Here is a 57,671-nt window from a genome sequence, read left to right on the forward strand (position 1 = left end):
ACGACCGGGACGTCTTCCGGTGCCGAGGCGGTGCCGTGGAGAATTCCGAGCGAACGGCTGGAGCCGCGCCGCTCAGGCCCGCCGCAGCCGCAGCGTCACCAGCTCGAACGGCCGCAGCCGTACGGCGATCCGGTCGCCGTCCCGGTCCGGGACGGCCGCCGTGGCGAGCGGACGCTCCAGCAGGTCGGTCACCGTCGCCTCCGCGACCTCGAAGCCGGCCGTGAGCGTGGCCCGGGCCCGGCCGCCGTGGGCCTCGTGGAAGCGGACCACCACGTCCCCGCTGCCGTCGTCGGCGAGCTTCACGGCCGTGACCACGACCGCGTCGTCGTCCACGGTGACCAGCGGGGCGACCTCGTGGGCGCCGGTCAGGCGCCGTTCGGGCAGATTGACGCGCCAGCCCTCGCGCACCGCGTCCCCGATCCCGGCGCCGGGCACCAGGGCGTGCCGGAAGCGGTGGACGCCCTGGTCGGTCTCGGGGTCGGGGAAGCGCGGGGCGCGCAGCAACGACACCCGGACCGTCGTGGTCGTACCGAGGTCGCCGTCGGACCGCACGGTCCGGGTCACGTCATGGCCGTACGTCGAGTCGTTGACGACGGCGACGCCCCAGCCGGGCTCCTCCAGGTGGACGAAGCGGTGGTTGCACGCCTCGAACTTGGCCGCCTCCCACGAGGTGTTGGTGTGCGTGGGCCGGTGGAAGTGCCCGAACTGCGTCTCCGAGGCGTACCGTTCGGCGTGCAGGTCGAGCGGGAAGGCCAGCTTGAGGAACTTCTCCGTCTCGTGCCAGTCGACCTCGGTGTCGATGACCAGCCGCCGCTCGTCCGCCCGGAGGGACAGCACCTGGGTGACCCGGGAGTCGCCGAAGGCGCGGACGACCCGCACCGACGCCCCGTCGTCGCCCGGCAGCACCGACTCGGCGTCGGTGAGGTCGGTGACGGTGTTGCGGTAGAACTCGTCGACGTCCCAGGCGTCCCACATGTTCGGGAAGTCGGGGTGCAGCTGGAGCAGGTTGGCGGCCCGCCCCGGCGCGACCGTCTCCCGGCCCGCCGCGATGTCGTACGCCGACACCACCAGGCCCCGGGCGTCGACCTCGATGCGCAGCAGGCCGTTGTCCAGCGTGAACCCGCCGCCCTCGCGCGCCGTGAGCGAGGTGCCGCCGGTCACGGCCGGGGCGGCGGCACCGCCCGCCGGCACACCGTGACGCGGATGCGGGGCCGCGTTGAAGACCAGCTCGGTGCCGCCCTCGCCGGCCAGGGCACGCTGGGCGCCCTCGATGATCGCGGTCAGCTCACCCGCGATCCGGTCGTACGTCGCCCGCGCCTCCCGGTGCACCCAGGCGATGGACGAGCCGGGCAGGATGTCGTGGAACTGGTGCAGCAGGACCGTCTTCCAGATCCGGTCCAGCTCCTCGTACGGGTACGGGAACCCGGTGCGCACGGCCGCGGTGGCCGCCCACAGCTCCGCCTCGCGCAGCAGGTGCTCGCTGCGCCGGTTGCCCTGCTTGGTCTTGGCCTGGCTGGTCAGGGTGGCGCGGTGCAGTTCGAGGTACAGCTCGCCCACCCAGACCGGCGGCTCGGGGTACTCGGCCTCGGCCTTCTCGAAGAACGCGCGCGGGGTCTCCCACTCGACGGTCGCCGAGCCCTCGAGGTCGCGCAGCCGGGCCGCCTTGGCGACCATCTCGCGGGTGGTGCCGCCGCCTCCGTCACCCCAGCCCGTGGGCGCGAGCGAGTGCCGGGCCCGCCCCTTGTCCTTGAAGTTCTTCGCCGCGTGCGCGATCTCACTGCCCTTCATCGAGCAGTTGTAGGTGTCGACGGGCGGGAAGTGCGTGAAGATCCGGGTGCCGTCGATGCCCTCCCACTGGAAGGTGTGGTGGGGGAACTTGTTCGTCTGCGACCAGGAGATCTTCTGGGTCAGCAGCCACTTGGAGCCGGCCGCCTTGATGATCTGCGGCAGGCCCGCGGCGAAGCCGAAGGTGTCGGGCAGCCAGGCCTCCTCGTTCTCGACGCCGAACTCGTCGAGGAAGAACCGCTTGCCGTGCACGAACTGCCGGGCCATCGCCTCCGAACCGGGCATGTTGGTGTCCGACTCCACCCACATCCCGCCGGCCGGCACGAACCGCCCGTCCGCGACGGCCTTCTTCACCCGCGCCCACACCTCCGGCCGGTGCTCCTTCACCCACGCCCACTGCTGCGCCTGGGACATGGCGAAGACGAACTCCGGCTCGTCCTCGATCAGCGCGGTCATGTTGGACGTCGTACGGGCCACCTTGCGCACCGTCTCCCGCAGCGGCCACAGCCAGGCGGAGTCGATGTGCGCGTGCCCGACGGCGCTGATGCGGTGCGCGGACGGCACGGCGGGGGCCGACAGGACGCCGGTGAGCTGCTGCCGGGCCCGGTCCGCCGTGCCGTTCACGTCCTGGAGGTCGACCGCGTCGAGCGCCCGGTCCACGGCGCGCAGGATGTCCCAGCGGCGCGCGGAGTCCACCGGCAGCTCGGCCATCAGCTCGCCCAGCACCTCCAGGTCCAGCACGAGCTGCCACACGGTCTCGTCGAACACGGCGAGGTCCATGCGGGTCAGGGTGTACTGCGGCTCGCTGCCGGCGGTCTCCTTGTCGCCCAGCCGCGTCGGCAGGAAGGGGTGGTAGTCCAGGATGACCGGGTTGGAGGCGGCCTCGACGTGCAGCCGCACCTCCTCGCCGCCCGCCACGGGCGCGCCGATCCGCACCCACTGGTTGCGCGGGTTGAGGCCCTTCACCGGCGTGCCGTCGGGCCGGTAGACCAGGCCCTCGCACTGGAAACCGGGCATGTTCTCGTCGAACCCGAGGTCCAGCAGGGCCTCGACGGTCCGGCCGGCCCACTTCTCGGGCACGGTCCCCGTCACCCGGAACCAGCTGGTGCCCCACGGAGCCCCCCACCGGGCGCCCACCTCGATCGGCTCGGGCTCGGCGGCCAGTCCCTCCGCGACCGGCACCGGCTCGCCGGGCGCGTGCCACACCGCCACCTGAAGCGGTACGGACTCGGGGTACACGGCGGGGCGGATGCGTTCGTCGAGGACCCGCTTGAGGCGGGCTTCCACCAGGGTGCGGTCGTCATGCATGGGGGATGCTCCGTAGGTCGTACGTCAGGAGGGTGGTTACCAGGGTGGGTGACGGGTGCGGGGATGTCACTCGGCAGCGGTCGCCCGCGCCGCGCCCGTCCCCGCTTCCGGGAGCACCTGCCCGGCCGTGACCACCTCGGTGATGCCACGCGCCCGCAGGTGGTCCGCGTCGTCGGCGCGGACGTCGAGCACGGTGGTGGGCCGCGCCCCGTCGGCGGTCAGCCGGAAGAAGGCGTCGTACAGGTCCCCGCCCGGGGCGAGCGCCGTGCGCTTCTCGGGGTCGGCGGGCACGACGAGGGCGGTGGTGCGCGGTGCCGGCGCCCGGTGGGTCCGGCGGGCCGCGTCGGCCAGCACCCGCGCGATGTCCTTCGGCCGCCGGTCGTTGGTCAGCAGGCCGAGGCTGTACTCCAGTTCCGGGAAGTCGGCCAGGCCGCGCGAGACGTCGTGCGAGCACCACCAGGTGACACCCCACAGGCCGGGGCAGTCCAGCACGTTGGCGACGGTCGCCTCGGCGAAGGCGGCGGCGTGCTCGGCGGGCACCAGGGGCGCGGGGGCGCCGACCTCCTGGAGCCACACCGGCCGGTGCGGGTCGTCCGCCCACGCCTTGCTCAGCTCGACGAGGTAGGCGGCGTGGTGCTCGCTGGGTACGGAGGTACGGCCGTGGCGCTGGGCGGTGCCGTTGAACACCCAGGAGTGCACGGCGGTGACGCCGCCGTACCGGGCGGCCTGCGCCGGGGTGAACGGCATGTCGTGCTGGTACCAGGTGGCGTCGTACTCGGCGTGCAGGTGCAGCCGGCCGGGGGCGCCCTCCTCGCAGGCCGCGAGCATGCGCTCCAGCCAGGCGTCGATCTGCCCGGGTGTGGCCCGGTCCGGGTCGGGGTGGGGGCCGGCGCTGAACTGGTTGACCTCGTTGCCGACGGTCATGCCGATGAAGTTGGGCCGGTCGGCGAGGGCGGCGGCCAGGGTGCGCAGGTAGGCGGCCTGACCGTCGATGACCTCGGGGTCGGTGAAGAGGTTGCGCCGGTGCCAGGTGCGCGTCCAGGCGGGCAGGAAGTCGAAGCTGGACAGGTGGCCCTGGAGCCCGTCCACGTTGACGTCCAGGCCGCGTTCGGCGGCGGCGTCGGCGAGGGCCACGAGCTGTTCCACCGCGCGCGGCCGGATGAGGGCCCGGTTCGGCTGGAAGTAGGGCCACAGCGGGAAGACCCGGACGTGGTCCAGGCCGAGCGCGGCGATCGAGTCCAGGTCGGCGCGCACGGAGTCGAGGTCGAAGTCGAGCCAGTGGTGGAACCACCCTTCGCTGGGGGTGTAGTTGACGCCGAAGCGCACGGCAGGAGGCATGGATGTCCTTGAGCTGGGGGGTGGCGTGGGCTCAGCCCTTGACGGCGCCCTCACCGACCCCGCGGAAGAAGTACCGCTGGAGGCAGGCGAAGAGGGTGATGAGCGGGGCCACGGCGATGATCGTTCCCGCGGCGACCAGGCGCTGGTCGTTGGCGAAGGTGCCGTGCAGGTAGTTCAGGCCGACGGTGAGGGTGAACTTGGACGGGTCGCCGAGCACGATCAGCGGCCAGAGGAAGTCGTCCCAGGCGCCCATGAAGGCGAAGATCGCGACGACGGCGAGGGTGCCCCTGACCGACGGCAGCGCGATCCGCAGGAACCGCTGCCAGACGTTGGCGCCGTCGACGAAGGCGGCCTCCTCGATCTCGTACGGCAGGTTGAGGAAGGCGTTGCGCATCAGGAGCACGTTCAGCGCACCGACGCAGCCCGGCAGCACCACGCCGATCAGGGTGTTGTTCAGGTCCAGCGACCGCATGGTCGTGAACTGGGCGATGATGATGCTCTCGGCGGGCACCAGCAGCGCCAGGATGAAGACCAGGGTGGCCACCCGGCGGCCCCGGTAGCGCAGCCGGGCCAGGGCGTAGCCGGCGAGGGCGGAGCCGACGCAGTTGGTGACCACGCTGGCGACGGCGACCTTGAGGGAGTTCAGGGCGTAGTCCCAGACGGGGATGACGCCGGCGACCCGGCTGTAGTTGTGCAGGGTGGGGTGTTCGGGCAGGAACGACGGCGGGGAGCTGTAGATGTCCTCCGTCGGGCCCTTCAGCGAGGTCGACAGCTGCCACAGGAACGGGCCGATCGTCAGGGCCAGCACGGCGAGCAGCAGCAGGTAGCGCAGGACGAGTTCCCAGGGCCGTACGCGCTGGCCGGTCTCGTCGGTGAAACGGGTGCGGCGGCCGGTCCGCCGGGCGGTGTCGGTCGTCGGGTGGCCCGGGCGGGCGGACCGCTCGCCCGGGGTGCGCAGGGTGTCGGTCATGCCTGGGCCTCGTCCTTCCGGTCCGCGCGCAGCACCAGCAGCATCAGCACCACGGTGATCAGGAAGACCACCACGGAGATGGCGGAGGCGTAGCCGACCCGGCCGCTGAGGCCGGTGCCGGTGCGCTGCACGAGCATGACGAGGGTGGTGTCCTCGCCGCCCGGACCGCCGGTCGGGTTCGCGATCAGGTACACCTCGGAGAACACCTTGAAGGCGGAGACCGAGGAGAGCGCGGCCACCAGGACCATCGTGGACCGCAGGGCGGGCACGGTGACGCTGAGGAAGCGGCGGACCGCGCCCGCGCCGTCCACGGCGGCGGCCTCGTGCAGTTCACGCGGCACGTTCGCGAGGGCCGCCAGGTAGATGATCATGTAGTAGCCGAGGCCCTTCCAGACCGTGACCGCCATGGCGCTGAGCAGGATCAGCCACTGGTCGCTGAGGAACCCGACCGGGCCGGCGCCCAGGGTCTCCAGCAGCGAGTTGATCAGACCGCGTTCGTCCAGCAGCCACACCCAGATCAGGCCGACGACCACGATCGAGGCGACGACCGGGGTGTAGAAGGCGGACCGGAAGAAGGCGATGCCGGGGATGTGCTTCTGCACCAGCAGCGCGAGCAGCAACGGCAGGATCACCAGCGCCGGGACGACTCCGAGGACGTACAGCGTGCTGTTGCGCAGGGCGATCCAGAACTGGTCGTCGTGCAGCATCTCGCGGTAGTTGGCGAGACCGACGAAGTGGCCCGGGATCAGGGTGCGACGGTCGGTGAAGGAGTTCACCACGGTCGACACGAACGGGTACAGCACGAACGCGGCGGTGACCAGCAACCCGGGTGCGGCGAACAGCCACGGACTGGTGGGCAGCTGGCGCCGCACCCGGGAGCCCCGGCGAGCAGGGGAGGAGAGAGCCACGGCGGATCAGCCCTGCTTGAGCAGCTGGTCGCAGGCCTTGACAGCGTTGTCGAGCGCCTGCTTGGGGCTCTCCTTGCCCTGGAGCGCCTTGGCGATCTCCTGCTGGAGCGCGGTCTTCATCTGGTCGCTGAACACCACCGGCGTGTAGTTCACGGCCGTCTTCAGCGACTTGGCGGCGGCCACCCGGACCCGGGTCTCGTCGGTGCCGTCCTCCTTGGTGAAGTACGGGTCGTTCAGGGAGCCGGCGGTGCTCGGGAAGATGGCGACCTGCTTGGCGAAGGCCATCTGGTTCTTCGCGTCGGTGACGAAGTGCGCGAAGGCCACGGCCGCGGGCTTCTGCTTGGACTGCGCGTTCACCATCACGTTCTGCACGTACATGTTGACGTGGCCGGTGCTGGTGATCTGGTCGGTGATGCCGATGTTCTTGTACAGGGTCGGCGCCTGCGTCTTGAAGTTCTTCAGGTCCAGCGCGCTGCCGGGGTTCATGGCGACGGCACCGGTGAGGAACTTGTGGCCGGCCGACTCGGGCGTGGCCGTCAGGGCCTGCGGGTCGAGGGCCTTGGCGTCGTACAACTCCTTGTACTTGGTGAGGAGTTCGACACCCTTGGCGTCGTTGAAGGAGAAGGCGGTGCCTTCCTTGTTCACCAGCTGGACGCCGTAGCGGCCGAAGTCCTCGACGGACGGCACGTTGGCGAGGGTGGCGACCTTGCCGTCGGTCTTCTTGGAGATCTGCAGGCCGTCCTCGAACAGCTGGGCGTACGTCCTCGGCGGCTGGTCGGGGTTGAGGCCGGCCTCCTTGAACAGGGCCTTGTTGTAGAACAGCGGCCCGGTGTTCAGGTACCAGGGGAACGCCCAGGTGCCCGGCAGGCCCGGGATGTCGGTGCTGCTCCACGCGCCCGGCAGGTACTCGCTCTTGTACTTCGCCGCCGCCTTGTCCTTGTCCAGGTTCAGGGCGAGCCCGGCCCTGGCGAGCGGGGCGGCCAGATCGGGGGAGACGTTGACGACGTCGGGCAGCGTGCCGCCGGCCGCCTCCGCGCTGAGCTTGTCGGCGTAGCCCTCGGCGGGCTGGTCGACCCACTTCACGTGGGTGCCGGGGTACTGGTGCTCGAAGTCGGCGATCAGCCCCTCGAAGTAGGGCTTGAAGTTGGCGCGCAGGTTCCAGGTCTGGAAGGTGATGTCGCCCTGGACCTTGCCCGAGGCGTCGCCCGACGAGCTGTCGTCGTTCCCGGAGCCGCAGGCACTCAGCGGCAGCAGGGCCGCGACGGCGACAGCGGTGGCGAGGGTTCTGCGGGATATGCGCACGGCTGGAGGCTCCTTCGGACAGCGGGCGACGGCGACGATGCCGGCCACGGGTTCAGGGGCAGACCTTGCATCCTTCGATGGAAAAAAGTCAATGGATCGAGGTCGAAAAGTTACTCACCACATCCAAAGCCGCAGCTCAGAGGCGTGCAACAGAAGCGACTCCTGCCTCTTGTCACTGATCGCTAATGCGCTTTAGGCTGGTCCCGCTCAAGCGCATTAGTGCTCACCGGCAGAGAATGGGAGCGGAAGTGGCGGACAAGCGTTCACCGGCGCGCCGGCCGACGATGAAGGACATCGCGCGACGGGCCGGGGTCTCCGAGAGCGCCGTCTCCTTCGCCCTCAACGACCGTCCCGGCGTCTCCGAGGTGACCCGGGCCCGGGTGCGCCGGGTGGCCGAACAGCTCGGCTGGCGGCCGAGCACCGCCGCGCGCCAGCTGTCCGGCGAGGGCGCGGCCACGGTCGGGTTCGTGCTGGCCAGGCCCGCGCACACGCTCGGTGTGGACTCGTTCTTCCTCCAGCTGGTCTCGGGCATCCAGGAGGTGCTGGCCGAACGCCATCTCGGCCTGCTCTTCCAAGTTGTAGAGGACATCGCCGACGAATGCGCGGTATACCGGACCTGGTGGGCCGAGCACCGGGTCGACGGCGTCCTGATGGTCGACCCCCGCACCGACGACCCCCGCCCCGGCCTCCTCGACGAACTCGGCCTGCCCGCCGTGGTGATCGGGGGCGCGCCGGCCGGGCTGAACCCCCGGCTGTCGGCGGTGTGGGCCGACGACGCCGGCGCGATGGCCGCCGTCGTCGCGGAACTGCACGCCCTGGGCCACCGGCGGATCGTGCACATCGCCGGGCTCCCCGGCCTCGCGCACACCCAGCGCCGGATGCGCAGCCTGCGGGCCGAGGCCGAACGGCGCGGCCTGACCGAGGTCCGCTCGGTGACCACCGACTACTCGGACGCCGAGGGCGCCGCCGTCACCCACCGCGTCCTGTCCGCACCCGCCGCGCCCACCGCGCTGATCTACGACAACGACGTGATGGCGGTCGCCGGGGTGGCCGCCGCCGTCGAACTCGGCTTCTCGGTGCCGGAGGACGTCTCGGTGGTCGCGTGGGAGGACTCCGCGCTGTGCCGGATGGTCAAGCCCTGGCTGTCCGCGCTGTCCCGGGACAGCGTGGCCTTCGGCCGCACCGCCGCGCGAGAGCTGCTCTCACTGCTGGACGGGTCCTCACCGGCCACGGTCCAGGTACCGCTCCCGCAACTGATCGCCCGCCAGAGCACGGGGCCGGCGCGGGGGGTGTGAGGGGGCGAACGACGAGGTCCAGGCCGCCGTGAGGACGTATGGCCGCGACCTGCGGCTCCTGGCACAGTTCGTGCCCGCGCGGTCCGTGCACAGGGGGGCGCCATGTCGGCTGAAGTGGGTGCCCGCGCGCTCCCAGCGGGTCAGCCGTCGCCCTCGTCCGCCGGCCCGGCCGCGTCACCGATGGCCACTCGCAGCTCATGCATCCCTTGCAGGATGTCGATCAGGGCTTCTTCCGCCCCGCTCAGGGCACGTCGGGTTCCCTCCTCGTCGTCACGGTCCGCGTGCAGCTGGGCGCCGAGCGCGTACACCGCTGTCATGACCGCGGCGAAGGCGGCCTCCCGGCCGGGTGGCAGGTCCTCCCCTTCGGGTTCGGAGACCTGCATCGCGGTGCGTTGCAGGCGGTTCGTCAGGACGTTGACCGCGAGGTCGGGGTTCCTTCCCAACTGCTCCCCCCAACCGAGCAACGTCTCGAGGACGTCCTCGATCTCCCCTTCCTCGGTCAGCCGGGTCGCGACGGTGATCTCCAGCTCCGTCTTCGCCAGCAGACTCCCCAGCAACCGCAGGCGCTCCTCTTCCCGCGGCCCCTCGGGTCGCTTCGAATCCGGCTCCGGCTCCGGCTCAGCCGCCAGAGCGGCCAGCGCCGCGTGGATCTGCTCAGCACTCACCGGCCGCTCGCTACTGGTGCTCACGCTTCCAGTCTCACCCAGCGGATGCGTACCCGTCCCCGCGGCACGTCGCGAGTCCCCGCGAGTTCCACCACCCAGACCAACAACCAGCCGGTCCCGGCGTGAGGATGGCATCGCCGATGAGCCGGCAGGGGTCCGGCCACTGCGACGGGCAGGCCTGCCGGTACCCGAAGCGTACGAATGCGGCGCTGCACGCGGCCGACGCCGAGGCGGACGGTGCCTACCGTTGTGCGGCAGCCTGCCGCAGATGACGGCTCACGTCACCGACGAGGCTGATACGGACCTTCCGTTCCACGAAGCGCCACCGCCCGTCACGGCGCTCGAAGCGGTCGTGGTAGCGGCCGCCCGCGATGGGTTGCAGCGGCAGGTCCGGCAGCGCCTGCAACACGGTGACGTAGGAACGCGCCCGCGCCGTGCCCGCCTGTTCGTCGACCTCGATCGCGGTGTTGGTGGTGACGTGCTGGGTACGCGGCGTACCGTCGGCGTAGACGATCACGGTGTCACGGAACATCTTCTCGATCGCCGCGCGGCCGCTCACCGGCTCGCCGCTGCCCGTGAACGTGGCGTCGGCGAGCAGCGCGCCGAGCCCCGCGAAGTCGCCGTCGTCCACCAGCTCGGCGTACCGGGCGATCAGGTTCTCGATGGCCCGGTGGCCCGGCGCGGGGTCGGCGGGCACGGGGGTGGACGTCGGCATGGTCTCCTCCAAGCGGCACGGGTCTGCTCCAGGCGTAACACCTGAAGTGTCCCAGGACGCTCGCGGGCGTGTGCACACCTTCCGCCGGTGACACCTCCGTGCCGGAGGCAGCTCACGTCGTGGCGAGTGCCTCGGTCGGTGTGAGCCGCGCCGCGCGGATCGCCGGGTACACACCCGCCAGCATCCCGATGACCACGGCACCGCCGGCACCCGCGCCGAGCACCGCCGGCGGGATCACGGGACGCCAGCCCTCGTAGACGGCGTAACCGGCGGTGGCCAGGACCCCGGTCACCGTGCCCGCGACGCCGCCGAGGAGTGACAGCACCACCGACTCGGTGAGGAACTGCCCCCTGATCTGACCCCTGTTCGCGCCGAGCGCGCGCCGCAGGCCGATCTCCTTGCGGCGTTCGAGCACCGAGATGTACATGGTGTTCGCCACGCCGATCGCGCCCACGAGCAGCGCCACCCCGGCGAGGCCCAGGAACAGCGACGAGAAGGCGCTGTGCGTCGCCCGCTTCGCCGCCAGGGCGTCCGAGGGGCGGCTGACCTGCACCAGTCCCGGCAGTTCCGGGTACAGCGTGGCCGGCAGCACGGGCGAGACCGCCTCGACGGCGTCCTCGCGGGCCTTCACGTACACCACGGTCGGGTGCCCGTCGAACGCGAGGGTCTTGCGCGCCGCCTCCCAGCCGACCAGCACCGAGCGGTCCAGGTCCGGCGCGAGCGGCAGCGGATCGAGGATGCCGATCACCGTGAACCACGTCGTTCCGACGAGGATCTGCGGTGCCTCCCGGCCCGGCGGCAGGCCGGCCACACCGAGGCGGGAGGCCGCCTCGTAGCCGAGGACCGCCGTCGGCAGCCGGTCGGTCGCCGGGTCGAGGAACTTCCCCGCCCGGACCCGGCCGTTGACCACCGGCAGCAGGCCGTCCCCGCTGGCGAGGACCGAGAGGCCCAGTCCGTCGTGCGGGTCGGTCCGGTCCGACCGGTGCACCAGCTGGTGCGTGTTGGCGACCTGTCCGGTCGCGGTGACCGGCCCGATGCGGGCGGCCATCCTGTCGGCGGACGCGGGCAGCAGCACGGGAGGGTCCTGGTCGGGCTGCGGGACCGCGCGCAGCACGTTCGTACCGAGCGCGGACAGCCGGTCGTCCAGCGCCCGCTGGCTGGACGCCGGGATCCCGGTCACGAGGACGAGGGTCGCTACGCCGATGGAGATGCCCAGCGCGGACAGCGCGGCACGCAGCCTGCGGGTGCGGATGCCGATCAGCCCGAGCCGCAGCACGTCGGACGGGTTCTGCCGGACCGGACGGGCGAGCCTTCCGGGGCCGGCGGCGCGCAACGGCGCCTTCCGCGCGGCGCTCACCGGTTCCCTCCCGGGGCGGAGCCGGTGCCCCGCCGGGGCTCCGGGCCCCGGCGCGCTCCGGTGTCCCTGACGATCCGCCCGTCACGCATCTCCACCCGGCGCGGCAACCGCGCCGCGATGGTCCCGTCGTGCGTGATCACGGCGATGGTGGTGCCCTCCGCGTTCAGCCGCACGAGCAGGTCGAGCACGGCCCGGCCGTTGGCGGAGTCCAGCGCGCCCGTCGGCTCGTCCGCGAGCACCAGGGCCGGCTCGCCCACCAGTGCGCGGGCGATCGCGACGCGCTGCCGTTCGCCGCCGGACAGCTGGTGCGGCAGGTGCCCGGCCCGGTGGCCGAGTCCGACCCGTTCCAGCGCGGCGAGCGCGAGCGCGGTGCGCCGCCGGCGCGGCACCCCCGCGTACAGCAGTCCCGTGGCGACGTTCTCCGCCGCGGTCAGCCCGTCCGTCAGGTGGAACTGCTGGAAGACGAAGCCGAGCCATCGTCCGCGCAGTGCGGACAGCCGGCGGTCGCTCAGGGCCGCCGCGTCCTGTCCCGCGATCTCCACGGTGCCGCGGGTGGGCAGGTCGAGCGTGCCCATGATGTTCAGCAGCGTGGACTTGCCGGAGCCGGAAGGGCCGACGATGCCGAGCAGTTCGCCCCGGTGGATCGTCAGGGACACGTCGTCGAGCGCCGTCACGCCGCCGGGGAACGCCTTGGTCGCACGGGTGAGCCGCAGTACGGGTGACGGCCCGGCGGGTCCGGCCGCCGCGGACGGCGGTCCGGCGGGTACGGCACACGGGGCCGGCGTGTCGCCGCCGACGCGGACGGGGAGTGTGTTCATGACGCCGTCACCACCCGCTGCCCCTCCGCGATCCCCGCGCCCGAGACCTCGACCCGGCCCCTGGCGAACAGTCCCGTCTTCACGGCGACCAGCTGTCCGCTCGGGCGCTGGAGCGCGTACCCGCCCTCCTGGAGCGCCAGCAGCGCGCCCACCGGCACGGTGAGGACGTGCCTGCGGGTCTGGGTCGTGAAGGTCACCCGCACGGATGCCGCGTCCAGGTTCCCGACCGAGGCGCTGTCCACCGGCACCACGGTGACCCGTACCGACGGAGTGGTGTCGTTGCCGGACGCGTCGCCGTCCGGGCCGCCCTCCACCGTCGTGCCCACCGAGGCCACCTTCCCCCGTACGCGCCGGGTGTCGGGGAGGGTGACGACGACCTTGTCACCCTGGTGAACCTCGGCCGCGTCACCGGCGTCGACCGTCACCGACACCGACTTGCGCAGGGAGGTCACCGACAGGACCTCCTCCTCCGCCGGGTCGCCGAGCTGGGCCTTGACCGCGCCCACGCGGACCGCGCCGGGCAGCACGACCACCTGGCCCGCCGAGAGCGTCCCGGTCTGCTGCCGGCCCGTGTCGCGTTGCCACCGCTTCAGCGCGTCGAGGAGCGACGACGTCAGGACGGCTCCGGGGGCTTCGCCCGTGCCGGCGGACGACGGGGTGGGGCGCGGCTCGGGGCCGATGTCGTAGCCGAGGGCCTTGAGGTTGTCCGCGAGGACGGTCACGTCGGAGCCGCTCGCCCCCGCCTTCACGGCCGCCTTGTCCAGGGTGCGGAAGACCGGGGTGCCGCCGTAGAAGACCGCGACCGGCTGGTCGTCCACCCAGTACAGGGGCTTGCCCCGGGTCACCGTCGATCCGGTCGCCGGCAGCTTGGTGATCACGCCCTTGCCGGTGCCCTTGACCGTGACCGGCGCCCCGTAGCCGAGTGTGCCGGGCAGCTCCTTGCTGTCGGACAGGTCGGCGCGCCGGACGAGGGTGGTCTGCGCGGACGGCACCCCGGCGGGGCCGGCCCGGCCGGCGTCCCCGTGCCGCTTCAGCGCGACTCCGCCGTAGACCCCGCCCGCGACGACGGCGAGCACGGCGACGGCGATCGCGATCCGGCCGCCGGTGCGTGTATCGCGGCCGGTGGACGCGTGTGCGCCGGCCTCAGTTCTTGCCCTTGCCACCGAACGCCTCCACGCGGCAGTCGTCGTCGGCCTTGCCGGTCGGGAGACTGCCGCCGCCGTCGTCACCGGTCCAGCCGTCGGGGCTCCCGTCGGACGTGAAGACCTCGTGCACCTTGAAGCCGTTCCGCCTCAGACACGTGACGTAGGCGCGGTAGTCGTCCGCGTAGTGCGGGTTGGTCTCGGGGCGCTCCTCGACCGGCTGGAGCGGCATCTTGTACAGGCACGCGTGGTACTGCGCCTTGTACCGGTCCGCGACCTTCGGGTCGTCCACGGGAGGCGCCTGTTTGCCGGGGTGGTCGACCCGCGCGTTGTTCATGGGGACGCCGTGGGCCTGCAGGCACGCCCAGTACGCGTCCCACAGCCGGTTGGTCTCCTCCTGCGTGCTGTCGAGGCGCAGCTGCGGGCGCCTGGCGTCGATGGCGGCGGCGGAGGACCGCGCGGAGGAGGCCGCCCCCGGTGTGCCGCCGCCGGCCGACGGGGTCGCCAACGACGCGATGCCGCTGTCCGCCGCCTTCCGGCCGCCGTCGCTGCCGCCTCCGCCTCCGCCGCCGCAGGCCGTGAGGGCGGCGCCCGCCGTCAGGAGGGCGGCGGTCAGGACGACGGCCGGGACACGGTGGGTCCGGCGCGGGGCGCGTGCCCCGCCGGGGGCGCCGGCGGCGGGGTGCGGCCGGCCCGTCTCGTTTCTCATGACGGCAGAGGCTGCCGGGCGAATGTCAGAGGTGTGTCAGGAAGCGATGGCCCTGCCGTGTCCTCGCTGCGCGAGGTGTTCATGGATGCCGTGGGTGTTCCTAGACTCCTCGCATGTGTGCGCATGTGGTCGTCGCCGAGGATGACGCCAAGCAAGCCGACCTGATCCGCCGTTACCTGGAACACGAGAGCCACGGCGTGACCCTCGTCCGGGACGGCCGGGCCGCGCTCGACGAGATCCGCCGGCGCCTGCCCGATCTGCTGGTGCTCGACGTGATGATGCCCGGTCTCGACGGGCTCGACGTCTGCCGGACCGTCCGGTCCGAGGCCGGCCTCGAAGGGCTGCCCCTGCTGATGCTGACCGCCCGGTCCACCGAGGAGGACCTGTTGCTCGGACTGGACCTGGGCGCGGACGACTACCTGACCAAACCGTTCAGCCCCCGTGAGCTGATGGCCCGCATCCGGTCGCTGCTGCGGCGCAGCGCGCGCACCCGGCCGGCGGCGTCCGGTGCGGCGTCCGGCACACCGGGCGGCGACCTGCTGACCGCGGGCCCGGTGACCGTGGACCCGGCCCGGCACGAGGTGTGGGCGCACGGTACGCGGATCTCCTGCACCCCGGGCGAGTTCCGGCTGCTGGAGGTGCTCGCGGGCCGGCCGGGGCAGGTGTTCAGCCGGTCGCAGATCCTGGAGCGGCTGCACGGCTTCGACCGGTACATCACCACGCGGACGGTCGATGTGCACGTGATGAACCTGCGGCGGAAGATCGAGCAGGACCCGCGCCGGCCGCGGTGCCTGGTGACCGTGTACGGGGTGGGCTACAAGCTGTCCGACGACAGACACCCGCCCCGGGCCGGGGGTGTGCGCCATGAGCGGTGACGTCCGGTCCGGCCGGCCGTCCGCGGACCGGGCTTTCGCCGTTCCCTTGGGCCGCAGCCTGCTCCTGCGCCTGCTCGCCGTGGCGGCCCTGGTGTCGGTGTGCTCGATCGCGGCCACCGCGTGGGTGGTCGTACGGTCGACGGCCGTGGCGATCCGCCAGGAGCAGGGCAAGGACCTCGCCGACGACACCAGGACGTACGACGTGCTGATCGGTTACGCGGCACGGCACCGGAACTGGGACGCGGTGGGCTCCACGGTGGCCGCGCTGGGGCGGACGACGGGGCACCGGATCGTGCTGCGCGACGGTGACCGGACGCTCGCGGACTCCGCTCCGGTGCCCGGCCACCCGTACGTGGTCCCTCCCCGGCCGACCGCCGTCGTCGACCCGCTGTCGGTCGATCCGCGACGGCTGCCGGCCGCGGCGCGGGACGGCGGGATCGACCCGCGTGCCGTCGGCCCGTACCGGCTGTCGGACGTCGAGAGCGCCAGACTGCTGGGGACGGCCCGGGACGTCGTCGCGTGCCTGCGGGCGGAGGGCGTCGCGGCGCGGGTGGTGACGGGTCCCGGCGGCCGGCCCGCCGTGCGGAGACCGGACGGGCAGCGCGTCGGCCCGCGGTGCGAGCAGCCGGTGCTGAACGACCCGATGCCCTCCGAGCGCAAGGCGCTCGACACCCTCGACGACCTGGTCGGCAGCTGTCTTGCGCGGCGGGGGTTCGGCCAGGTGCACGTGCTGCTCGACGGGTCCTGGCAGCCGGCGCGCACGCGGTCCCGTACGTCCGCGGACCGCCCGCCCGGCAAGGACGTGCGGGACTGCGTCGCGACCGGGCGCGCGGAACAACTCAAGCCGTACGTGGCGCCCGCCGCCCAGCTCTACGTCAGCAGCCCCGGCGACCGGACCGCCACCACCTTCCTCGACCTGTCGGCGCCCAGCAAGCTGCGGATCGCGGGGGGAGCGGCGCTCGTGCTGCTCGTGACGGTCGCGGTCACCGCGTTCGCGGGCATCCGGCTGGTGCGGCCGCTGCGCAGGCTCACCCTGGCCGCACAGCGGATGGAGGCCGGGGACGTCTCGGCGCGGGTCGAGGTGACGGGCGGTGACGAGATCGCCCGGCTGTCGGCCGCGTTCAACGCGATGTCACGGCGGCGCGAGCAGCTGGAGTCGGCCCGCAAGGCGATGGTGAGCGACGTGGCGCACGAGCTGCGCACGCCGCTGAGCAACATCCGCGGCTGGCTGGAGGCGGTCGAGGACGGCATCGTCCCGGCGGACGAGAAGCTGGTGGCCTCGGTGCTTGAGGAGGCGGTGCTGCTCCAGCACGTCATCGACGACCTGCGGGACCTCTCGGCGGCCGACGCGGGTGAACTGCCGCTGGTCACCGAGCCGTTGAGCGTGGCCGACGTCCTCGCCCAGACGGCCCAGGGCCACGGTCCGCGCGCCGAGGCCGCGGGGGTGCGGCTCGTGGTGGCGGCCGACCCGGAACTGACGGTGCCGGCCGACCCGGTACGGCTGCGGCAGGCGGTCGGCAACCTCGTGTCGAACGCCATCCGCCACACACCGCCCGGCGGCACCGTGCGGCTGACGGCGGCCGGTGACGTGCCCGGCCCCGCCCGGACCGGGGGCGCGACGGGGACCGCCACCACGGCGGGCGTCCGGATCGAGGTCCGCGACACGGGCCCGGGGATCGCGGCCGAGGACCTGCCGCACGTCTTCGACCGCTTCTGGCGGGCCGAGAAGTCCCGCTCGCGCCAGACCGGCGGCAGCGGGCTCGGGCTGTCGATCGTGCGCAAGCTGGTCGAGGCACACGGCGGCACGGTCGAGGCCCACAGCACCCCGGGCACCGGCTCGACCTTCACGCTGCGATTGCCGGGGCTCCCTTCGCCGCCGTGCTGAACGGCACGTGTGCTGGCGGGGCACGTGTGAGCGTCAGCCCACCGCCACCCGCGCGGGCACCCGTCCCGGGGCCGCCAGCCGGTGGGTGGCGTACACCAGGAGGGACAGGCTGATCGCGGCCAGCACGCCGTAGGCGATGTCGTTGTCCAGGCTGTCCCACAGGGTGTGCAGGGTGACCGCGACCGCGTAGACGCACACGAACAGCCCCACGGAGCGGCGGCGCCAGCCGTGGGCGGCGGCGGACCACAGGGCCGCGGCCGTCAGGCCCGTCCAGGCCATGTGCGCGGCGGGGCTCAGCAGTCCGCGCCACACCAGGAGGTCGTCCACCGCGGACAGGTCGCCGTTGGAGTCGACGAGTTCGACGAAGGCGTAGCCCATCGTCTCGAAGACGGCGAACCCGGCACCGGAGGCCACACCGATCAGCAGCCCGTCGCCGGGGTGCCGGTCGCGGATGACCAGGAGCAGCAGGGCCGGGACGATGAGTTTCGCCGCCTCCTCGATCACTCCGACGGCGACCATCGGCAGGACGTCCAGCAGCCGCAGCGTCCGGTACTCCAGGAACCCGGCCGTGGTCACCCCGATCGCACCGCCCGCGAGGGCGGTCACCGCGACGACCCCCGTGCCGGCGCCGAAGTCGAGCCGCCGGCCCGCCACGAAGGCGACGAAGGACGACGGCACCAGTGCCGCTCCGAAGAACAGCAGAGCGGGGATCAGGTTGGGGTTCTCCGTGGAGACCAGGGCCGAGTGGATCAGCCAGAACAGCAGCAGGCCGACCAGCAGGACGGCGACCCAGCCCCAGCGGCGGCCGGCGCGGGCCGGCCCGCTCCGGCCGAACCGGACCGATCGGTGTGTGAGCGACACGGGCACGACTCCCTCCCAGACGTGGATGAGCCGACAGTGCCCGGTCCCGCGACGGCCCGCATCACACGTTCATGCGAATTCGGGCGCCCGCGGGGGAGGGCTGAACTCGACCGAGCGGGCAGCGGAGGCGGTTCCGCCGGCACGCCGGGCACGGTGATGCCGGGTCAGCTCAGATGCCGGGTGAAGAACCGCAGCGAGCTGTCCACTTCGAAGGGCGGCACATCCCCGTGCCCGCCGGTGTTGGCGTGCAGCGTCTTCTCGGATGAGGCCAGCGCGTCGAACAACGCCAGGCTCTGGTCCCGCGGAACCAACCGGTCGTCCCACTGGACCACGAACTGCACCGGTACGGTGATCCGCGCGGCGTCCTCGGCCAGACCGTGCACCCCGAGCAGGCCCAGCACCGCCGCTCGGATCCTTGGCTCGGCGACGATGAGCGGAATGCCGAGCCCGCAGCCCATCGACATACCGCAGTAGCCCACCGGGCCGGCGCCTACCTGGTCGAGGTGCTGGACCGCGGTCAGCACCGTCTGCCAGTCCGCGACGGCCTGGCCGGCCAGATACCTGTGCATGCCGGCGACCAGCGCGCCGGGGTCCCCGCCGGCGGCCATGCCGGCCCGCATGCCGGCCGCGATCCGGCCGAACTCCTCGTCCCGGGGCCGGTCGCCGTGGTGGGGCGCGTCGATCGCGACGACCGCGAAACCCTCGGCGGCGTAGCGGCGGGCGCGGGCCACGTTGCCGGGGGCCGTCTTGTGCTGCCCGCCGCCGTGGCCCAGCAGGATCAGGGGACGAGTACCAGAGGCGCCTTCCGGCGTCCATAGCGCGCCGGGGATCCCGTCGAGGGTGAAGAACTGTTCGGTGACGCCGTCCGATGACGTCTGGGAGGTGAAGCGCATCAGCGTTCCGGGCCTTTCGGGAAGCCTTCCGCGGGCGCTCCCTAGACCATGCGGAAGAGGGAGCCCCGACCTGTCACAGCGTTGATCGGTCTCACCTCCTCGGACTCGCAGTCGTGCACGGCGCCGCCGAACGTATCACAGAGACCGACGCCCGCTCCCGGCCGGGGCGAACATTGCCTGATGCGGCATCAGTCCCCGTCGTCGGCAGGCCTGTTGGCCAGGCGGCTGAGCCATTCGGTGAGCAGCAGGTGCTCGCCCGGGGTGAAGGGCCGCCGGCCGTCCTCCTCGTCGAGCAGGGCCTTGAGCGCCACGGCGTGCCGGGCGCCGCGATCGGCGCGTGACTCGGCGGCGCCGGTGTCCCGTTCGTCCGCGATCAGGGCCGCGAGGACGGCGTCCCGCGTGTTCTCCGACAGGCCCTCGTGCTCGGCGAGCCGCCCGGCGGCGCTCGCGCTGATCAGCGTGACGGTCACACCGATGCCCGCCGCGTGGATCATCGCGGCCGCGGCCTCGACGCTCATGCGCAGCCGGCCCGCTTCGGCGACCCGGGTGACGAGCCGCAGCAGGATGTCGTACGCCTCGCCCATGACCGTGGCGCCCTCGCCCGGCCGGGGGTCGGTGTACAGCAGCCGGTAGAGGGCCGGGTTGGCGAGCCCGAAGGCCACGTGCAGGTCCCAGCCGTGCCGCAGTTGGTCGACCGCGTCACCGGAGGCGAGGTTGGCCTGCTTCTCGGCGAGGTAGGAGGCGAAGCCGCGCTGGGCGACCTCGTCGAGGAGTCCCTGCATGTCGCCGAACTGCCGGTAGATGGTCTGGGCCTGTACGCCCGCGGCCGCGCTGACGGAACGCGTGGACACCGCCTCCCGTCCGCCTTCGGCGAGCAGGTCGGCCGCTGCCCGCAGGATCCGCTCGCGCGGCTGCGGGATCGTCTCGGATGCTGTCATGCAATCAATGATAACGGTACACTGTGATCGATGCTGACGGCGACGGCGGTGAAGGTGACGAGGGCAGCGAGAGCGGCGACGGCAGCGGCGACAGCGAGTGCAGCAGTGTCACGGGCCTCCCGCCGGGGCCGTCGCGCCGCACACGTCGGCCAGGGGCGGTACGGCGCTCAGGACGCTCCGGGCGCCGTACCGCTGGATCGTCCAGGCCGAGCAGACCGTACGCTCGCCCGACGTGCCCCGCAGGACCAGGTACCGCAGGCCCTGGTAGGGCTCCGTCGCGAGACGCAGGCCGGCGACCGGATGGGCGAAGAGCCCGGTGAGGTACCGGCTCGCGTACCGGGAGCCGGCGTCGTCCGGCGCGAACAGCCGCTGGAAGGCGGCGGGGTCCCGGGTGCGGACGGCCGCCGCCGCGGCGGTCCGCAGGGCGCTGACGCTGCTCGCCCCCCGGTCGGGCGGGGCCCCGCCGCCTTCCTCGTGGATGAAGTAACAGATGACCGCCAGCCACAGGGCCACCAGGGCGCAGATCACCCACAGCCAGGGGATCCTCGGGATTCGTAGCATGCCGCGTCTGCCGTTTCGGGTCCTGGGTCGGCTCCTGGGTCGGCCGGGGGAGGAGGCTTCCGTGTACCAGGATCGCCGCCGCTCGCCCGCGCCGCGATGGAGCCGCCCCCACGCGTCCCGCCCCGCGGCGGTGGGGGGATCCCCAGGGTCCGGGGCCGGGTGCACCGGTCGGGACGCTTCGGTACGTGTGGAAATCCCCTCCCGCGCCGAGCGGTAACGTGGGGCTGACCCTATGGTTCAGCGCTCGGAGCACGAGGCATTCTGGTGAGCATGTCCGTCAACATCGTGGTCGTGGACGACGACCCGGGATTCCGCCGCATCGCCAGGCTGCTGCTGACCGCGCGTGGTCTGCACGTCGTCGCGGAGTCGGAGGACGGCGCGTCGGCTCTGGCGGCGGTGCGTGCGCACCGGCCGGACGGACTGCTGCTCGATCTGCATCTTCCCGACCGTGACGGCGTGGCCGTCGCGCGGATGCTGCGCGAGGAGGAACAGCCGCCCCGGATCGTGCTGACCTCCACGGAGCAGTCGTTCTGGTCCGCGGAGGAGCTGGAGCAGGCCGGCATCGAGACCTTCATCGCCAAGGACCGGCTGTTCGACGCCGATCTCAAGGGCATCTTCCGCCCGCCGTCCGGGGATCCGGCCGTAGACCCCACTGTCTGAGCCCACTGTTTGAGCGCGCTGTCTGAGCCCGCTGTCTGAGGCTTCCCGGCACGGCCGGCATCCGGTGATGTCCGCCCGCCCCGTGCGCCCCGCTCCCTCGGCGTGCGCGTGTCCGGCCTCCGGCCGGTCCTTCGTTTCCGCGTGCACCCGGCCGACGAGCCTGACCACGTCGATCCCGGGCCGTCATGGCACCGCTGCCGCGGACTGTTATCGATGCTCACAAGAAAGTGTTGCCATCATTCCGATCTCTTGTTATCGTCGATAACGCAAGGACGGGAGCGGCGATGTAATCCGCCGGTCGGACACCTTGCCCCACCACACGAAGGAGTGGTCTCGATGACCGAAACGAACACCCGCGTCGCACTGGTCACCGGCGGTACCGGAGGTATCGGCCGGGCCGTGGTCGACCGCCTGGTCCAGGACGGTGTCGCCGTCGCGGTGCACTACGCAGGCAACAAGGCCAGGGCCGACGAGGCCGTCGAGGCGGTCAGGGCCCGCGGCGGCAGGGCGATCGCGGTGGGCGGCGACGTGGCCGACGAGGTCGCCATGACCGCGGCGTTCGACGCCGTCGAGGCGGAGTTCGGAGGCATCGACGTCGTGGTCAACTCGGCGGGCATCATGCTCCTGTCGCCGATCGCCACGCTGGACCTCGACGACCTGGACCGCATGCACCGCACCAACATCCGCGGCACCTTCGTCGTCTCGCAGCAGGCGGCCCGGCGGCTGCGCCGCGGCGGCGCGCTGATCAACGTCTCCTCCTCCCTCACCCGGCTCCAGTTCCCCACCTACGGCGCCTACGCCGCGAGCAAGGGCGCGGTCGAGGCGATGACCCTGGTGCTCGCCCGTGAACTGCGGGGCAAGGACATCACCGTCAACACCGTCGCCCCCGGCCCCACCGCCACCCCGCTGTTCCTGGAGGGCAAGGACCAGGCGGCGCTCGACAACCTCGCCAAGGCGGCCCCGCTGGAGCGGCTCGGCACCCCCGAGGACATCGCGGAGGCCGTCGCCTTCCTGGCCGGGCCGGCCCGCTGGATCAACGGCCAGACCATCTACGCCAACGGCGGCATCGCCTGACACCCGGCGCCTCTTCCCACCCCCTCTCCCCCCAGCGCCCCCACCCTTCCCCCTTCCCTTCACCCGCCCCAGCCCTTCGCCAGTCCACCCCGCGGTCGAGGAGATTCCCATGAGCAGGATCGTCGTCATCACCGGTGCCTCCAGCGGCTTCGGCGCGCTCACCGCACGCGCCCTCGCCGACGCCGGCAACACCGTCTACGCCGGGATGCGGGAGACCACCGGCCGCAACGCGCCGCAGGTCCGCGCCGCCGCCGACTACGCCGAGGAACACGGTGCCGACCTGCGCCCCATCGAACTGGACGTCAACTCCGACGACTCCGTCGACTCGGCCGTCAAGCGGGTGATCGGGGAGCACGGCCGTATCGACGTCGTGATCCACAACGCCGGTCACATGGTCACCGGACCGGCCGAGGCCTTCACCCCGGAGCAGTTGGCGCAGTTGTACGACGTCAACGTGCTGTCCACGCAGCGGGTCAACCGGGCCGTGCTGCCACACCTGCGGCAGGCCGGCCGGGGCCTGGTCGTGTGGGTCTCCAGCTCCAGCGTCAAGGGCGGCACCCCGCCCTACCTCGCCCCCTACTTCGCCGCCAAGGCCGCGATGGACTCGCTCGCGGTCAGCTACGCCGGCGAACTCGCCCGCTGGGGCGTCGAGACCTCGATCGTGGTGCCCGGCTCCTTCACCAGCGGCACCAACCACTTCGCCCACTCCGGCCACCCGGCCGACGGCGCCGTCGAGGCGGAGTACGAGGGCCGGTACCCGGGTCTGCTCCAGCAGGTCTCCCAGAAGCTCGCGGCGCTCGCCCCCGAGGGCGCCGAGGCATCGCTGGTCTCCGACGAGATCGCCCGGATCGTGGCCCTGCCCGACGGCGAGCGCCCCTTCCGGGTCCACATCGACCCGGCGAACGACGGCTCCGAAGAGGTCTCGGAGGTCGCCGACCGCATCCGCCGCGAGTTCCTGACCCGGATCGGCCTGGACGACCTGCTGACCGTCCACCCGGCAGACGCCTGACGGCACCCGTCACGGGCGTCACGCACGTCGGCGAGTTCGGCGCCGGCCCGCGGAAGCGCCGTTGAGGCGCACCGTCGGGCAGCCGGCCTCGGCCGGGGCTCCGATCAGCGGGTGTCGTAGCCGGTCCGCCAGCGGCCGTGCCGCCTCACGACACGACCCGTTCGTCCGATCCGCCGGGCGCCGGCGGCGGGCCGGAGGAACCCGTCGGCGGGCGGTCCGGGACTCGCGCCGGGCCCCTCCCACGGGCGCGGCACGCACGCGGACGGTTCCCTCCGGCCGACGGCCGACGGCCGACGCCTGACGGCTGCCGTCACGGGCGTCACGCACGTCGGTGGGCTCGGCGCCAGTCCGCGGAACAGTCCCCGTGTCATCTCCCTCCCGCCGGCCGAACCGCCCGCGCCCCGCGCCTCGCACGTTCATGTGATGCGGAACGGGCGGACCGCTGGAAGGCTCGACAGCAGCGGAAATCCGACGGAAGGCGTGTGCCATGGGATTCGTGACGGTGGGCCGGGAGAACTCCGAGTCGATCGACCTGTACTACGAGGATCACGGCAGTGGCCGTCCGGTGGTGCTGATCCACGGTTATCCGCTCAACGGGCACTCCTGGGAGAAGCAGGAGCGGGTGCTGCTGGAGGCGGGGTACCGGGTGATCACGTACGACCGGCGTGGGTTCGGCCGGTCGAGTCAGCCGACGGTGGGTTACGACTACGACACGTTCGCGGCGGACCTGGAGGCGCTGCTGGACCACCTGGACCTGCGGGACGTCGTCCTCGTCGGGTTCTCGATGGGCACGGGCGAGGTCACCCGGTACCTGGGCCGGTACGGGTCGGAGCGGGTGGCGAAGGCGGTGCTGCTGGGCGCGATCCCGCCGTACCTGCTGAAGACCGACGACAACCCCGAGGGTGTCGACGGGTCGGTGTTCAAGGGCATCAAGGCGGCCGTGCTGAAGGACCGGCCCGCGTACTTCAAGGACTTCCTCGACGACTTCTACAACGTCGACATGTACGCCGGGACGCGGATCAGCGACCAGGCGTGGCAGAACAGCTTCAACGTCGCGGTGGCAGCGTCCGCGTGGGCGGCGTACGCGTGCGTCGACACCTGGCTGACGGACTTCCGTGACGACCTGCCGAAGATCGACGTGCCGACACTGCTGGTGCACGGCGACGCGGACCGCATCCTGCCGTACGAGAACACCGCCCAGCGGCTGCCCGGGCTGATCAAGGACCTGACGTTCGTGACGGTCGAGGGCGGCCCGCACAACATCGCCTGGACCCACCCCGAGGAAGTCAACACCGCCCTGCTGGACTTCCTCGCCAAGTGACCGCGCCGAGCCCCGACCGGTATCCGTGGCCCGGGCGCAGCGGGGCCGTCCGGCACCTGCTGACCCTCGCGGCCGGAGCGGCGAACGCCTTCGGGTTCCTCGCCCTCGACGGTGTCTTCACCAGCGTCGTCACGGCCAACTCCGCGCTCCTCGGCCTGCGCCTGGGCGACGCCCACCTGGCCGCCGCCCGCCTCGTCGCCGTGGCCCTGCTCGGGTATGTCGCCGGGACGGCGGCCGGCGGCCTGGTGGCGGCCGGCCGGGGCCGGCTCCGGGGCGCGGGCATCCGGGGCGGCCTGCTCCTGGAGGCCCTGCTGCTGTGGCTGGTGGTCTGCGGCTGGCTGGGCTGGGACATGGCACCGCACGGCGCGGCCCGCACCCTGCTGCTGTTCCTCACGGCCCTCGCCATGGGCTGCCAGAACGGCAGTGTCCGCGTCACCGCCGGCAGCGAGATCACCACCGCCTATCTGACGGGCCTGCTCACCTCCGCCGTCACGGAGTTCGCCACCCGGGGACGCCTGCGGACCCGCAGCGTCGGCATCGTGGCCGCGCTGATCGCCGGGGCCGCGGTCGAGGGCGCCGTCCACCGCTGGCTGCGTCCCGCGGCCCCGCTCGTGCCGGCCCTGCTCGTCACCGCGGCGCTGGCGGCGACCTGGCTGCGCGCGCCGGCCCGCCCGGCCGTCGTCCCGCCTGAGCCCTGAGCCCTGAGCCCTGAGCCCGCTGAGCCATCCCGTTTCCGAGTCACGGCCCGATTCGACGAAGAGAGCGCACGACATGACCGCATCCGATGTTGACCCGACGCCGGACCCGCACCCGCAGGACGGCGCGGTCGGCCGCTCGGCCACCGGCGGCGACGGCCCGGCCGTCGACAAGCGGCCGGCGCACCGCCCCTACCACCACCCGGCGGCCGGCTGGGGCGCCGCCAAGAGCGTCGGCCGGGTGCTGATCAAGGAACGGGCGCTGTTCGAAGGACCCCGGGCCGTCCTCAGGATGAACCACGAGAACGGCGGCTTCGACTGCCCCGGCTGCGCCTGGCCCGACGACACCAAGGGCCTCAAGCTCGACATCTGCGAGAACGGCATCAAGCACGTCACCTGGGAGATGACCGGCAAGCGGGTCGGCGCCGGCTTCTTCGCCCGGCACACCGTCTCCGAGCTGTCCACGTGGTCCGACTTCGCCCTGGAGGACCAGGGCCGGCTGACCGAGCCCCTCGTCTACGACGAGACGAGCGACCGGTACGTCCCGATCACCTGGCAGGACGCCTTCGCCCTGATCGGCCGTGAACTGCGCGCCCTGGACAGCCCCGACGAGGCCGCCTTCTACACCTCGGGCCGGCTGAGCAACGAGGCGACCTTCCTCTACCAGCTGATGGCCCGCGAGTTCGGCACGAACAACCTGCCCGACTGTTCCAACATGTGTCACGAGGCCTCCGGCCGGGCCCTGACGGCGGCCCTCGGCACCGGCAAGGGAACCGCCGACCTCAAGGACTGGGAGACCGCCGACGCCCTGTTCGTCATGGGCGTCAACGCGGCCTCCAACGCCCCCCGCATGCTCACCGCGCTCGCCGAGGCCTACCGGCGGGGCGCGCAGATCGTCCATGTGAACCCCCTGGTCGAGGCGGCGGCGACCAGCACGATCGTGCCGCACGAGTTCACGGACATGGCCCTGTTCAAGGCCACCCGCACCAGCACCCTCAACCTCCAGGTCCGCGCGGGCGGCGACATGGCCCTGCTGCGGGGCATCGCCAAGGCCGTCCTGGAGGAGAGCCGCAGCGACCCCAGGGCGCTCGACAAGGAGTTCATCGAGCGCCACACCCACGGCTTCGACGCCTACCGCGAACTGTGCGAGGCCACCTCCTGGGAGGAACTGCAGGAGCAGTCCGGCCTGACCCGGGCCGACATCCTCAAGGCCGCCGGGATCTACTCCCGCTCCGACCGCACCCTGATCAGCTGGTGCCTCGGCCTGACCCAGCACGAACACGGCGTCGACACCGTCCGCGAGATCGTCAACGTCCTGCTGCTGCGCGGCAACCTCGGCCGGGAGGGCGCCGGCCCCTCGCCGGTGCGCGGGCACAGCAACGTCCAGGGCAACCGCACCTGCGGCATCGACCACCGGCCCCACCCCGAGTTCCTGGACCGGCTCGCCGACGTCTGCCGCATCGACCCGCCGCGCGAACACGGCATGGACACGGTCGACACCATCGAGGCCATGAACCAGGGCCGGGTGAAGGTCTTCGTCGGCATGGGCGGCAACTTCGTGCTCGCCGCTCCGGACACCGCGTACACCTCCCAGGGGCTGCGCACCTGCGAACTCACCGTGCACGTCAGCACCAAACTCAACCGCAGCCACCTGGTGCACGGCCGGAAGGCGCTGATCCTGCCCTGCCTCGGCCGCACCGAGAAGGACCACCAGCGGCGGGGCCCGCAGTCCGTCTCCGTGGAGGACTCGATGAGCATGGTGCACCTGTCGGCCGGCATGAAGAAGCCCGCCTCCCCGCACCTGCTGTCCGAGCCGGCCATCATCGCCGGCATGGCGCGGGCCACCCTCCCGGAGAGCGGCACGCCCTGGGAGTCGTACGTCGAGGACTACGACCGCATCCGCGACACCATGGCCAAGGTCCTGGACGGCTTCGAGGACTTCAACCGCAGGGTGCGGCTCCCGCTCGGCTTCCGCATCAGACAGCCCGCCCGGGAACTGGTCTTCCTCACCCCGTCCGGCCGCGCCGAGTTCTCCGCCGCGCCGCTGCCCGAAGCGCCGCCGCGGGACGACGTGCTCGTCCTGCAGACCATGCGCAGCCACGACCAGTGGAACACCACGATCTACTCGGACGACGACCGCTACCGCGGCATCAGCAACCTGCGCACCCTCATCCTGATGAACGGCGACGACATGCGCGCCCGCGGCATCAAGCCCGACAGCCTCGTCGACATCACCGCCACCGCCCGCGATGGCAGCAAGCGGCAGCTCAAGCGGTACACGGCGATCGAGTACAGCATGCCCAGGGGCTGCGCCGCCGGGTACATGCCGGAGATGAACGTCCTGGTCGCCGCGAGCGACTACAGCACGCAGAGCAACCAGCCCCTGATGAAGAACATCAAGGTGCGGGTCGCGCCCAGTGCCGAGGACCGACCTGGCACGACGACAGCCGGCGCGCTCGCCCACCTGCCCGCGCCGGCCGCCGCGGACCCGGCCTCGCACGAAACCGCGTGAGCGGGGGGCCGACGTCGTACCGGGCCCGGGGGACGGGGGAGCGGTCAGCCGGCGCGCAGCAGGTCGAGCAGCTCGCGCGCGTACGTGAGGGACTCCTCCACCGTCTCCACCTCGTACATGGTGTCCACCATGACGTGCTCGATGCCCGTCCGGTCGCGCACGGAACGGATCGCGTGCGCCACCGCCCGCACGCCCGTGCCCGTGGAGACGTTGACCCGCAGCACGGTGTCGATGTCCCCCGGGTCCCGCCCGGCGGCACGCGCCCACGTGTCGAGCCGCGCCCGCTGGGCGGTCAGGCCGTCGGTGTCCACGTACTCCGGCACCACGCACAGCGGCAGCCACCCGTCCGCGCGCCGCGCGACCCGGCGCAGCGCCCGCTCGGAGAGCGCGCCCAGGTAGACCGGGGGACGCGGCAGCCGGGCGGGCTTGAGCGGGGCGTGGTGCCGGGGCACCGACAGCAGCGCCCCGGAGTACTCGGCGGGGTCCTCGGTCCACACGGCTTCGAGCGCGTCGAGCAGTTCGTCCAGCAGGGCCCCGCGCCGGCTGAAGTCCCGCCCGGCGGCCTCGTACTCCTCCGGCGACCAGCCGATGCCGAACCCGGCCAGCAGCCGGCCGCCGCTGACCAGGTCGATGGTGGTCAGCGCCCGTGCCAGCTGCACGGGCGGGTACAGGGGTGCGATGAGCACGTGTGAACCGAGCAGCACCCGCTCGGTCGCGGCGGCGGCCACCCCGAGGAGCACGAAGGGGTCGGCGGCCGGGTTGAGCTCCGGCGGGATGGTGGTGCCCTGTCCGCCGTAGCCGACGCTGGGCCGCACGGCCGCCAGGTTGCGGTCGCCCACCCAGAGGCTCGCGGCACCGGCCCGTTCCGCCTCCCGCGCGAACTCCGCGGCCCGGGCGACCTCGAACGCCTGACGGTGGAACTGGGGGAGTGCGAATCCGATGCGCATGGCTGCCTTCGCGAGGGTGGGCCGACGGGTGCGCCCAGCCTACACACGCCGAGGCATGTCTCCGGCGCACACGTGTGTCACCGGCCGCGCAAGGTGTCTGCCCGTTCCGGTGAGGATTGTCGCGCGCGGGCGACGGCTTCGCCCTAGAGTGTGGCTGATCCATGCATTCGTCCGTCGCCGAATCGGCTGGGAAGGGTATGACACACATGACCCAAGACGTCCCCGAACCGGTGCCCCAGATGGTCCTGTCCCCGCTGACCAGCGCGGCGGTCTTCCTGGTGGTCACCATCGACAGCGGCGGCGAGACCACGGTCCGCGAGCTGCTGTCCGACGTCGGCTCACTGGAACGGGCCGTGGGGTTCCGCGCCCAGCCCGAGGGCCGGCTCAGCTGTGTCACGAGTATCGGCTCGCACGCCTGGGACCGCCTGTTCGGCGGGCCGCGCCCGGCCCGGCTGCACCCCTTCCGGGAACTGAGGGGACCGGTGCACCGGGCCGTCGCCACCCCCGGCGACCTGCTCTTCCACATCCGGGCCGCGCGGCTCGACCTGTGCTTCGCGCTCGCCACGGAGATCATGAGCCGGCTGCGCGGCGCGGTCACGGTCCAGGACGAGGTGCAGGGCTTCAAGTACTTCGACGAACGCGACCTGCTCGGCTTCGTCGACGGCACGGAGAACCCGACGGGTGCCGCGGCGCGCGCGGCCGTGCTCATCGGCGACGAGGACCCGCCGTTCGCGGGCGGCAGCTACGTCGTCGTACAGAAGTACCTGCACGACCTGGAGGCCTGGGAGGCCCTGCCGGTCGAGGCGCAGGAGCGGGTGATCGGCCGGCGCAAGCTGTCCGACGTGGAACTCGCCGACGACGTCAAACCCGCCGACTCACACGTCGCCCTCACCACCGTCACCGACCCGGACGGCACCGAGCACGAGATCCTGCGCGACAACATGCCCTTCGGCGCGGCCGGCCGGGGCGAGTTCGGCACCTACTTCATCGGCTACGCCCGCACCCCCGAGGTGACGGAGACGATGCTGGAGCGGATGTTCCTGGGCACGGAGTCGGCGCCGCACGACCGGATCCTGGACTTCTCCACCGCGGTCACCGGCACCCTGTTCTTCACGCCGTCCGCGGACTTCCTCGAAGACCTCCCCGAGCCGCCGGCCGCCGGGGCCGTCGCCGCCGCCACACCGACCGACAGCCAGGTCCGATCCTCGGGGTCCTCCCTCGGGATCGGCAGCATGAAGCGGAGCCTTTCCCGATGAACAACCTGCACCGTGAACTCGCGCCCGTCTCCGAGGCCGCGTGGGCCGACCTGGAGGAGGAGGCCCGCCGCACCTTCAAGCGCCATGTCGCGGCCCGCCGCGTCGTCGACGTCCCCGAACCGGGCGGCGTCGGGCTCGCCGGCGTGGGCACCGGTCACCTGGACGCCCTCGACACCCCCGCGGACGGGGTCATCGCGCACACCCGCCGCTTCCAGCCGCTGGTGGAACTGCGGGTGCCGTTCACCGTGGACCGCCGGCAGGTGGACGACGTCGCCCGGGGCGCCAAGGACGCCGACTGGCAGCCGGTGAAGGACGCGGCCCGGCGGCTGGCGTTCGCCGAGGACCGGGCCGTCTTCGAGGGCTACCCGGCGGCCGGGATCACCGGGCTGCGGGCGAGCTCGGCCAACCCGGAGCTGACGCTCCCCGCCGACGTGCGCGACTACCCGGACGCCGTCAGCCAGGCGGTCACGGCCCTGCGCCTGGCCGGTGTGGACGGCGCCTACACGCTGGCGCTGAGCGCCGAGGCGTACACGGCCGTCAGCGAGACCTCCGACCACGGCTACCCGGTCATCAAGCACCTCGCCCGGCTGCTCGACGGCGACATCGTCTGGGCGCCCGCCATCGACGGCGCCTTCCTGCTCTCCACCCGCGGCGGCGACTTCGAACTGCGCCTCGGCCAGGACGTGTCGATCGGCTACCTGTCGCACGACGCGACGAGCGTCACCCTGTACTTCCAGGAGACCCTGACCTTCCTGGCGTACACCGGGGAGGCCGTGGTGGCCCTGTCACCCGCCCCGGCCGGCGCCTGACGCGCGAGCGGCACCGGGTGGACGTGCGGCCACCCGGTGCCGCGCCGTTCCCGGCGTGCCCCTCCTGCGGCAGTTCGACGCGCTCGATGTAGCGGACGATGACGAGGTAGCCGACCACGGCCATGGCGGCGCAGGCGCTGACGAGGGCGAGGGCGAGGTCGATGTGCCGCCCCGCGCGAGGCGGTCGGAGAGCCGGCCGCCCAGGACACCGCCGGCGAAGCCGCAGATCGAACGCACCCACCCTTCCTCGACCTCGCCGACACCGTCATCGCCGTCCGTAGCCTGATCCGCCGGGCCTGGACGACCCACCGGTGGGACGACCGCCCGAACCGCTGCCCATGAGCGCGCACCTGTCTGCGCGGCCTCCTTGCGCCGCTGCCAAACACGCTTCGCAGCGCCGCTCACCAGGGCACCGGCGTTCCGTCCCAGGAGAAGAAGCCACCGGTGGGGCCGTCGTCCGGCAGCAGGGCCAGGCGGGCGGCTCCCCGGGCGGCCTCGGCCGGGTCGTCGCCGGCAGCGGCGGCCAGGGGGTTGAGGTCGGTGGCCCGGATGCCGGGGGCGAGCGCGTTGACCTTGAAGCCGTCCTCGGCCAGCGTCTGGGCGTAAAGGACGGTGAGGGCGTTGAGGGCGGCCTTGGACGACCGGTAGGCGGCGGCGCCACCGCTTCCCGGGGTGAACTGGGGGTTGGGGTTCGTGCTCCAGGTCAGCGATGCGGTGCCGCTGGAGACGTTGACGATGCGCGGATGCGGGGACCGGCGCAGGGCGGGCAGGAAGGCATTGGTCACCGCCACCACCCCGAAGACGTTGGTCTCGTACGTGCGCCGGAACTCCTCGACGCTCGTGTGAGCCGGCGGGGCGAGTGACGGTGAGATCCCGGCGTTGTTGACCAGCACGTCCAGACGGACCACCTGGGTCGCGGCCCGTGCGATGCCGTCAGGATCTGTCACGTCGAGGACCAGCAGGCGGGTGCCTGCGCCGATCTCCTCGACGGCTCGCTGTCCGAGCCCGCGGTCGCGAGAGCCCACGTACACGGTGAGGCCCTCGGCGGCGAGGAGCCGGGCGATGTGCTTGCCGATGCCCTTGTTGGCACCGGTGACCAGAGCTGTGCGATCGTTCATGGCAACTACCGTTCCCTGGCTGTGGGCGCCCTGCCAGGGACAACCTGTACCAGGCAGTGGGAGGAAGCGGCATGGCACGGCAGGAGCTGGCCCGCTTCCTGCGGGACCACCGGGCGGGCCTGCGTCCACACGAGATCGGCCTGACGGCGACGGGCACCGATCGCCGGACACCGGGCCTGCGCCGCGAAGAGGTGGCGGAACTCGCCCACATGTCGGTCGACTACTACACGCGGCTGGAGCAGGCCCGGGGCCCGCGGCCGTCCACTCGGATCCTGGACGCGTTGTCCCAGGCACTACGGCTCACGCCGGCCGAGCGCAGCCACCTGTTCCGCCTGGCGGGATCGAGCGCGCCGCCCGGCATCAGCGCCGTGCGGAGGGTACGCCCGCATGTGGCCCGGATGCTGGAGCGGTTGCCGGAGACCGGCGCCATCGTCACTGACGCGGCGTACGGCGTCGTCGCCTGGAACCCCCTGGCCCAGGCACTGCTCGGCGGCGATCTCGGAGGCGGGAGGACGAACCTGGCCCGGCGCCGCTTCCTCGGCCAGGGGCGGATGTACGAGAGCTCCAGCGCCGAGGAGTTCGGGCACATCGTGGTGGCGCGGCTGCGACGGGCCGCCGACCGCTACCCGCATGACCCGCAGCTGACCGCTCTGCTGGCCGAACTGCACGCCGGCAGCGAGGAGTTCCGACAGATATGGCACACGCGTCCGGTCCACGCCCCCGGGCACCGCACCAAGATCCTCGATCACCCGGAGACCGGCACGCTGCGGTTGAACTGTGACGTCCTGCTCGTGCCCGAGGACGACCAGGAAGTCGTCCTGATCACGGCCGACCCCGGATCACCTGCCGCGCGGACCCTGCACAGGATGGCCGGGCAGGCGACCTGAAGCAGCGCGCCCGCCCCTGGCCGACCTGACGGCGACGGAACTCGAAGAGCTCACCCGCCGCCGTGGCGCCGGGCCGTGCGAATTCGGTGGTCGGTGAAGGGGCCGGTACGGGATGCTGCACGCGTGATCGCGAGAGAAGCCGCCATTCGGACTGTCGAAGAACAGTTGGAGCGCGACTATCAGCAGTGGCGGGCCGTGGACGCGGACGCGCAGCGGATGGCCGTGGCCGGTGTCAAGGAGCACGAACTGGCGTGGATCGTCTTCTGGAACTCCGAGCAGTTCGTGCGCACTCGGCAATGGCGGTACATGCTGGTGGGCACGGGGCCGTACCTGGTCGACCGCGTCGACGGGGGACTGCACCAGATCGGCGTCGTCTCCGCGAAGACAGGGGAGTGGGAGGCCGACTACCGGGCCCGGATACGCGGGTTGCCGGTCGCGGCGCCCACCGCGGTGGACGATCTGCACGACGCGCTGCGTGAAGTCGCCGCCCGGCGCGGCCGCATGCGGGCCGTGCGGGCCCTGCGCCAGAGGCTGCCCGTGCTCTCGCCCGCGGAGGCCATCGAGTACGTGAGCGCGTTGCTGGACGGTGACGCGCCCGCGCGCCTCGTGGCCGTCGCCACCGAGGAACTCGTCGAGCCTGTCGAGCCGGTGTTCGCGGTCACGACCATCCGGAGTGGAGCCGGTGGCCGGCCGGTGGGGTGTGGGGCTACTGCGGGGAGTGGGTGAGCAGGTAGTCGATGGCCTCGCTGACGTCGTCCACGGTGTGGTGGGGGGTGTCCAGGCCGTCGGGCCAGGTGCGGCCCCGGACCCATATCGTGCGCAGGCCCGCGCCGTAGCCGCCGGCGATGTCCGCTTCCGGGTCGTCGCCGGTCATCCAGTCGCCCGGGGTGAGCTGGGTGCCGCACCGTGCGGCCGCGAGCTCGAAGAGCCTCGGATCCGGTTTGCGGACGTCGATGTCGCCGGACGCGGCGATGCCGTCGATCAGGTCGGCGAGCCCGGTCGCGCGCACTTTCGCGCGCTGGATGTCGCTGGAACCGTTCGTGGCGACTCCGATGCTCCAGCCGGCGTCCTTGAGGCGGGTGAGCGCGGCGAGCACGGTGGGGCGGCAGGTCACGGCGGACGCCATGCGGTCGATGTAGACGCGCCAGAGGTGATCAGCGGACTCGGCGATCCGGAAGGCGGCGCGCAGGCGGTCGAAGTCGGACCGGTCGGCGCGGTCGGCGAGTTCGGTCAGCAGCCAGGTCTCGATCTCCGGGCCGTAGCCATGGTCGTGGCTGAGGGTGGCTATGGCGTCGGCGACGGCACTGGTGCGGTCCACCAGGGTGCCGTCCAAGTCGAAGATCGCGAGTCTCACGAGCACGGACCCTACCCGGCCCCCCGCGGACACGGACAGGTGCGGGTAACCCCCCTGTGCGACGACCGGCCTGCCGGATGGTGGCGGACGAGCCGGTCCACGAGGGTGAGGGGGTTGTGAACACGTACAGACGAGGAGGCCCCATGCAGACCCGCCGCACCGCCTTGCTGTCCGCCGTCGCCGCCGCCGTCACCCTGTCCGCCACCTCCGCGCGGACCGCCTCCGCCGCCCCGCGCGAGGACCGGCTCGTGCGGCTGACGCTGCCCGCACCCAGTGGGCCGTACCCCGTGGGAACCGTCTCGCTGCGCCTCGTCGACGCCTCGCGCCCCGATCCCTGGACGACCTCGCAGCCGTACCGGGAGCTCATGGTCGGCGTCCGGTATCCGGCCCGCGCCGCCGGCGCGTACCCGGCCGCCCCCCAGATGCTCCCCGGGGAGGCCGCCGGGTTCGCCGCTCTGAACAACCTCTCCGGTGTGCCGGGCGACGAGGTCGACTGGTCCGCCACGCGTACCCACGCTCATGAAGGCGCCCCGGCCGACCGGGACTCGGGCCCGTACCCGGTCATCTGCTACTCGCCCGGCGCCGGGGACCCGCGTTCCCTGGGCACCACGCTCTGCGACGACCTCGCCTCCCGGGGATATGCCGTCGTGACGATCGACCACACCTACGACGCCACGGCTGTCCAGTTCCCCGGCGGCCGTGTCGAAAGCACCGTCCTTCCCGCGGAGTACGCCAAGGCGTACCCGGACCCGGACCGCATCACCGCGCTCCTGCGGAAGACGCTGGCCGTGCGGGTGGCCGACACCCGCTTCGTCCTCGACGAACTGCCCCGTGCGCTGCCCCCGGGTTTGCGCGGCTCGCTGGACCTGGACCGCATCGGCATGTTCGGCCAGTCGGCAGGAGGTTTCACGGCCTTGCAGGCGATGCACGACGACCCGCGCATCGCGGCGGCGGCCGACCTCGACGGCGTCCTCGCCTACGTCCAGGACGACGGCACCCCCGGCAACCTCTCCACCGTCGCCGCCGACGGCCTCGACCGCCCCTTCCTGCTGATCGGCAAGGAGGGCAACGACCTCGGCACCGTGCCGTCCTGGGACTCCCTGTGGCGGCGCGGTCACGGCTGGCGCCGGGGCCTGACCCTGCGTGGCGCGTCACACGCGACCTACACCGACGCGGAGGCGGTCGTCCCGCAGATCGCCCATCGGCTCGGCCTGCCCCGCGAGACGGTCGTCGAGAACATCGGCACCATCGCACCGCGGCGCGCGATCGGCGCTCAACGGGCCTACGTCGCCGCCTTCTTCGACCGCTGGCTGCGCGGCCGGGACGACCACGGCCTGCTGGACGGCTCGTCGGACCGCTACCCGGAGGCGCGCTTCTTCCCCCGGTGACCAGGGGTGTGTACGTGGCGCGCAACCTCCACCGCCGCTTCCGGACCCGGTGACCCGTCCGCAGACCCGCGCAGCCGCACCACCGCGACTCGCCACCGGCGTGCCGGAGCGGTCACCCGACCCGCCGGGCGGCGGCCCGGCACGCCTTCCGCCCGCGAAGCGGTCCGGCACGGGAACGCGGGCCCGCGTGCGGACACGGATCGCACATTCCTCTGACCGCTTCCTGACATGGCGTGGCTACCGTCCCGCGCATGCCCTCACCTTCCGACCGTCCACGCGGTCACCAGGACAGCACCCGCAGGACCCTCCGGCACGCGCTCTGCGCCACCGTCGCGGTGTCGTCGGCCGTCGTCGCCCTGGTCACACCGGCCGCGGCCGCCGGCGCCGCAGCGCGGACGGATGCCCTCACCACCCACGCCGGCGCCACGACCGCACAGGAGCGCGACCGGATCGACGCCTACTGGACCCCCGAGCGGATGAAGCTGGCGGGGGCCCTGGTCCCCGAGATCACCCCCGTGCCCGAGGACGACAACACACCGGACGACCCGCGGCCGCTCCCCCCGGACACACCGGACCCCGGGTCGGTGTGGACCCACGGCGGGGCGGTGGAGAAGAACGTCGGCCGCCTGTTCTTCACCTTCTCCGACGGCTACGACGGCAGTTGCACCGCGACGGTCGTCGCCGGCGCCAACCGCAGTACCGTCGTCACGGCAGCCCACTGCCTCAGGGGCGTCGGCTCGCCTTCCGCCGACGACACCTGGAACCACAACTTCTACTTCGTGCCCGGCTACCGCAACGGCACGAAACCGCTCGGCGGCTTCACCATCAGGACCATGGCGACCTCGTCCCGCTGGGACGCCGATCCGGACACCACGGACTCGTCGGACGTCGCCGCCGCCGGCTACGACACGGGACTCCTCGTGGCGAACCCCGCCGCCGGCGGGCGTCCGATCGCGGACACCACCGGAAGCCAGCGCATCGGGTTCGGCCGGCCCGCCGAGGGCGAGTTCGTGCACGCCTTCGGGTACCCGGACTACGGACTCAACGACCCCGGGGACAGGTACGTCGGCTCCCGGATGATCCACTGCGCGGGCCCGAGCCACCCCGGTCCCAAGACCCCCCTGCTGTGGGGTGAGACCTGCGACATGTCCGCCGGGTCGAGCGGTGGCCCGCACCTGGCCGGTTTCGACACCCGCACCGGTACCGGCACCGTCGTGGGTGTCACCACCACCGACGAGGAACTCGCGGGCGGGCAGGGCCCCGCGCTCTACGCCACGCGCTTCGGCGCCGACGCCCACCGCCTCTACGACTGGGCGCAGTCGCGATAGGACCGGCGGCGCCTACTGGTAGCAGGGGTTCCCGCAGAGCACGGTGACCGTGTCGCTGCCGTCGGCCGCGACGGAGGCGGTGCCGTGCGCCGGGGCCGTGGGGGTCCTGCTGGTCTCCCAGGGCATGGGGGCGGCCACCGCCCGGGGGGCGAGGGCGGTGAAGGCCGCGGTGGCCACGAACAGGGCGGAAACCGCTCGTTTGCGCAGACGCATGCGTACTCCTCGATCGATGGGCCGGTGAGGTGCGGCCGCCGGCGTGCCGCTCGGACAGGCCGCCGCCGCTCACACCCAGCCTCGGGGTCCGGCCGGCCCGAAGCGAGGTTCACCGCGGAGATTCGGCACATCTCCATACCATCACCGCGAATGGCGGACCGGGTTCCGGGCACGGCCCGCATGGCTTTCCGCCACGGGAGAGCGGGGCGGGAGTCGCCTCCCGCCCCGCTCCGTCGCGCCCATGGGGGATCGTCAGCGCAGCGTGTACGCCGTCGGGATGGTCTGCCGGACGGTGTTGCCCTGGCTGTCGGTGGCGCTGATCCTCAGTCCGACGCCCTCGGCGGCCTTCTCCCGCCGCGGATTGCTGATGGTGGTGGTGAACGTGTTCTTCCCGGCCGCCTTCGTGGCCGCGGGCTGCCAGGTCCTGCCTCCGTCGAAGGTGGTCTCCGCCTTCAGCGAGGTCACCTCGGGCAGCGCGGTGAGCCGCGGCTGGTAGTAGCCGACGACGGTGACCTCGTGCTTCTCCCCGGCCTTGGCCGTGTTGTCGAGAGCCAGGCCGAAGTCGTAGCGCAGGAAGATCAGCGGCTCGGGGCGGCAGGCCGCCTGGTTGCTGCCGACCAGCTCGCCGATGCACGGGTTCTGCTCCGGGGCGTCGTCCTTGGTCGCCGTGGCGGAGTCGTACTGCCACACCGTGGTGACGTCGTTGGTCCGCGTCTGGAACGTGTACCGGGCGGACTTGGCCGGGAGGTCGTAGGAGACGAGGTCACCGCCCTTGCAGCCGGCGAGCGCCAGCACCGCTGCGGCGGCGAGCGCCATGAGGGCTCCTCTCCTGCGCCGCGCCGATGTCACCGGGGTGCTCATCGTGTCGGTCTCCTTCGCGGTGTCGAGTGCCATCACAGGGTCGTCCAGTCCACGTCGGGGAGGTGCTCCGTGCGACGCCCGATCTCGTCACCGGACGCGTCCAGCAGCGTGAAGTCGCAGACGGAGTCGAGGTTCGGCACCGTGGGCGAGGGAGCCGTCCCGCACGAGGACAGGTTGACGAAGTCGTGCTGGAGCAGTTCGTCGCCGACGATGCCGATCAGGGCCTGGCGTCCGCCGCCGCTGCCCGTCAGGTAGAGGGTGGGGTAGAAGGTGTCGCCCTGCCGGCAGCCCGAGCACGGTCCGGCCGCGATCGTGAAGCCGGACGCGGTCCGCACCTGCCGCGCGGCGCCCGGCACGGCCGGCCCCGCGTTCCAGTCGATGTCGTTCCTGCCGGTGAGGACCAGGTCGTTCACCTCCTGGCGGTTGTGCGCGATGAAGTAGTCCGCTCCGTGCTCGGCCCAGGAGGCGGTGAACCGGCTGATGGCGTTGTCCTCCCGCTTGACGAAGGCCGTCATGGTCCGCTGCGTGGAGGGGTGCGGCAGGGACACCTGCGAGGTGGCGGGCGTGGCCTGGAGGGACTGCAGCCAGCTCAGCTGGTGCACCTCCCCGGGGCGTGCCGCGTGGAAGTGGAGGTCGACCCGGTCGAGGCCGTCCTCGCCGATCCGGTAGTCGCTCGGCCGGATCTGTCCGTTGTCGTGGTACGTGGCGGCGTACGCCCTCGGTACGACGCTGCCGCCGAGGCCGATCCGGACGTGCGACGGGTCGGCCTCGATCCGCTTGATCAGGGCCTCGGCCTGGGCGTAGGGCAGGCTCACGACGGGCAGTGCGGCGTACGGCTGGATCGCCGGGCAGCTCTGCGGCCCGTCCAGGCACTCGTCGAACGTCGCCGGATTGCCGAGGGAGGTGAGGCCCGGTGCCGAGACCAGCACGCCGGTGGCGCCGGCGTCGGCTGCGGCGGCCACCCTCTTGCGGAGCTCCGTGTGGTCGCAGGCGCCCTGGCAGATGTCGGCCGGCGTCAGGAGGACGAGCTTGCCCGGGCGTCGACGTCCGCGAGCTCGGCCGCGGTGCCGGTGCCGGCGTGGACCACCGGCAGGTGTCCCCCGACCGGCAGGCGCGGCACCGGGATCGCGGCTTGCCGGGTGCTCGGGTCCCCGTTGTCGCGCAGCCACGCCTGTGTCTCGGCCAGCGAGGCGTCCGGGGTCACGTAGCGGGGGGACAGGGTGGAGGGGGCGCCGCCGCCGGTGGCGCGCATGGTGACGACGGGCGTCGTCGCCGAGCTGTAGAAGTCGTGGGTGAGGGTGCCCTGGGTCACCTTGCCGGTGGGCAGCACCCACCAGTTCGGTTCGGTGGCGCGGTAGTCGAACGCGGTGGCCGAGCCCATCGACCAGGCCCCGGTCGCCGAGACCCGGTCGACGACGTCGGTCGCGTTGTAGGTCTCGGTGGATTCCGGGTACCGCACGCGCAACGGCCTGGCCTTGCGCAGGTCCAGCGTGACCGTGGTCGCCTGGGTGAGGCTCACCTCCGCTGCCATCGGCGTGGCCTGCTGCACCTCGCCCGCCGCGTCCCGCCAGGTGACCGGGATCTGGGCCGCGTAGGTGCCGCGGAAGAGCTGCTCGGTCACGTTCTCCGCGCCCGTCTCGAACACCTTGCCCGCGTGCAGGTAGACCTGGTCGTCGACCGGCGTGAAGTCGGCGGTGCCGTAACGGACGTCGGTGGCACCCGCCGGGGGGACGACGTGGAGGGTCAGCGGGAACTTCTCGGCCTCGACGAGGGTGTGGATCCTGGAGTTCAGCTGTATCGCACCGGAGTCGTCACGGGCGCTCAGCAGGCCGTTGTAGGCGCCGTAGGGGCCGTCGGTGCCCAGTACCCTGCCGTCGAGCGTCACCGGCACCTGGGCGGACCCGCCCGCGGGGACGACCACCGTGTCCGTGCCGAGGGTGAACAGTCCCGCCGGGGCCGGCCTGCCGTCGCCGAAGGAGACCGGCATCGACAGATGCAGCGTGGTCGCCTTGTCGGTGCGGTTGGTGTACGTGATCTGCTTGGTCACCGGCGAGTGCGGGAAGGTACGGCGGCCGAAGTTCAGGTTCCCCTTCGGGACGATCCGCGGATCGGTCGCGGTCGCCAGGTCGACCAGGCCGGTGCCCTGGGCGTACATGTCGTGTCCCAGGTCGGTGGCGGTGTCCATCAGCAGTGCCTTGATCTGCTGACCGGTCAGCTCCGGATGCTGCTGGGCGATGATGGCCGCGGCGCCGGCGACGTGCGGCGTCGCCATCGAGGTCCCGCTGGCCTTGGTGTAGTACTGGTCCACCGGCGTGCCCATGGCCGTGCCCGCGGCGCGCGCGGCGGCGATGTCGACGCCCGGGGCGGCGATGTCGGGCTTGGCGGCACCGTCCCCGATGCGCGGCCCCCGGTTGGAGAACTGCGCCATCTCGTTGTTCTTGTCCACGGCCGCCACGGTCAGGGCGTCGTCGGCGGAGCCCGGGGTGACGACCTTCTGGGCGACGAGACCGGAGTTGCCGGCCGCGACCACGAACAGGGTCCCGGTGGTGCGGCTGAGCTCGTTGAGCGCCTGGCTCATCGGATCGGTGCCGTCGGTGGGTTCGCCCCCCAGGCTCAGGTTGACGACCTTGGCCCCGGAGTGGGCGGCCCAGTCCATGCCCGCGATGATCGCGTCGTCGGGACACTCGCCCTTGTCGTCGCAGACCTTGCCCACCAGCAGCTTGGCGCCGGGTGCGACACCCTTGCGCAGCCCCTTGGACGCGGCGCCGCTGCCCAGGACCGTGGACGCCACATGGGTGCCGTGCCCGTGCCCGTCCTTGGCGCCCTGGGGACTGCCCGTGAAGTCGGCCTTCCCGACGATGCTCGCGGACACGTCCGGGTGGGTGGCGTCGATACCGGTGTCCAGCACCGCCACGGTCACCCCGGTGCCGTCGTAGCCGCGTGCCCAGGCGACGGGCGCGCCGATCTGCGGCACCGACTGCTCCAGGTCGATGTGGGACAGGCCGTTGAGCCACACCTTCTCGACCCCGGTCAGGGAGCCGGCCGACCGTGCGGCGGCCGGTGTGGAGGCCGTTTTGCCCCGCACCCCCCGCCACCACCGTCCGTCGTCGGCGATCTTCATCGAGCGGCCGTCGATGCTCGGAAGCGCCCGGCCGCCGGACGCACCGGCGACCTTCCGTGTCCGGTCGGCCGCGCCGGTGCCGGTGTAGGTGACGAGCACCGGCACCGTGCCGTCCCTGCCCGCGGCGACGAGCGTCACCAACTGGCCGAGGTCGAAGAGCGACCAGTCGAGCAGTCCCTGGCCGACCAGTGCGAGGGCGTCGTCCGGTACGACGTACACCGTGCCCTGGCGGGCGAAGGTGTGGAACACGACCGGCAGTCCGTCCGGCCGGGGCGCGCCGTCGGTGCCGCGGACGACCGGCTTGCCGCCGGCGTCCACACCGACGCGCACGGTGTCGCCGGTGACGAGCGTGACCGGGACGGAGCCGCCGGACGCGGACACGAACCGGGCCAGGTCGCCGCCGGTGGCCGTCTTCGGGCTGTGCGTCCGTGCGGCGCCGGCCGGCGGCGGCGCCTGCCGGTCGGGGCCGGCGGCCTGGGCCGTCGTCGTCGACACGAGCATGCCGAGGACGGCCAGACCGACGGTCACCGCGCCACGGCGTCTTCTGACGCCCCGTCTTGCGCTTGACCTCATCGATGAGTCTCCCTTGTGAGGAATGACGTGGAACGTGCGCACAGGTCCGGGCCGGGGACCCGCGGCGCGTCGGCGATCGGACTCCCCGTGCGCCCGAGGACGCCGGCCGGCCGGCGATCCCGGGCTGTTCGGCGCCCCGCGCCGTGGCCCCCGCGTCAGAGCGGTTCGTACTCGGCGTCGTCGCCGGCGCCGGTCCTTGCGTCGTCCGGGGTGGCGGAGCCCGCCCGGTCGGACGGCGGCCGGGCCGGCACGGGTTCGTCCAGGGGACGGGGTTCCGGTGCGGACGGGGCGTCTTCCGGGGCGGGCGTCGGGGGCTCGGCGGGTGGCATGGCCATGAGTGTGCGGTCGTGCCGGCGGCCGGAACGATCGCTCGGATGCGGGATTTAATCCCGTCGTCCGGCACCGGACTTTTCGTCGTCCCCCGGACGGCGTGCCGAATTCACTCGTCGCGCGCGGGCCCGCGGGTTCAGGTCGCCGGGCTCGACCGGTCCAGGCCGCCGGCGCTCGACCGGTCCGGATCGCCGACGAGGCCCGACTCGACGACCCTGACCGCGAGCGCCGTGCGCGAGGTGACGCCCATCTTGCGCATCGCCGACTTCACCTGGCTGGCGATCGTCTGCACCGACACCACCAGCGTGTCGGCGATCTGCCGGTTGGTCAGCCCCTCCACCAGCAGCCGGGCCACCTCCAGCTCGCGCGGCGAGAGCCGGTTGCCGTAGCCGGGACGCCCCCGGCCGCGCGTCACCGCCGGCACCGTGCGCCCCCGCCCGGCGAGGAACCGCACGATCCGGTCGGCGTCGTTGGCGGCGCCGAGTTCCGACAGCGCCCGGGCGAGGTCCGCCAGCGCCGGGAGCGCCGGCTCCTCCCGGCCCCCGGCGAGCAGGCAGCGGGCGGAGCGTTCCCTGGCGAGCAGGGCGTCGTACGGCCGGGGCAGCGCCTCCCACGCGGTGGCCGCACGGGCGAACAGCGTGGCGGCGTCCGCGAGGCGGCCGTCGGCTTCCGCCACGAGCGCGCGGCACAGGACGAGGGCGGCCTGGGCCGCCGGCGCGTCCCTGTCGCCCAGGGCCCTCTCGAAAGCGTCCGCCACCTCCGAGGCGGCTCCGAGCCGGCCGGCGGCGGCCAGGGCGGCGGTGCGCGCGGGGGCGAACTCGACGGCACGGGACCACAGGCCGCCGCCGACGGCGATCTCGGCGAGCTGGTCCGTCAGCCGCAGCGCCTCGTCCACGTCGCCGTCGCGCAGGCACAACTGGGCCAGCGCCGCCGTGGCCTCGATGCGCTGCTGGTCGTCGCGTCCGGCGAAACGCAGCCGCTCCCCGGCCGCCTCCCGGTCTCCGGAGGCGGCGTGCAGCAGGCCGGCCACGAGGGCCGCTTCGCACCGGTCCTTCAGCCGTACGCCGCTGTCGTCCTCGAGCAGGCGCGCCGTCCGCTCGGCGAGTCCGGACCAGGCGCCGGTGAACCAGTCCAGGTGGGCCCGGGAGGAGGCGATGCTGTCCAGGTAGTCCAGGAGCTGGTGGCGCTCGGCGAGGGTCCGGGCCCTGGCGAGCCGTGCCCTGGCCTCCTCGTACCGGCCCCACCGCGTCGCCTCCTCGCCGACGTTGGTGTGGCCGCTCACGACGATGGACGCCGCCCGCGGCTCCGGTACGTCGTCCGGGATCTCCCGGGCCGCCGCCCAGCCGGCCTCCTCGCCCAGCATGAGCAGCGCGAACGCGCGCTCCACCGACAGGTGCAGTCGGTCGAGGGAGGCCATCGACCGCGTCAGCGGCGGCGCCTCGCGCAGCCACCGCAGGTGCTCCCGGACCGGCCGCGCGTTCCCCAGCGGCAGGGCCAGCAGGACACGGGCGCGCGCCATCTCCACGGAGCCGGGCGGCAGATGGGCGATCGCGGTGAGGATCTCGCCGCGGCCCGCCTCGATCTCGCCCGCCACCATGAGGACCCGGCCGATCTGGAAGCGGACGGACGCCTGCTCCGCCGGCGTGAGGACCTGGCCGGCGAGGGCCGAACGCAGCGAGGCGATGATCGCCGAGTACGGGTCGGACCCGGACAGCGCCTGGAACTGGATCTTCGTCACCAGACGCACCAGTACCCCGGCGGGCAGCGGGACGGTGGCGACCAGGCTGTGGATCAGCAGCGCCGAGGTGGCCACGTCCCCGGACTGGACGCAGAGGTCGGCCGCCTCCTCGGTGTACCGGCACGCGGCCTCGACGTCGCCGGCCAGCCGGAAGTGCCGCGCCAGCTGCGCCACCGGGGGCACGGGCCACCGCCGCAGCGCCCGGCCCGCCCGCAGGTGCATGACACGCCGGTCCCCGGCGGGGATGGCGTCGTACACGGCGTCACACGCCAGCGGATGCCGGAACGACCACTGCCCGGAGGCGTCCTCGCGCAGCAGGCCGCTGCCGAGCGCCTCGGCCGACTGCTCGGCGAACCGCTCCTCCGCCAGGCCGGTGACGGCGAGCAGCGTCGCGTGGTCGGCCGGGCTGGAGAGCACCGCCGCCGCGTACAGGACGGCGCGGGTGCCGGGGCCGAGCCGCTGGACGCGCTCGAGCATGGCGTCGCGGATCGTCGGCGGGACCTCGATGCGGTCCAGCCGGCGTCGCGCCCAACCGCCGTCGCGGCGGATCAGATCGGCGCGGTCGTGCATCAGGCGCACCGACTCCTCCACCGCCAGGGGAACTCCGTCGGTGCGCGCGTGCAGGAAGGCCGCGAACTCGTGCGAGACGTGCCCGCCGGCCAGCATCGAGGAGATGAACGAGGCGGTCTCGGCGACATCCAGCGGCCTCGGCGCCAGCCTGACCGGACGGGCGTCGGGGGGCAGCCGGGAGGACAGCCGCAACAGCGGGGAGGCCGACGGCACTTCGTCCCGGCGGAAGGTCAGCACCACATTGACCGGCTGCGGCCGGCGGGAGACGAGGAACAGCAGGAACTCGAGAGTCGCCTCGTCGGCCCAGTGGACGTCCTCCAGCGCGAGGACCGCGACGTCGAGCCGGCCAAGGACCTCGACGAAGGCCCGGAACAGCCGGTGCCGGGCGGCGGTGGCGTCCTCCAGCGGCTCCGGTGCCGGGGGCAGGTCGCCGGCCCACTCCGGGAACAGCGGCCTGAGCGCGCCGCCCAGCCCGCTCAGGTGCAGCCCGGCAACGTTGTCGACGCCGTCGCGCACGGCGTCCACGACCGCCCCGAGGGTGTACGGCACCCGCAACTCCAGGCAGGCACCGACCAGGGCGCGGCGGCCCCGCTCCGCCTGAGACGCCAGGAACTCGCGCAGCAGCCGGGTCTTGCCGATGCCCGCCTCACCCTCGATCAGCACGACCGCGGGGGTACGTCCGAGCGCCGACGCGAGTGTGCCCAGCTCGTCGGCCCGGCCGACGAACTGCGGCGCGGACAGCGCCGGGAGCCGGCCGCCGCCGTTGCCACGGACCCCTTCCATCACCGTCATGTCCCCTCAGCCGACCGCCGGAACACCGGCGCCGGCCCTGGCTCCGGAGTGCACGGAGGCGTACGGGCAGATGGCACCGGGAAGGCGTCCGCATGTTTCTTCGCGAGCCGACGTCGACTCTGTCACACGTGTCGGTTTCGGAACAGAGGTTCGCGACCGAGCGGGCTGCCGCGCCCGGGTTCATGCGACACGCGGGCGCGGCGACCGCGTTGGCCGGCTGCGTGACGCCGCCGGCGACAGGACCTGTTCACCGGCCGAGCAGGCCGCGCTGTGCGGCGATGACCCCCGCCTGGAACCGGCTGGTCGCGCCGAGGTCCTGCATGATGGTGGCGATGTGGCGGCGCGTGGTGCGAAGTGACATGCCCAGGCGCCGTGCCAGGGCCTCGTCCTTGAGACCGGCGGCCAGAAGACGCAGGATGGGCCGGTGCAGCTCGCGGGCCGTGCCTTCGAGTCCGGCCGAGGGCGCGTCGGAGAACGGCTGCGCGGTGTGCCAGGTCCGGTCGAAGATCTCCGTGAGGTAGGCGATCATCGACTTCTCCCGGACGACGACGGCACCGAACTCGTCGTCCTGCGCCTGGAGGAACGCGAGTTCCTGGTCGAAGACGATGAGCCGCCCGAAGAGGTCGTACACCGTGCGGTACTCCGCTCCGAGCTGGGAGGCGGCGGAGACGTAGGACTGGCTGGGCCCGTTGAACCGTGCCGTGTGGTGGTAGAGCGTGCGCAGGCGGATGCCGCGCCGCAGCATGGCGCGATCCCGGTCGAGGGCCTCGTCCATGGCTTCCGGTTTCCGCGCGCCGCCGCCCGGCTGCGCACTCCTGACCTCCGCGCGGCACCATCGCGAGGCCTTGTTGAGGAGGTGGCGCACCTCGACGACGTTGTCGACGACACGCACGGCGTTGAGCGAGCGGTCCCGGTCCAGGTACACCGGCAGGAAACGGCTGAGCTCGGCTCGTGCCTGGGACAGTTGCTGCCGTTGCCGCCGGATCGTCTCCTCCACCGGGGCCGCGACCCGTGCGGCAGCGGCCTCGGGGGACACGGCGTGCAGGGGGGCCGACGGTCCGCGTGCCGCGTCGGCCGTCACCAGCAAGTGCGCGTCGAGCAGCCTGGCCACGCTGCGTCGCACCTCTGCCTCGTCCAGAGCGGCCGACGCTGCCAGGTCCTGGCTGGTCTGCCCGGGATGATCCAGGCAGTGCGCGTACACGATCAGGTCTGTGTCACACAGTGTCTCCACCGGTCCATTGCCTCCCAACTCGTTCGCGTGTCCGGGCCGTCGCGGTGGCTGCGGGTCCGATCAGGTGTGATCCGGGGCCCGCAGCCCGAGTGCTGCGGGCCCGCTCACGGGCGGAGAGCACCGTGCGTGTCTCCGGACCGCGGCAGGGACGTCGGCACGTCCCCGGGTGGGTCAACCGCCCCAGGACGTGTCGGGGTCTGCCGCCGTAGGCGCCTGACCGTCCGTTCCGCCAGCGGTGCGGGCCCGTACGAGTGCCGTCGCGGCGCAGGTCGCCGCGGACTTGTTCGACATGTGTTCCTCCATGAACCACGGGGTCTCCCGGCGTGCGGACTGCCTGGTCCACCCCTTGCGGAATCCGGGATCGGTTCCGCCCTGGTACTTGCAGGTCACACGCTAATGACGGCGTTGACCCCGCCGCTATGCTCCGGCTATTGCGAGGAGTTGGCCGCGGTTCCTCGCAACGGGGTGGCTGCCGTGCCCCGGTGCCCAGGGGCCGGCCGGCAGGCGTGAGGAGGCTGGCAACAGCAGTCGGACGCCGAGAAGTCCGAGTCCGGGACGCCCGATGCCGTGCGTGCCTCAGCGGCCGACGCACCTGTCGGCCGCTTCGTGGTGCATGGCGCCCGCCGGTGCCCGACGTCCTGGTCCGTCAGGCGGGACCGGCTGTGCGTACGCGCGGCTACATGTCCTCGGGCGCCACCTGACCCGGCCGGCCGGAGGGGGCCGCGAAGTAGTATCGGCGACAGGTCCGCAGGAGGCTCCGGGCGGACAGCGTGAACACGTCGGCGAAGTCCACTCCGAGCGGCCCCGGTACGGTGCCGTCGGGGACGGAACGCACCAGCCGCCCCAGTACCACCACCGTGTCGTTCTCGGCCACCACCCTGACCAGTTCGTGCCGTGAGCACAGTGTCGCCTGGTCCGCCTGCGCCTTGAGCACCTCGTTGGCGCCCCGTCGGGCGGGTGTGCCGGGATGCTCGAACGTGACGTCGTTGTCCAGGAGCGAGGCGTATCCGTCGATGTCCCCGATGTCCTGGTAGTGGTAGCTGAGCAGCGCATGCTTCACACCGGCCGCCGTGACGGCCGAGCTGACCGGAAGAGTGTGTTTCTCATCATCGTTCATGGCTGGACGTCCGACTCCTCATCGCGTCGTGGGCAACCATCGGGCGGAGATGTGGTCAGCCCTGTGCGGCCAGGGTCGGGGACACCGGCAACTCCGGGCTATCGCGGCGGTATTCCGCGTAGTCACGTGTTCAATTTGTGGTTGAGTCGTGGTCATCGATGATCGGGGAGGACCGGGCAAACGCGGTTTTCACGAGACATGCCCGGTATGGGCAACAAACTTTCGGCCTAGACTTAGGTCCACAATGCAAACCTTGCTGCACGTGTCACCAGGAGAGGTCATGAACGAGGTACACCTCGATACAGGAACTCGTGCGGTGTGCCTGACCCTCCGGATGCCGAACGGGCCGAAGTGTTCGGACAGCGTTGTCAGAGCAGGGTGTCCCGGTGCCGGCCCGGCTGGACGCCATGAGCCGGACGAGGGGTGAGTGACTGCTCCCGACGCCGCCGGGGCGAGGGGTGCGTGCGGACGGGCACGTACGCCCTGCGCGGTTGCCGTGTCCGCCCCGGATCCGAGGCGGCCGGGAGAGCGTCGGACCTCGCCGACCAGATTCCGATCTCGTGATGAACCTGAGAACCACAGGCACCGGTGAAGAGGTGCCGCCCGCATCCGGTCCGGAGGCCGCCGCAGCCGCCCGGTCCCGCGAGGAGACGTTCGTGCACCGCTTCGTCGGCAGGGACGACGAACTCGCCGTCTTCACCCGGTTGCTGGACGAGCAGACGGACGGCCTGCGGGTACTGGCCCTGCACGGTCCCGGTGGAATCGGCAAGACGACTCTGCTGAGACGTTTCGCCATCGAGGCCCGGCGCCGGGGCCTCGACGTCCTGGAGGTGGACGCGGGGCTCATCGAACCCACCGAGGACGCCTTCACCGCCGCGGTACAGGTCTCCGGCACCCGGCGAACGGTCCTGCTGGTGGACGCGGCCGACGCCCTGCGTCATCTGGAGGGCTGGCTCAGGGAGCGGTTCCTCGCGACGTTGCCCCCCGGCTCGGTGGTCGTCCTGGCGGGACGGCGTTCCCCGAGCCTGGACTGGCAGACCGATCTGGCCTGGCCCGAAGCCCTCCATGTGCGCAGGCTCGGCGGTCTGTCCGTCGCGGAGTCGGTGCGACTGATGAGGGACTGCACGGGTGACCGGGTCGTCGGCCGCCGCGCCCGGATCGACTTCTGCGACGGGCATCCGCTGGCACTCCGGCTCGTCGCCGGGGACGCCGGTGCGGAACCGGGCCGCCGGTGGCGTCCGTCACCCGACGTCGTCGAGGAACTCCGGCGCCGCCTGGTCGATCCGTCGCTCACGCCCGTACAGCGGCGGGCGCTGGACGTCTGCGCGCACGCCATGGACACCACCGAGGACCTGCTGCGCGTGATCATGCCCGACGACGCCCACGCGGCCTTCGACTGGCTGCGCCGTCTTCCGTACACGGTGCTGGGACGCGAAGGACTGCACCCCGTGACCATGGTGGGAGAAGTGGTGGACCGTGATCTCAAGTGGCGGGCTCCGCAGGCGTACCGGGCGATGCACAAGGAGATACGGGCCCATGCGCAGGCCGCGGTCCGCAGCCGCTCGGAAGCGGAGTCGCTGAGGGCGGCGGCCGCCTTCAACTTCGCCCAGGCCAGGGGGCACCGGTTCCCCGGGTTCGACTGGGGCGACCGCCACGACAGCGTCCACGAGTCACCGTGTGGCGTCGACGACACCCGGGCCGTACGCGACCTCGCTGCCGAGTCCCTCGGGCCCGAAGGGCTCTCGGCCCTCGACTTCTGGCTGCACCGGCAGCCGGAGGGCTTCCACGTGTACCGCTCGACGCGATCGGGCGACGTCGTCGGTTTCCAGGGCATGCTGCGCTTCGACCGGTGGGACGCGGCGGAAGTCCTCATCGATCCCCTGGTCGGCTCGGTACGCGATCACGTCGAGTCGCATACGGGACTGCGACCCGGGGACCTCGTCCAGGTGGTCCGCTTCATGATCGTCCGCAAGCGCGCGGCGGAACGACCCGCCGTGCTGTCCCGGATGCTGGCCCGTGTCACCAGGGAGGTGCTGCGCCAGGACCGGCTCGCCTGGTCGTTCCACGTGCTGAAAGGCGAGCTCCGAGTACAGCTGCTGCTGGAGTACGCCGATTTCCACCGGTTACCCGTCACCGCGGCCCTGTCCGACCAGGGGGTGACGCTCTTCGGGCACGACTGGCGTGCGACCGGGGTGGCCGAGTGGGCCGAACTGCTGGACAACCAACTGCTGTCCGGACCGGGAGTCGTGGAGGCCGGCCGCCTCCCGCACATGACCGTGCTGTCCAGGACCGTCTTCGACGAGGCGGTGCACGACGCCCTCCGTACCTGGCACCAACGGGAACGTTTCCTCACCAACCCGCTGTTGCAGGCGGGGTTCGTCGTGGACCGTGCGGACGACCCCGAACAGACGCTGCGCAGGCTGATGCTCCGGGCTGTGGAGGCCATCGACCAGGATCCCAAGGCGAAGGGGCTGAAAGCCGCGGTGTGGGCGACGTACGTGGAGGGCGGCAACACCCAGCAGGCCGCGGCCCGTCAGCTCTCCGTCTCCTTCAGCACCTACCGCCGCTACCTCAAACGCGGCGTGGAACGGGTGTGCTGGAACCTGTGGGAGCACCAGATGAGGCATGCCGCGCGGGCGCGGTCCGCGCGGATGCCGGCGTCGCCCGAGACGCCCGGCTCGAGGGCCGCGGAGGAATGAACACCGCCGGACGCAGCGGGCGCCGGCGCGCCGGGTCCGGCTCGCGGTGCTCTCCCGGCCGCCTCGGCGCGACCGCTCCAGGAAAGGGACCGGTCGCGCCGGCCCGCTGTCTCCGCGGTGGGAGCCGTGGCTTCTCCGACGCTGCCGTGGGACGCCGGCGGGGCGGTGACGGTCCGTCATGAAGACGGGTCTGGGCCCGCCATGGGCCGCGGACGGCGGTGCCCGGCTGGCGGCGCCGGTCAGGGGACGTGGTTGCGCCGGCCTGCCGGCATGTCCTTGCCGGGGGACGGCGCCGCGGGAGAAGCCGCCGCTCCCGCCACGGGACACCGGCATGTGCCTCCGGCCGCCTCGGCGCGACCGCTCCGGGAAAGGGACCGGTCGCGCCGGCCCGCTGTCTCCGCGGTGGGAGCCGTGGCTTCTCCGACGCTGCCGTAGGACGCCGGTGGGGCGGTGACGGTCCGCCATTGAAGACGGGTCTGGGCCCGCCATGGGCCGCGGACGGCGGTGCCCGGCCGGCGGTGCTGGTCAGGGGACGTGGTTGCGCCGGCCTGCCGGCATGTCCTCGCCGGGGGACGGCTCCGCGGGTGTCGTTCCGTCCATGGACCGCCAGGACGGCATGACGAAGGGAACGAGCGTGGCCGCGAGGAGCACCGCTCCGGTGGCGAGGATCGCGCCCCGCAGACCGATGGCGTCGGCCAGCACCCCCGCCAGCAGTCCGCCGACCGGAATGCCCGCCCAGGCGCTGGCTTTGACCGCGCCGAGGACCCGTGCGTGCAGATGCGGCGGGATGCGTTCGTACTGCAGCGCGCCGATGAGAGGGTTGACGAGGCCGCTCATCGCGCCGGCGACCAGGCTCACCGTGAGCACGGGCGCGAGCGAGGTCGCCACCGCCAGCATCAGGAAGCGCGGCGCGCCCGCGAGCAGGAAACCGAAGCGGAAGGCTGCCAGACGGGGCAGCCTCGGTGCGAGCCACACACTGGCCGCACTGCCCAGCACGGCGCCGGCGCCGATGGTCCCCGTGATGAGCCCCAGTGCCTGCGGGCTGTCCAGGGCCGACTTCACCCAGGCCGGCAGCAGCACCGCGCTGAACGCCTGGTCCAGCAGGTTCGTCACGGCGATCAGCACGAGGATGCCGAGCAGCAGGCGGTCGGCGCGCAGGAAGCGCAGGCCCTCGGCAAGCTCCGACCGGTACCGGTGCGGCGAGAGGCGGTCACCCGCGCGCGGTACCGGCTGCCTCTGGCCGGGCAGACACACGGCGGCCAGCACCGCGGCGGCGGCGAACGCGGCCGCGGTGACCGCGACCACCCGCAGGGCGTCCGTCGCGGCGAGCAGGACACCCGCCAGGGAGGATCCGACGATGACCGCGGTGCGGGTGGCCCCGGCCGACAACGCCACCGCGCGCGCCAGCGGGAACCGCCCGCGCTCCGCGGCGACGGGCAGCAGTACGGTGGCGGCGCAGTCGGACACACCGCGTGCCGCGCCCGCCAGGGCCACGAGCACCGCCAGCCGGCCGAGACCGAGCGCACCGGCGAGACCCAGCACCGGGATGACGGCCAGTCCACCCGCTGCCAGTGTGTTTCCCACGAGGTAGGCGCGACGCGCCCCGACCCGGTCGACCAGGGGACCGGACAGGGCTTGCAGCAGGACGTACGGGGCCGTCTCGGCGAAGGCCACGACACCTGTGCGGGCCGTGCTGCCCGTGGTGTCCAGCACGTACCAGGGGATGGCCACCTCGGACATCGCCGTGCCGGTGACGGAGACGAAGCCCGAGACCAGCAGGCCGTGGAGCGGACGGGACGCGCGCCGTACCGGTGCGGGTGGACCTGTCATCGTGTCACCTCTCGCTACGCGGTTCGTCCAGAGGCGTCCCGATGCGCCGGCGCCCCACGCGTCGGCAGCGCCTGCGCCCGGTATCCCCGCGGTGATGGACTCCTTCGTGCCGGCCCGGGCCGGGCAGGCGCCGTTCGTGACGCTAGCGAGCGTCCCTGTCACGCCTCTGTCGGCGCTCTGTCGGGCGACGGCCGGGAGGGGGAGCGGCTCGCGCCGGGGCCGCGCCGTGCGCGGTGGGTAGCGGCAATCCGTGACTTATCACGGCCGCGCGGACGTGGTCGACTGGTCGGGACCGCACTGGTCCCTTTCCCCAGAGGTGGTGGATGCTGCCATGTCCGTGGTTCAACCTGGGTGTGTGCCTGCGGCGTCGCGGCGGGCCGGGGCCCGCCGCCCGAGTGGGCCCGGCACCTTCCCCGCGCCGGGCGGTGGACGCCGCGCGGCGGGGTGTGCCGCCGCGGATCCGGTCATGGGCCGGGCCGTCCCGGCGGCGGGCCCGGGCCGGCGGGGCACCGGGGCGGCGACGGCCCACCACGGGAGCTCCCGCCCGCCGACCGGGTCGTGGCGCTCCCGCCCGGTGACCGGGACGCCTGCCCGCACCGGCGGCCTGCCGCTGCCCGCGGAGGGGGCCGGCGGATGAAGGACACCACACCCGAGGCCCTGCCCGGCGAAGAGGTCCGCTTCGAGGTTCTGGGGCCGGTGGCACTCGTGCGTGGCGGCCGCCGTACCCATGTCGCCTCCCGTCGGCAGCGGGTGGTGCTCGCGCTGCTGCTCCTGTCCGTGAACCGGACCGTCTCACAGGACACGTTGATCGAGGCGGTCTGGGCACACCTGCCGCCGCAGACCGCGCGCAACCAGATCCAGGGGTGTGTGTCGGCACTGCGGCGACTGCTGCGCGCGCAGGGAGCGCGCGCCTCGATCGAGACCGCTCCCCAGGGCTACCTGCTGCGCACCGAACCGGAGCTGATCGACCTCCACGTGTTCCAGCAGCGGTCCGCGGCGGCGGCCTCGTTGGCGCAGCGCGGCCGGCTGGAGGAGGCTGTCCCGCTGCTGGAGCAGGCGCTCGCCGGCTGGCAGGGGTCCTTCTGCGCGGACGTCGACAGCGCGCTCGTACAAGGCGAGGCGTTGATCGTCAGCGAGGAGCGGCTGAACGCCCTGGACAGGTGCACCGAGTGGAAGCTGGCTCTGGGACGCTACGACGACGTGATCGGCGAACTGGGCATCAGGGTCGCCCGGCACCCGTTGCGTGAGCGGCCCCGTCAGCAGCTGATGCGCGCGCTCCACCAGGCCGGACGGTCGGCCGAGGCGCTGGAGGTCTACCGCAGCGGCCGGCGCCACTTCGTCGACCAACTGGGGCTGGAACCCGGCCAGGAACTGCAGAGGCTGGAGGCACAGATCCTCGCGCACGACCCGGCGCTGGCCGCGCCCCGGCAGGGCGGGGTGCCGCCACAGGTGACGGCTCCCCGGCAACTTCCCGCCGGCATCACCGACTTCGCCGGGCGGCGGGCGCTCCTCGACCTCCTGGGCAGCCGGCTCGCACGCCCGGCCGCCGGCGGTCCCGTGACGGTGGTGGCCCTCTCGGGTGCCGGAGGAACCGGCAAGAGCGTCACCGCCCTGCACGTGGCCCACCGGCTCGCTGCCGAGCGCTTCCCCGACGGCCAGCTCTTCGCCGACCTCGGAGGCAGCCGCGAGCCTCTCGCGCCCGCTCAAATCCTGCGGCGGTTCCTGCGGACGCTGGGCGTTCCCGCCGCCTCGGTCCCGGACACCGTCGAGGAGCGCGCCACGCTGTACCGGAGCCTGCTGGCCGGGCGCCGCATGCTGGTCTTCCTCGACGACGCCGCCACCGAGGCGCAGGTGCGCCCGCTGCTGCCGGGGAGCGACTCCTGTGCGGTCCTGCTCACCTCACGGTTCCGGAACGTGTGCCCGCCGGGCGCGGCCCTGGTGGGGATCGGCGCGTTCGACGACAGCGAGGCGGTGGAGCTGCTGGGCGCGATCATCGGCGAGAGCCGTGTCCGGGCCGAGCCGTCCGCCGCCTGCCGGATCGCCGAGCTGACGGGCGGGCTTCCCCTGGGCGTGCGGATCGTCGGGACCCGGCTTGCCTCGCGGCCGCACTGGTCCCTGCGCACGATGGCGATGCGCCTGGCGGATCCACGGCGGCGGCTCGACGAGCTGGCCCACGGCTCGGTCGCCGTCCGTGACGGTCTGGAGGCGGCCTACCGCCTGCTGCCCGCCGCCCACCGGGCCCTGCTGTCCGCGCTGGGCGGGGTGGACGGCGCCTTCCCGGTCGCCACCGCGGCCGACGAGCTGAACGTGGACCGGTCGGTCGCCGCCGACCTGCTGGAAGAACTCGTGGACGCCCACTTCGTGACGCACGCGGCCGGGCCGGGGAACCGGGGCGGCTGGTACCGGCTGCCCGAACTCGTGGCGGTCTTCCTGCTCGGGCTGCGGGGTCCCGGTGATCCGCGGAGCCGGCCGGCCGGGGACCGTGCGTCGGCCTACGGCCTCGTCTCCGCGTTCGGACACGAGCGAGCCGCCCCGCACCCCGGGCCGCTGCCCTCCCTCACGCGGTAGGGCGCACGGCACGGCGGTGAGGGAGTCGTGCCGCCGCCGTCCAGGCAGCGGCCGGCCGGGCCCCTCAGCCGTCCGCGGCCGAGGGGCCCGTGGCACGCCCCGCTCCCGCCCGTCGCCGGGCGGACGACGAGGAAGGACCTCCGGGGCAGCGCCCCGGAGGTCCTGTGCGGCATGCCTCACAGCGTCCGCAGGGCGGCCGCCAGGCGGACGCGGAACTCCTCGCCCGCCCCGGCCGGGAGGTTGCGGCCCCACTGCACCTCGTACTCCAGTTCGTCACCGTCGTGGAAGAACCGCACCGCGATCTCCGTCTTCGCGGTCGGGTAGCGGCTGTAGAGGGACGAGGAGAAGCTCAGACCGCCGTCCTCCCAGCCGATCCCGCGGGGCAGCCGGCGGTAGCTCATCACGACGCTGTCCAGGGCCGGGGCCCTGCCCGGCTGCGGGGCCGGGACCCGGGTCGCGAGCGTGGCGAAGGGAAAGGTGCGCTTGCGCAGGTCCTCACTCCACCGCTGCCGGTTCGCGCGGGCGGTGTCCGCCACGGACCGGTCCGGCCCGACCGCCGCCAGCAGTGGGACCTCGTTGACGAAGTTGCCTATGACGTCGGCCAGTTCACCGTGCCGTGGGCGTACCGACGCGGCGTTGCACACCGCCGTCGTGCCGCCCGGCCGGACGGGACTCGCATGGTGCACGGCTGCCGTCAGCAGGTGGGAGACCCGTACGCCGGACCGCGTGGCCGCGATCTCCAGCTGCTTGGCCGCTTCGGGGGGCAGCGCCTCGCGCGAGCACCCCGGCCCGTCCGCCGAAGGGCCGCCGGCGTCGGCCGCGCGGACGGCGGGCGTGTTCCAGCCGGCCAGGGACAGAGTCGAGGGAACCCGCTCGTACCAGTGGTCGCGGTCGTCACGCAGTGCGGCCTCCTCCGCCGCACGCACCTCCCGGACGGCCTGGCGGTACACCGCCACGGGCTGGTGCCGGGGCCTGCCGGCCAGCGCCGCGCCGAGCTGCCGCAGCAACGGGATCTGGCTCAGCCCGTCCATGGCGAGGTGATGGATGACCAGCGAAACGGTGTGCCGGTCAAAGCCGTGTTCGGCCACGACGAGCCGCGCCAGGGGACCGTCGTCGGCCTCGACCGGCCGCTCGCCGCTGCGGGCGACGAGGGCGGGCACCTCGTCCTCGGCGATGGTGTGCCACTCGACGTCCAGGGGATCGTCGCAGAACGACTGGACGACCTCACCGGTCCAGTCGTCTATGGTCAGCCGCAGCCGCAGGGAGGGCGTCGCCGCCGTCAGCAGTGCGGCGGCCCGCCGGACGCGCTCCCGGTCCAGGGGGCCGTCCACGGTGACGGTGAAGTCCGTGGTGAACGAACTGCCGCTCGGGTCCTTCTCGGCGGCGTAGAACATCGAGGTCTGCCCCGCCGTCGCGGGTTCCGGCCAGGACGCCGTGTCTGCCGGGCGCGTGCTCATGAGCCTCCTCCGGGTTCGCTGACGGGTTCACCGGTTGCGTACGTCCCGTCCCGGCCGTCGCGCACCGGGTCGGTGAACAGCAGGCGGAGTTCGGAGGTGTACGCCGCCCCGCGGGCGTCCCTCAGCCAGCAGTCGTCCGTGTCCGGGAGCATCTCGCTGAAGCCCACCGCTGCCTCCGGGAAGTCCTGCGCGCACCTGCGCAGCGTGGCGCCGGCGAGGTTCACCAGGGCCGGGGCGGCGAAGTCCAGGAAGAGCGGCTTGTCCTCTCCGGGCACCTGGTAGAAGACGCGCTGCGGCAACCCCTGGTCGCGGTGCCACTGCCACGCGGCGCGGTAGCGTGCCGCCTCGTCCTTCGTCCGCGCCCAGCCCATGCCGTCGACGGGGAAGGACCATGCCTCCCGGGCCAGGACGAGGCGGCCCACCGAGATGCGCGGCCGGTGGGGCGCGGCGGACGCGATGCCGAACGTCCCCACGACGACGCCGGACAGGTACTCCCCGAGAACCTCCAGGAGGTCGTACCGGCCGCCACGGGCCCGGTCGTGCACCACCAGCCGGCCGTCCTCGGAGCGGACCACCAGATCCGCCGTGGGAAGGACGGGCCCCGGGGCGCCCGTCGCGTCCGGGTGCATCGTCCAGTAGACGTAGTCGGGGGAGAGCAGGGCGGGCGGGTAGGTGCGCGACGTGACACTGGCGGAACCCCGCGAGGGAACCGCCACCACGCGTCGTCCGCGGTGGTCGGCCTCCGCGTCGGCGAGCAGCCGGGCGGGACGGGGGTGCTGCTCGGTGAAGAAGCGGGACTCCAGGGTGTTCATCGCGACGTGCATCTCGCCCAGCACGAAGAGGAACTCCCCCCGGTCCACCGCCTCCGTGCTCGCGGCGGCGATCATGAGGTCCGGCGCGTGGTGCCGGGCCGCGGACCAGCGCACGGGAAGGGGCGGGAACTCCCGGCGGACCCCCTCCGCGAGCTCGGCCGGGGACACCGCGTGACGTCGTGCGTCGCGCGGCAACCGCAAAATCCGCGCCCAGCGTTCGCGGAACTCGGCGGCCAGCCGCTCCACCAGCGGCGGCGGTGTCCGCGGCGAGTACGCCAGGTCCGGGGTGGCCGCGCCGACGAGCAGCGCCAGCGGCACCTCGTCGCGTCCGCCGCGCCGCCGAAGCCGCTCGTGGATCTGTGTGAACCGCTCCTCGTAGACCTGGGCGGCGCGGCCCGCCAGCCAGTCGGCGCTGTCGAGGACGGGTGCCAGGGATCCCGCGAGGTCGTCCAGGAGGCCGCCTCCGAGCCGGAGGCGGGTGTCGCGTTCGGTGTCTTCGTAGACGACGGTCCGTCCGGCGTACATCGACCCCGCACGGCGGGATGCGCTCACGCCGGTCAGCCGCTCGAAGGTGTCGCGCAGCTCGCGCAGGGCGGTGGCGACCCCCTCGGCGTCGCCGGCCGCCGCGCCGACCCGGTCACGCGCGGCGACGAGCGCCTCCAGATCGGCCAGGAGCCGGCGCCGCAGAGCCGGGTCGCCGATGCCGAGCAGCTTGGTACGCAGGGTGTCCTCGGGGCGAGCCTCCACCGGACCGGCCAGCGAGAGCACCAGCAGACCGCGGTCCGCCAAGGCGCGTGCGGTCCGCTCGGCGTCGATGCCCGCGCACCGGGACGCCAGCTCACGAACGGGACGTACGCCGTCGCAGGCGCGCAGCAGGGCGGCCTCGTCCGCGTCCAGGCCGACCTGACGGCCCCTGGGGTCCCGGGCGGTCACGCCGTCCCACGACCACCCCGGGGCGACAGCGGGCCGCAGCCACGGGAACACCTCGGGGTCGTCGGCGAAGACGGCGGCGAGCGCGTCGATCGCCCAGGACTCGAAGTACACCGAGCGTCGTGCCAGCAACCGGTCGCCGTTGT

General features: G+C 72.8%; 46 protein-coding genes and 1 pseudogene (1 of these 47 running past the window's edge). 18 read left to right on the top strand and 29 right to left on the bottom strand.

Annotated elements, in window-relative coordinates:
- Nucleotides 1-72 precede the first annotated feature (72 nt).
- The 5 genes from AB0947_RS37225 to AB0947_RS37245 all read right to left on the bottom strand — a co-directional run bounded on the left by AB0947_RS37225 (nt 73) and on the right by AB0947_RS37245 (nt 7,611).
- Nucleotides 73-3,093: a glycoside hydrolase family 38 C-terminal domain-containing protein gene (locus tag AB0947_RS37225; protein WP_366754810.1), complete on the bottom strand. Its 3,021-nt coding sequence runs from the start codon at nt 3,091-3,093 to the stop codon at nt 73-75.
- Nucleotides 3,094-3,159: 66 nt separating this feature from the next.
- On the bottom strand, nt 3,160-4,431 hold the full coding sequence (locus AB0947_RS37230; protein ID WP_366754811.1) for a glycosyl hydrolase: 1,272 nt from the start codon (nt 4,429-4,431) through the stop codon (nt 3,160-3,162).
- 31 nt (nt 4,432-4,462) lie between these two features.
- Complete coding sequence (locus AB0947_RS37235) at nt 4,463-5,401, bottom strand: carbohydrate ABC transporter permease (protein WP_366754812.1); 939 nt, start codon at nt 5,399-5,401, stop codon at nt 4,463-4,465.
- Nucleotides 5,398-6,309 (bottom strand): sugar ABC transporter permease, encoded by a 912-nt coding sequence (locus AB0947_RS37240; protein WP_366754813.1) that lies wholly within the window; start codon nt 6,307-6,309, stop codon nt 5,398-5,400. The genes AB0947_RS37235 and AB0947_RS37240 overlap by 4 nt, the downstream gene beginning before the upstream one ends.
- Nucleotides 6,310-6,315: 6 nt before the next feature.
- Nucleotides 6,316-7,611 (bottom strand): extracellular solute-binding protein, encoded by a 1,296-nt coding sequence (locus AB0947_RS37245; RefSeq protein ID WP_366754814.1) that lies wholly within the window; start codon nt 7,609-7,611, stop codon nt 6,316-6,318.
- A 248-nt stretch (nt 7,612-7,859) separates the two neighbouring features.
- On the opposite strand from AB0947_RS37245, the gene AB0947_RS37250 reads away from it, so the two are divergent.
- Nucleotides 7,860-8,906 (top strand): LacI family DNA-binding transcriptional regulator, encoded by a 1,047-nt coding sequence (locus tag AB0947_RS37250; RefSeq protein WP_366754815.1) that lies wholly within the window; start codon nt 7,860-7,862, stop codon nt 8,904-8,906.
- 140 nt (nt 8,907-9,046) lie between these two features.
- Here AB0947_RS37250 and AB0947_RS37255 read toward each other — a convergent pair whose 3' ends face one another.
- From AB0947_RS37255 to AB0947_RS37280, 6 genes are all read right to left on the bottom strand, one after another.
- Entirely contained in the window at nt 9,047-9,595 is a 549-nt protein-coding gene (locus AB0947_RS37255; RefSeq protein ID WP_366754816.1) for a hypothetical protein, read from the bottom strand.
- A gap of 217 nt (nt 9,596-9,812) precedes the next feature.
- The gene (locus AB0947_RS37260; protein WP_366754817.1) at nt 9,813-10,286 is read right to left on the bottom strand and encodes a nuclear transport factor 2 family protein; all 474 of its coding nucleotides are present in this window, start codon (nt 10,284-10,286) and stop codon (nt 9,813-9,815) included.
- A gap of 112 nt (nt 10,287-10,398) precedes the next feature.
- Nucleotides 10,399-11,643 (bottom strand): ABC transporter permease, encoded by a 1,245-nt coding sequence (locus AB0947_RS37265; RefSeq protein ID WP_366754818.1) that lies wholly within the window; start codon nt 11,641-11,643, stop codon nt 10,399-10,401.
- A complete protein-coding gene (locus tag AB0947_RS37270; protein WP_366754819.1) occupies nt 11,640-12,461 on the bottom strand; it encodes an ABC transporter ATP-binding protein in 822 nt (273 codons plus the stop codon). The genes AB0947_RS37265 and AB0947_RS37270 overlap by 4 nt, the downstream gene beginning before the upstream one ends.
- On the bottom strand, nt 12,458-13,624 hold the full coding sequence (locus tag AB0947_RS37275; protein WP_366754820.1) for a hypothetical protein: 1,167 nt from the start codon (nt 13,622-13,624) through the stop codon (nt 12,458-12,460). Before AB0947_RS37275 ends, AB0947_RS37270 begins: the two co-directional genes overlap by 4 nt.
- The gene (locus AB0947_RS37280; protein WP_366754821.1) at nt 13,605-14,312 is read right to left on the bottom strand and encodes a hypothetical protein; all 708 of its coding nucleotides are present in this window, start codon (nt 14,310-14,312) and stop codon (nt 13,605-13,607) included. Before AB0947_RS37280 ends, AB0947_RS37275 begins: the two co-directional genes overlap by 20 nt.
- A gap of 113 nt (nt 14,313-14,425) precedes the next feature.
- On the opposite strand from AB0947_RS37280, the gene AB0947_RS37285 reads away from it, so the two are divergent.
- Both AB0947_RS37285 and AB0947_RS37290 read left to right on the top strand, forming a co-directional pair.
- Nucleotides 14,426-15,187: a response regulator transcription factor gene (locus AB0947_RS37285; protein ID WP_366754822.1), complete on the top strand. Its 762-nt coding sequence runs from the start codon at nt 14,426-14,428 to the stop codon at nt 15,185-15,187.
- Nucleotides 15,177-17,072, top strand: coding sequence for a HAMP domain-containing sensor histidine kinase (locus tag AB0947_RS37290; protein ID WP_366754823.1), 1,896 nt, complete (start codon nt 15,177-15,179; stop codon nt 17,070-17,072). Before AB0947_RS37285 ends, AB0947_RS37290 begins: the two co-directional genes overlap by 11 nt.
- 33 nt (nt 17,073-17,105) lie before the next feature.
- Here the strand turns inward: AB0947_RS37290 and AB0947_RS37295 are convergent, their stop codons facing one another.
- From AB0947_RS37295 to AB0947_RS37310, 4 genes are all read right to left on the bottom strand, one after another.
- Nucleotides 17,106-17,933: a PrsW family intramembrane metalloprotease gene (locus AB0947_RS37295; RefSeq protein ID WP_366754824.1), complete on the bottom strand. Its 828-nt coding sequence runs from the start codon at nt 17,931-17,933 to the stop codon at nt 17,106-17,108.
- A gap of 164 nt (nt 17,934-18,097) precedes the next feature.
- On the bottom strand, nt 18,098-18,826 hold the full coding sequence (locus AB0947_RS37300; RefSeq protein WP_366754825.1) for an alpha/beta hydrolase: 729 nt from the start codon (nt 18,824-18,826) through the stop codon (nt 18,098-18,100).
- A 188-nt stretch (nt 18,827-19,014) separates the two neighbouring features.
- Nucleotides 19,015-19,764, bottom strand: a complete 750-nt coding sequence (locus AB0947_RS37305) for a TetR/AcrR family transcriptional regulator (RefSeq protein ID WP_366754826.1) — start codon at nt 19,762-19,764, stop codon at nt 19,015-19,017.
- A gap of 108 nt (nt 19,765-19,872) precedes the next feature.
- On the bottom strand, nt 19,873-20,325 hold the full coding sequence (locus AB0947_RS37310) for a hypothetical protein (RefSeq protein ID WP_366754827.1): 453 nt from the start codon (nt 20,323-20,325) through the stop codon (nt 19,873-19,875).
- A 270-nt stretch (nt 20,326-20,595) separates the two neighbouring features.
- On the opposite strand from AB0947_RS37310, the gene AB0947_RS37315 reads away from it, so the two are divergent.
- The 6 genes from AB0947_RS37315 (at nt 20,596) to AB0947_RS37340 (ending at nt 27,596) form a co-directional block, all read left to right on the top strand.
- Nucleotides 20,596-20,985: a response regulator gene (locus AB0947_RS37315; protein WP_366754828.1), complete on the top strand. Its 390-nt coding sequence runs from the start codon at nt 20,596-20,598 to the stop codon at nt 20,983-20,985.
- A gap of 336 nt (nt 20,986-21,321) precedes the next feature.
- Entirely contained in the window at nt 21,322-22,059 is a 738-nt protein-coding gene (locus AB0947_RS37320; RefSeq protein WP_366754829.1) for an SDR family oxidoreductase, read from the top strand.
- Nucleotides 22,060-22,168: 109 nt separating this feature from the next.
- Complete coding sequence (locus tag AB0947_RS37325; RefSeq protein WP_366754830.1) at nt 22,169-23,068, top strand: SDR family NAD(P)-dependent oxidoreductase; 900 nt, start codon at nt 22,169-22,171, stop codon at nt 23,066-23,068.
- 487 nt (nt 23,069-23,555) lie between these two features.
- Nucleotides 23,556-24,389 carry an alpha/beta hydrolase gene (locus AB0947_RS37330; protein ID WP_366754831.1) on the top strand — a complete coding sequence of 278 codons (834 nt, stop codon included), beginning with the start codon at nt 23,556-23,558 and terminating at the stop codon, nt 24,387-24,389.
- The gene (locus AB0947_RS37335) at nt 24,386-25,087 is read left to right on the top strand and encodes a YoaK family protein (protein WP_366754832.1); all 702 of its coding nucleotides are present in this window, start codon (nt 24,386-24,388) and stop codon (nt 25,085-25,087) included. The genes AB0947_RS37330 and AB0947_RS37335 overlap by 4 nt, the downstream gene beginning before the upstream one ends.
- Before the next feature lie 73 nt (nt 25,088-25,160).
- The gene (locus AB0947_RS37340; RefSeq protein WP_366754833.1) at nt 25,161-27,596 is read left to right on the top strand and encodes an FdhF/YdeP family oxidoreductase; all 2,436 of its coding nucleotides are present in this window, start codon (nt 25,161-25,163) and stop codon (nt 27,594-27,596) included.
- 44 nt (nt 27,597-27,640) lie between these two features.
- Here AB0947_RS37340 and AB0947_RS37345 read toward each other — a convergent pair whose 3' ends face one another.
- Nucleotides 27,641-28,543 carry a TIGR03619 family F420-dependent LLM class oxidoreductase gene (locus tag AB0947_RS37345; protein WP_366754834.1) on the bottom strand — a complete coding sequence of 301 codons (903 nt, stop codon included), beginning with the start codon at nt 28,541-28,543 and terminating at the stop codon, nt 27,641-27,643.
- A gap of 206 nt (nt 28,544-28,749) precedes the next feature.
- On the opposite strand from AB0947_RS37345, the gene AB0947_RS37350 reads away from it, so the two are divergent.
- The 3 genes and pseudogenes from AB0947_RS37350 to AB0947_RS37360 form a co-directional block, all read left to right on the top strand.
- On the top strand, nt 28,750-29,799 hold the full coding sequence (locus AB0947_RS37350) for a Dyp-type peroxidase (RefSeq protein ID WP_366754835.1): 1,050 nt from the start codon (nt 28,750-28,752) through the stop codon (nt 29,797-29,799).
- Nucleotides 29,796-30,608, top strand: coding sequence for a family 1 encapsulin nanocompartment shell protein (locus AB0947_RS37355; RefSeq protein ID WP_366754836.1), 813 nt, complete (start codon nt 29,796-29,798; stop codon nt 30,606-30,608). Before AB0947_RS37350 ends, AB0947_RS37355 begins: the two co-directional genes overlap by 4 nt.
- A gap of 243 nt (nt 30,609-30,851) precedes the next feature.
- A pseudogene (locus AB0947_RS37360) lies at nt 30,852-30,950 on the top strand (IS5/IS1182 family transposase); the annotation flags it as partial.
- A gap of 59 nt (nt 30,951-31,009) precedes the next feature.
- On the opposite strand, the gene AB0947_RS37365 reads toward AB0947_RS37360, so the two are convergent.
- The gene (locus AB0947_RS37365; protein WP_366754837.1) at nt 31,010-31,726 is read right to left on the bottom strand and encodes an SDR family oxidoreductase; all 717 of its coding nucleotides are present in this window, start codon (nt 31,724-31,726) and stop codon (nt 31,010-31,012) included.
- Nucleotides 31,727-31,797: 71 nt separating this feature from the next.
- On the opposite strand from AB0947_RS37365, the gene AB0947_RS37370 reads away from it, so the two are divergent.
- Both AB0947_RS37370 and AB0947_RS37375 read left to right on the top strand, forming a co-directional pair.
- Entirely contained in the window at nt 31,798-32,613 is an 816-nt protein-coding gene (locus AB0947_RS37370) for a helix-turn-helix transcriptional regulator (RefSeq protein WP_366754838.1), read from the top strand.
- Nucleotides 32,614-32,736: 123 nt separating this feature from the next.
- Nucleotides 32,737-33,339 carry a YrhB domain-containing protein gene (locus AB0947_RS37375; protein WP_366754839.1) on the top strand — a complete coding sequence of 201 codons (603 nt, stop codon included), beginning with the start codon at nt 32,737-32,739 and terminating at the stop codon, nt 33,337-33,339.
- Here the strand turns inward: AB0947_RS37375 and AB0947_RS37380 are convergent.
- Nucleotides 33,320-33,967, bottom strand: coding sequence for an HAD family hydrolase (locus AB0947_RS37380; protein ID WP_366754840.1), 648 nt, complete (start codon nt 33,965-33,967; stop codon nt 33,320-33,322). The two genes, AB0947_RS37375 and AB0947_RS37380, sit on opposite strands and share 20 nt — an antisense overlap.
- Before the next feature lie 143 nt (nt 33,968-34,110).
- Here AB0947_RS37380 and AB0947_RS37385 point away from each other — a divergent pair, with 143 nt between their 5' ends.
- Together AB0947_RS37385 and AB0947_RS37390 are read left to right on the top strand one after the other, a co-directional pair.
- On the top strand, nt 34,111-35,355 hold the full coding sequence (locus AB0947_RS37385; RefSeq protein ID WP_366754841.1) for a hydrolase: 1,245 nt from the start codon (nt 34,111-34,113) through the stop codon (nt 35,353-35,355).
- Nucleotides 35,356-35,606: 251 nt separating this feature from the next.
- Entirely contained in the window at nt 35,607-36,683 is a 1,077-nt protein-coding gene (locus AB0947_RS37390; protein WP_366754842.1) for a hypothetical protein, read from the top strand.
- 12 nt (nt 36,684-36,695) lie between these two features.
- On the opposite strand, the gene AB0947_RS37395 is transcribed toward AB0947_RS37390, so the two are convergent.
- The 8 genes from AB0947_RS37395 to AB0947_RS37430 form a co-directional block, all read right to left on the bottom strand.
- On the bottom strand, nt 36,696-36,896 hold the full coding sequence (locus tag AB0947_RS37395) for a hypothetical protein (protein ID WP_366754843.1): 201 nt from the start codon (nt 36,894-36,896) through the stop codon (nt 36,696-36,698).
- A 252-nt stretch (nt 36,897-37,148) separates the two neighbouring features.
- Nucleotides 37,149-37,790 (bottom strand): hypothetical protein, encoded by a 642-nt coding sequence (locus tag AB0947_RS37400; protein WP_366754844.1) that lies wholly within the window; start codon nt 37,788-37,790, stop codon nt 37,149-37,151.
- Nucleotides 37,790-38,719: a hypothetical protein gene (locus tag AB0947_RS37405; protein WP_366754845.1), complete on the bottom strand. Its 930-nt coding sequence runs from the start codon at nt 38,717-38,719 to the stop codon at nt 37,790-37,792. Before AB0947_RS37405 ends, AB0947_RS37400 begins: the two co-directional genes overlap by 1 nt.
- Before the next feature lie 53 nt (nt 38,720-38,772).
- A complete protein-coding gene (locus AB0947_RS37410; protein ID WP_366754846.1) occupies nt 38,773-41,406 on the bottom strand; it encodes a S8 family serine peptidase in 2,634 nt (877 codons plus the stop codon).
- 200 nt (nt 41,407-41,606) lie between these two features.
- Entirely contained in the window at nt 41,607-41,780 is a 174-nt protein-coding gene (locus AB0947_RS37415; protein ID WP_366754847.1) for a hypothetical protein, read from the bottom strand.
- Nucleotides 41,781-41,917: 137 nt separating this feature from the next.
- Nucleotides 41,918-44,881: an AAA family ATPase gene (locus AB0947_RS37420; RefSeq protein WP_366754848.1), complete on the bottom strand. Its 2,964-nt coding sequence runs from the start codon at nt 44,879-44,881 to the stop codon at nt 41,918-41,920.
- 247 nt (nt 44,882-45,128) lie between these two features.
- Nucleotides 45,129-46,112, bottom strand: a complete 984-nt coding sequence (locus AB0947_RS37425) for a helix-turn-helix transcriptional regulator (RefSeq protein WP_366754849.1) — start codon at nt 46,110-46,112, stop codon at nt 45,129-45,131.
- A 676-nt stretch (nt 46,113-46,788) separates the two neighbouring features.
- The gene (locus AB0947_RS37430; RefSeq protein ID WP_366754850.1) at nt 46,789-47,229 is read right to left on the bottom strand and encodes a nuclear transport factor 2 family protein; all 441 of its coding nucleotides are present in this window, start codon (nt 47,227-47,229) and stop codon (nt 46,789-46,791) included.
- Between the two features lie 563 nt (nt 47,230-47,792).
- On the opposite strand from AB0947_RS37430, the gene AB0947_RS37435 reads away from it, so the two are divergent.
- The gene (locus AB0947_RS37435; protein WP_366754851.1) at nt 47,793-49,928 is read left to right on the top strand and encodes an ATP-binding protein; all 2,136 of its coding nucleotides are present in this window, start codon (nt 47,793-47,795) and stop codon (nt 49,926-49,928) included.
- A gap of 525 nt (nt 49,929-50,453) precedes the next feature.
- Here the strand turns inward: AB0947_RS37435 and AB0947_RS37440 are convergent.
- Complete coding sequence (locus tag AB0947_RS37440) at nt 50,454-51,758, bottom strand: MFS transporter (RefSeq protein WP_366754852.1); 1,305 nt, start codon at nt 51,756-51,758, stop codon at nt 50,454-50,456.
- 633 nt (nt 51,759-52,391) lie between these two features.
- On the opposite strand from AB0947_RS37440, the gene AB0947_RS37445 reads away from it, so the two are divergent.
- Nucleotides 52,392-54,326 (top strand): BTAD domain-containing putative transcriptional regulator, encoded by a 1,935-nt coding sequence (locus AB0947_RS37445; RefSeq protein ID WP_366754853.1) that lies wholly within the window; start codon nt 52,392-52,394, stop codon nt 54,324-54,326.
- A 176-nt stretch (nt 54,327-54,502) separates the two neighbouring features.
- Here AB0947_RS37445 and AB0947_RS37450 read toward each other — a convergent pair whose 3' ends face one another.
- Both AB0947_RS37450 and AB0947_RS37455 read right to left on the bottom strand, forming a co-directional pair.
- The gene (locus tag AB0947_RS37450) at nt 54,503-55,783 is read right to left on the bottom strand and encodes a condensation domain-containing protein (RefSeq protein ID WP_366754854.1); all 1,281 of its coding nucleotides are present in this window, start codon (nt 55,781-55,783) and stop codon (nt 54,503-54,505) included.
- Nucleotides 55,780-57,671, bottom strand: the 3' portion of a protein-coding gene (locus AB0947_RS37455; protein WP_366754855.1) for a lantibiotic dehydratase. Its footprint extends 487 nt past the window's final position; the window shows 1,892 of its 2,379 coding nt (coding positions 488-2,379); its start codon lies beyond the right edge, outside the window — the gene reads right to left on this strand; the stop codon is at nt 55,780-55,782. Before AB0947_RS37455 ends, AB0947_RS37450 begins: the two co-directional genes overlap by 4 nt.

This window comes from Streptomyces sp. NPDC047841, from assembly GCF_040704085.1.
Classification (GTDB): Bacteria; Actinomycetota; Actinomycetes; order Streptomycetales; family Streptomycetaceae; genus Streptomyces; species Streptomyces argyrophylli.

Coding starts and splice junctions, on each gene's coding strand:
- AB0947_RS37225 (WP_366754810.1), bottom strand. CDS start 3,093: ATGCATGACGACCGCACCCTGGTGGAAGCCCGCCTCAAGCGGGTCCTC.
- AB0947_RS37230 (WP_366754811.1), bottom strand. CDS start 4,431: ATGCCTCCTGCCGTGCGCTTCGGCGTCAACTACACCCCCAGCGAAGGG.
- AB0947_RS37445 (WP_366754853.1), top strand. CDS start 52,392: ATGAAGGACACCACACCCGAGGCCCTGCCCGGCGAAGAGGTCCGCTTC.
- AB0947_RS37285 (WP_366754822.1), top strand. CDS start 14,426: ATGTGTGCGCATGTGGTCGTCGCCGAGGATGACGCCAAGCAAGCCGAC.
- AB0947_RS37365 (WP_366754837.1), bottom strand. CDS start 31,726: ATGAACGATCGCACAGCTCTGGTCACCGGTGCCAACAAGGGCATCGGC.
- AB0947_RS37430 (WP_366754850.1), bottom strand. CDS start 47,229: ATGAACGATGATGAGAAACACACTCTTCCGGTCAGCTCGGCCGTCACG.
- AB0947_RS37350 (WP_366754835.1), top strand. CDS start 28,750: ATGACCCAAGACGTCCCCGAACCGGTGCCCCAGATGGTCCTGTCCCCG.
- AB0947_RS37305 (WP_366754826.1), bottom strand. CDS start 19,764: ATGACAGCATCCGAGACGATCCCGCAGCCGCGCGAGCGGATCCTGCGG.
- AB0947_RS37310 (WP_366754827.1), bottom strand. CDS start 20,325: ATGCTACGAATCCCGAGGATCCCCTGGCTGTGGGTGATCTGCGCCCTG.
- AB0947_RS37315 (WP_366754828.1), top strand. CDS start 20,596: ATGTCCGTCAACATCGTGGTCGTGGACGACGACCCGGGATTCCGCCGC.
- AB0947_RS37440 (WP_366754852.1), bottom strand. CDS start 51,758: ATGACAGGTCCACCCGCACCGGTACGGCGCGCGTCCCGTCCGCTCCAC.
- AB0947_RS37400 (WP_366754844.1), bottom strand. CDS start 37,790: ATGGCACTCGACACCGCGAAGGAGACCGACACGATGAGCACCCCGGTG.
- AB0947_RS37395 (WP_366754843.1), bottom strand. CDS start 36,896: ATGCGTCTGCGCAAACGAGCGGTTTCCGCCCTGTTCGTGGCCACCGCG.
- AB0947_RS37415 (WP_366754847.1), bottom strand. CDS start 41,780: ATGCCACCCGCCGAGCCCCCGACGCCCGCCCCGGAAGACGCCCCGTCC.
- AB0947_RS37370 (WP_366754838.1), top strand. CDS start 31,798: ATGGCACGGCAGGAGCTGGCCCGCTTCCTGCGGGACCACCGGGCGGGC.
- AB0947_RS37235 (WP_366754812.1), bottom strand. CDS start 5,401: ATGACCGACACCCTGCGCACCCCGGGCGAGCGGTCCGCCCGCCCGGGC.
- AB0947_RS37270 (WP_366754819.1), bottom strand. CDS start 12,461: ATGAACACACTCCCCGTCCGCGTCGGCGGCGACACGCCGGCCCCGTGT.
- AB0947_RS37435 (WP_366754851.1), top strand. CDS start 47,793: ATGAACCTGAGAACCACAGGCACCGGTGAAGAGGTGCCGCCCGCATCC.
- AB0947_RS37345 (WP_366754834.1), bottom strand. CDS start 28,543: ATGCGCATCGGATTCGCACTCCCCCAGTTCCACCGTCAGGCGTTCGAG.
- AB0947_RS37280 (WP_366754821.1), bottom strand. CDS start 14,312: ATGAGAAACGAGACGGGCCGGCCGCACCCCGCCGCCGGCGCCCCCGGC.
- AB0947_RS37325 (WP_366754830.1), top strand. CDS start 22,169: ATGAGCAGGATCGTCGTCATCACCGGTGCCTCCAGCGGCTTCGGCGCG.
- AB0947_RS37320 (WP_366754829.1), top strand. CDS start 21,322: ATGACCGAAACGAACACCCGCGTCGCACTGGTCACCGGCGGTACCGGA.
- AB0947_RS37260 (WP_366754817.1), bottom strand. CDS start 10,286: ATGCCGACGTCCACCCCCGTGCCCGCCGACCCCGCGCCGGGCCACCGG.
- AB0947_RS37330 (WP_366754831.1), top strand. CDS start 23,556: ATGGGATTCGTGACGGTGGGCCGGGAGAACTCCGAGTCGATCGACCTG.
- AB0947_RS37385 (WP_366754841.1), top strand. CDS start 34,111: ATGCAGACCCGCCGCACCGCCTTGCTGTCCGCCGTCGCCGCCGCCGTC.
- AB0947_RS37450 (WP_366754854.1), bottom strand. CDS start 55,783: ATGAGCACGCGCCCGGCAGACACGGCGTCCTGGCCGGAACCCGCGACG.
- AB0947_RS37340 (WP_366754833.1), top strand. CDS start 25,161: ATGACCGCATCCGATGTTGACCCGACGCCGGACCCGCACCCGCAGGAC.
- AB0947_RS37290 (WP_366754823.1), top strand. CDS start 15,177: ATGAGCGGTGACGTCCGGTCCGGCCGGCCGTCCGCGGACCGGGCTTTC.
- AB0947_RS37390 (WP_366754842.1), top strand. CDS start 35,607: ATGCCCTCACCTTCCGACCGTCCACGCGGTCACCAGGACAGCACCCGC.
- AB0947_RS37420 (WP_366754848.1), bottom strand. CDS start 44,881: ATGACGGTGATGGAAGGGGTCCGTGGCAACGGCGGCGGCCGGCTCCCG.
- AB0947_RS37300 (WP_366754825.1), bottom strand. CDS start 18,826: ATGCGCTTCACCTCCCAGACGTCATCGGACGGCGTCACCGAACAGTTC.
- AB0947_RS37355 (WP_366754836.1), top strand. CDS start 29,796: ATGAACAACCTGCACCGTGAACTCGCGCCCGTCTCCGAGGCCGCGTGG.